This window comes from Rosettibacter primus (assembly GCF_036860675.1).
In the GTDB taxonomy this organism is placed as follows: Bacteria; Bacteroidota; Ignavibacteria; order Ignavibacteriales; family Melioribacteraceae; genus Rosettibacter; species Rosettibacter primus.
This window is the reverse complement of the sequence record NZ_JAYKGK010000008.1, coordinates 1-57,671: the sequence shown is the minus strand read 5'-3', so window position 1 is coordinate 57,671 and position 57,671 is coordinate 1. Positions and strand designations below refer to the sequence as shown.

Annotated in this window: 52 protein-coding genes and 2 tRNA genes (1 of these 54 running past the window's edge); 35 read left to right on the top strand and 19 right to left on the bottom strand. The window is 30.3% G+C overall.

Translation table 11 applies throughout. The features are described 5' to 3' along the window. The 12 genes from VJY32_RS10650 to der all read left to right on the top strand — a co-directional run. Positions 1-732, top strand: partial view of an aldo/keto reductase gene (locus tag VJY32_RS10650; protein ID WP_353677898.1) — the 3' portion only. 216 nt of this gene lie to the left of the window's left edge; 732 of the gene's 948 nt are visible here — the last part of the coding sequence; its start codon lies off the left edge, out of view; it ends in the stop codon at positions 730-732. A gap of 62 nt (positions 733-794) precedes the next feature. Beyond that, positions 795-868 (top strand) — tRNA-Glu (locus tag VJY32_RS10645). Then, complete coding sequence (locus tag VJY32_RS10640) at positions 861-1,199, top strand: GIY-YIG nuclease family protein (RefSeq protein ID WP_353677897.1); 339 nt, start codon at positions 861-863, stop codon at positions 1,197-1,199. The genes VJY32_RS10645 and VJY32_RS10640 overlap by 8 nt, the downstream gene beginning before the upstream one ends. Positions 1,200-1,203: 4 nt before the next feature. After that, positions 1,204-1,299, top strand: a tRNA-Glu gene (locus tag VJY32_RS10635). A gap of 358 nt (positions 1,300-1,657) precedes the next feature. Next, complete coding sequence (nth, locus tag VJY32_RS10630) at positions 1,658-2,305, top strand: endonuclease III (RefSeq protein ID WP_353677896.1); 648 nt, start codon at positions 1,658-1,660, stop codon at positions 2,303-2,305. An 18-nt stretch (positions 2,306-2,323) separates the two neighbouring features. Beyond that, on the top strand, positions 2,324-2,893 hold the full coding sequence (locus VJY32_RS10625; protein ID WP_353677895.1) for an HDIG domain-containing metalloprotein: 570 nt from the start codon (positions 2,324-2,326) through the stop codon (positions 2,891-2,893). A gap of 134 nt (positions 2,894-3,027) precedes the next feature. Continuing rightward, positions 3,028-6,966 (top strand): type IX secretion system sortase PorU, encoded by a 3,939-nt coding sequence (gene porU / locus VJY32_RS10620; protein ID WP_353677894.1) that lies wholly within the window; start codon positions 3,028-3,030, stop codon positions 6,964-6,966. A gap of 73 nt (positions 6,967-7,039) precedes the next feature. After that, positions 7,040-8,230, top strand: a complete 1,191-nt coding sequence (gene porV / locus VJY32_RS10615) for a type IX secretion system outer membrane channel protein PorV (protein WP_353677893.1) — start codon at positions 7,040-7,042, stop codon at positions 8,228-8,230. A gap of 6 nt (positions 8,231-8,236) precedes the next feature. Then, positions 8,237-11,254, top strand: a complete 3,018-nt coding sequence (locus VJY32_RS10610; protein WP_353677892.1) for a T9SS-dependent M6-like inactivated metalloprotease — start codon at positions 8,237-8,239, stop codon at positions 11,252-11,254. A 24-nt stretch (positions 11,255-11,278) separates the two neighbouring features. After that, the gene (locus tag VJY32_RS10605; RefSeq protein ID WP_353677891.1) at positions 11,279-14,344 is read left to right on the top strand and encodes a biopolymer transporter Tol; all 3,066 of its coding nucleotides are present in this window, start codon (positions 11,279-11,281) and stop codon (positions 14,342-14,344) included. A gap of 14 nt (positions 14,345-14,358) precedes the next feature. Further along, positions 14,359-15,210: a hypothetical protein gene (locus tag VJY32_RS10600; RefSeq protein ID WP_353677890.1), complete on the top strand. Its 852-nt coding sequence runs from the start codon at positions 14,359-14,361 to the stop codon at positions 15,208-15,210. Between the two features lie 8 nt (positions 15,211-15,218). After that, the gene (gene der, locus VJY32_RS10595; RefSeq protein WP_353677889.1) at positions 15,219-16,532 is read left to right on the top strand and encodes a ribosome biogenesis GTPase Der; all 1,314 of its coding nucleotides are present in this window, start codon (positions 15,219-15,221) and stop codon (positions 16,530-16,532) included. 58 nt (positions 16,533-16,590) lie between these two features. On the opposite strand, the gene VJY32_RS10590 is transcribed toward der, so the two are convergent. From VJY32_RS10590 to VJY32_RS10535, 12 genes are all read right to left on the bottom strand, one after another. Further along, on the bottom strand, positions 16,591-16,905 hold the full coding sequence (locus VJY32_RS10590) for a cupin domain-containing protein (protein ID WP_353677888.1): 315 nt from the start codon (positions 16,903-16,905) through the stop codon (positions 16,591-16,593). A 343-nt stretch (positions 16,906-17,248) separates the two neighbouring features. Then, the gene (locus tag VJY32_RS10585) at positions 17,249-17,845 is read right to left on the bottom strand and encodes a DUF6448 family protein (RefSeq protein ID WP_353677887.1); all 597 of its coding nucleotides are present in this window, start codon (positions 17,843-17,845) and stop codon (positions 17,249-17,251) included. Positions 17,846-17,940: 95 nt separating this feature from the next. Next, a complete protein-coding gene (locus VJY32_RS10580; RefSeq protein ID WP_353677886.1) occupies positions 17,941-18,291 on the bottom strand; it encodes a DUF488 domain-containing protein in 351 nt (116 codons plus the stop codon). 19 nt (positions 18,292-18,310) lie between these two features. Next, entirely contained in the window at positions 18,311-18,853 is a 543-nt protein-coding gene (locus tag VJY32_RS10575) for an isochorismatase family protein (RefSeq protein ID WP_353677885.1), read from the bottom strand. Beyond that, a complete protein-coding gene (locus tag VJY32_RS10570; RefSeq protein ID WP_353677884.1) occupies positions 18,850-20,268 on the bottom strand; it encodes a nicotinate phosphoribosyltransferase in 1,419 nt (472 codons plus the stop codon). Before VJY32_RS10570 ends, VJY32_RS10575 begins: the two co-directional genes overlap by 4 nt. Before the next feature lie 692 nt (positions 20,269-20,960). Further along, a complete protein-coding gene (locus tag VJY32_RS10565) occupies positions 20,961-21,191 on the bottom strand; it encodes a 4Fe-4S dicluster domain-containing protein (RefSeq protein WP_353677883.1) in 231 nt (76 codons plus the stop codon). Continuing rightward, positions 21,191-21,646 carry a cbb3-type cytochrome c oxidase subunit I gene (locus tag VJY32_RS10560; RefSeq protein WP_353677882.1) on the bottom strand — a complete coding sequence of 152 codons (456 nt, stop codon included), beginning with the start codon at positions 21,644-21,646 and terminating at the stop codon, positions 21,191-21,193. Before VJY32_RS10560 ends, VJY32_RS10565 begins: the two co-directional genes overlap by 1 nt. A 7-nt stretch (positions 21,647-21,653) precedes the next feature. Continuing rightward, positions 21,654-21,962 (bottom strand): metal-sulfur cluster assembly factor, encoded by a 309-nt coding sequence (locus VJY32_RS10555; protein ID WP_353677881.1) that lies wholly within the window; start codon positions 21,960-21,962, stop codon positions 21,654-21,656. A 3-nt stretch (positions 21,963-21,965) separates the two neighbouring features. Beyond that, complete coding sequence (locus tag VJY32_RS10550) at positions 21,966-23,231, bottom strand: hypothetical protein (RefSeq protein WP_353677880.1); 1,266 nt, start codon at positions 23,229-23,231, stop codon at positions 21,966-21,968. Between the two features lie 6 nt (positions 23,232-23,237). Beyond that, a complete protein-coding gene (locus VJY32_RS10545; RefSeq protein WP_353677879.1) occupies positions 23,238-24,026 on the bottom strand; it encodes a DUF2249 domain-containing protein in 789 nt (262 codons plus the stop codon). A 27-nt stretch (positions 24,027-24,053) separates the two neighbouring features. Then, positions 24,054-24,275 carry a DUF2249 domain-containing protein gene (locus tag VJY32_RS10540; RefSeq protein ID WP_353677878.1) on the bottom strand — a complete coding sequence of 74 codons (222 nt, stop codon included), beginning with the start codon at positions 24,273-24,275 and terminating at the stop codon, positions 24,054-24,056. A 117-nt stretch (positions 24,276-24,392) separates the two neighbouring features. Then, positions 24,393-25,088: a Crp/Fnr family transcriptional regulator gene (locus VJY32_RS10535; protein ID WP_353677877.1), complete on the bottom strand. Its 696-nt coding sequence runs from the start codon at positions 25,086-25,088 to the stop codon at positions 24,393-24,395. A 301-nt stretch (positions 25,089-25,389) separates the two neighbouring features. Between VJY32_RS10535 and VJY32_RS10530 the strand changes: the two genes are divergently transcribed. From VJY32_RS10530 to VJY32_RS10475, 12 genes are all read left to right on the top strand, one after another. Continuing rightward, entirely contained in the window at positions 25,390-26,751 is a 1,362-nt protein-coding gene (locus VJY32_RS10530; RefSeq protein ID WP_353677876.1) for an FAD-dependent oxidoreductase, read from the top strand. 2 nt (positions 26,752-26,753) lie between these two features. Then, the gene (gene upp / locus VJY32_RS10525) at positions 26,754-27,380 is read left to right on the top strand and encodes a uracil phosphoribosyltransferase (protein ID WP_353677875.1); all 627 of its coding nucleotides are present in this window, start codon (positions 26,754-26,756) and stop codon (positions 27,378-27,380) included. Positions 27,381-27,434: 54 nt separating this feature from the next. Beyond that, positions 27,435-29,630: a RelA/SpoT family protein gene (locus VJY32_RS10520; protein ID WP_353677874.1), complete on the top strand. Its 2,196-nt coding sequence runs from the start codon at positions 27,435-27,437 to the stop codon at positions 29,628-29,630. Positions 29,631-29,645: 15 nt separating this feature from the next. Continuing rightward, positions 29,646-30,086, top strand: coding sequence for a Holliday junction resolvase RuvX (gene ruvX, locus VJY32_RS10515; protein ID WP_353677873.1), 441 nt, complete (start codon positions 29,646-29,648; stop codon positions 30,084-30,086). Positions 30,087-30,153: 67 nt separating this feature from the next. Then, positions 30,154-30,435 (top strand): ethanolamine utilization microcompartment protein EutM, encoded by a 282-nt coding sequence (gene eutM, locus VJY32_RS10510; protein WP_353677872.1) that lies wholly within the window; start codon positions 30,154-30,156, stop codon positions 30,433-30,435. A 7-nt stretch (positions 30,436-30,442) separates the two neighbouring features. Beyond that, a complete protein-coding gene (locus tag VJY32_RS10505; protein WP_353677871.1) occupies positions 30,443-31,093 on the top strand; it encodes a BMC domain-containing protein in 651 nt (216 codons plus the stop codon). A 65-nt stretch (positions 31,094-31,158) separates the two neighbouring features. Continuing rightward, positions 31,159-32,070: a CdaR family protein gene (locus VJY32_RS10500; protein ID WP_353677870.1), complete on the top strand. Its 912-nt coding sequence runs from the start codon at positions 31,159-31,161 to the stop codon at positions 32,068-32,070. 2 nt (positions 32,071-32,072) lie between these two features. After that, entirely contained in the window at positions 32,073-32,705 is a 633-nt protein-coding gene (gene tmk / locus VJY32_RS10495; RefSeq protein WP_353677869.1) for a dTMP kinase, read from the top strand. A 17-nt stretch (positions 32,706-32,722) separates the two neighbouring features. Continuing rightward, positions 32,723-34,372, top strand: a complete 1,650-nt coding sequence (locus VJY32_RS10490; protein ID WP_353677868.1) for a S41 family peptidase — start codon at positions 32,723-32,725, stop codon at positions 34,370-34,372. Continuing rightward, the gene (locus VJY32_RS10485) at positions 34,362-35,231 is read left to right on the top strand and encodes a sulfite exporter TauE/SafE family protein (RefSeq protein ID WP_353677867.1); all 870 of its coding nucleotides are present in this window, start codon (positions 34,362-34,364) and stop codon (positions 35,229-35,231) included. Before VJY32_RS10490 ends, VJY32_RS10485 begins: the two co-directional genes overlap by 11 nt. 11 nt (positions 35,232-35,242) lie before the next feature. Next, positions 35,243-35,608, top strand: a complete 366-nt coding sequence (locus VJY32_RS10480) for a DUF1634 domain-containing protein (RefSeq protein WP_353677866.1) — start codon at positions 35,243-35,245, stop codon at positions 35,606-35,608. 15 nt (positions 35,609-35,623) lie between these two features. Next, positions 35,624-35,914, top strand: a complete 291-nt coding sequence (locus VJY32_RS10475) for a hypothetical protein (protein ID WP_353677865.1) — start codon at positions 35,624-35,626, stop codon at positions 35,912-35,914. Here the strand turns inward: VJY32_RS10475 and VJY32_RS10470 are convergent, their stop codons facing one another. Next, positions 35,915-37,576, bottom strand: a complete 1,662-nt coding sequence (locus tag VJY32_RS10470) for an exonuclease domain-containing protein (RefSeq protein ID WP_353677864.1) — start codon at positions 37,574-37,576, stop codon at positions 35,915-35,917. A gap of 197 nt (positions 37,577-37,773) precedes the next feature. Here VJY32_RS10470 and VJY32_RS10465 point away from each other — a divergent pair, with 197 nt between their 5' ends. The 6 genes from VJY32_RS10465 (at position 37,774) to aroA (ending at position 42,461) form a co-directional block, all read left to right on the top strand. Next, positions 37,774-38,577, top strand: a complete 804-nt coding sequence (locus VJY32_RS10465) for a TIGR00282 family metallophosphoesterase (RefSeq protein WP_353677863.1) — start codon at positions 37,774-37,776, stop codon at positions 38,575-38,577. A gap of 31 nt (positions 38,578-38,608) precedes the next feature. Then, positions 38,609-39,514 carry a bifunctional methylenetetrahydrofolate dehydrogenase/methenyltetrahydrofolate cyclohydrolase FolD gene (gene folD / locus VJY32_RS10460; protein ID WP_353677862.1) on the top strand — a complete coding sequence of 302 codons (906 nt, stop codon included), beginning with the start codon at positions 38,609-38,611 and terminating at the stop codon, positions 39,512-39,514. 193 nt (positions 39,515-39,707) lie between these two features. Further along, positions 39,708-40,346, top strand: a complete 639-nt coding sequence (deoC, locus tag VJY32_RS10455) for a deoxyribose-phosphate aldolase (protein ID WP_353677985.1) — start codon at positions 39,708-39,710, stop codon at positions 40,344-40,346. Between the two features lie 14 nt (positions 40,347-40,360). Further along, entirely contained in the window at positions 40,361-40,585 is a 225-nt protein-coding gene (locus VJY32_RS10450) for a type II toxin-antitoxin system HicB family antitoxin (protein ID WP_353677861.1), read from the top strand. Then, a complete protein-coding gene (locus VJY32_RS10445; protein WP_353677860.1) occupies positions 40,585-41,178 on the top strand; it encodes a TrmH family RNA methyltransferase in 594 nt (197 codons plus the stop codon). Before VJY32_RS10450 ends, VJY32_RS10445 begins: the two co-directional genes overlap by 1 nt. Then, complete coding sequence (gene aroA, locus VJY32_RS10440) at positions 41,175-42,461, top strand: 3-phosphoshikimate 1-carboxyvinyltransferase (RefSeq protein ID WP_353677859.1); 1,287 nt, start codon at positions 41,175-41,177, stop codon at positions 42,459-42,461. The genes VJY32_RS10445 and aroA overlap by 4 nt, the downstream gene beginning before the upstream one ends. Here the strand turns inward: aroA and bshC are convergent. Continuing rightward, a complete protein-coding gene (gene bshC, locus VJY32_RS10435) occupies positions 42,443-44,068 on the bottom strand; it encodes a bacillithiol biosynthesis cysteine-adding enzyme BshC (RefSeq protein ID WP_353677858.1) in 1,626 nt (541 codons plus the stop codon). The genes aroA and bshC overlap by 19 nt on opposite strands. A gap of 152 nt (positions 44,069-44,220) precedes the next feature. Between bshC and VJY32_RS10430 the strand changes: the two genes are divergently transcribed. Next, positions 44,221-45,198: an ROK family protein gene (locus VJY32_RS10430; protein WP_353677857.1), complete on the top strand. Its 978-nt coding sequence runs from the start codon at positions 44,221-44,223 to the stop codon at positions 45,196-45,198. A gap of 23 nt (positions 45,199-45,221) precedes the next feature. Here the strand turns inward: VJY32_RS10430 and VJY32_RS10425 are convergent, their stop codons facing one another. The 4 genes from VJY32_RS10425 to VJY32_RS10410 all read right to left on the bottom strand — a co-directional run bounded on the left by VJY32_RS10425 (position 45,222) and on the right by VJY32_RS10410 (position 50,978). After that, positions 45,222-47,171, bottom strand: coding sequence for an ABC-F family ATP-binding cassette domain-containing protein (locus VJY32_RS10425; RefSeq protein WP_353677856.1), 1,950 nt, complete (start codon positions 47,169-47,171; stop codon positions 45,222-45,224). A gap of 1 nt (position 47,172) precedes the next feature. Next, positions 47,173-49,380 carry a type IX secretion system anionic LPS delivery protein PorZ gene (porZ, locus tag VJY32_RS10420; protein ID WP_353677855.1) on the bottom strand — a complete coding sequence of 736 codons (2,208 nt, stop codon included), beginning with the start codon at positions 49,378-49,380 and terminating at the stop codon, positions 47,173-47,175. An 87-nt stretch (positions 49,381-49,467) separates the two neighbouring features. Beyond that, positions 49,468-50,298, bottom strand: coding sequence for a PHP domain-containing protein (locus VJY32_RS10415; protein ID WP_353677854.1), 831 nt, complete (start codon positions 50,296-50,298; stop codon positions 49,468-49,470). After that, positions 50,298-50,978, bottom strand: a complete 681-nt coding sequence (locus VJY32_RS10410) for a Crp/Fnr family transcriptional regulator (protein ID WP_353677853.1) — start codon at positions 50,976-50,978, stop codon at positions 50,298-50,300. Before VJY32_RS10410 ends, VJY32_RS10415 begins: the two co-directional genes overlap by 1 nt. A 241-nt stretch (positions 50,979-51,219) precedes the next feature. Between VJY32_RS10410 and gap the strand changes: the two genes are divergently transcribed. The 4 genes from gap (at position 51,220) to VJY32_RS10390 (ending at position 54,970) form a co-directional block, all read left to right on the top strand. After that, complete coding sequence (gene gap / locus VJY32_RS10405) at positions 51,220-52,284, top strand: type I glyceraldehyde-3-phosphate dehydrogenase (RefSeq protein WP_353677852.1); 1,065 nt, start codon at positions 51,220-51,222, stop codon at positions 52,282-52,284. Positions 52,285-52,402: 118 nt separating this feature from the next. Further along, positions 52,403-53,602 carry a phosphoglycerate kinase gene (locus tag VJY32_RS10400; protein WP_353677851.1) on the top strand — a complete coding sequence of 400 codons (1,200 nt, stop codon included), beginning with the start codon at positions 52,403-52,405 and terminating at the stop codon, positions 53,600-53,602. A 143-nt stretch (positions 53,603-53,745) separates the two neighbouring features. Next, positions 53,746-54,663, top strand: a complete 918-nt coding sequence (locus VJY32_RS10395) for a rhomboid family intramembrane serine protease (RefSeq protein ID WP_353677850.1) — start codon at positions 53,746-53,748, stop codon at positions 54,661-54,663. Further along, positions 54,641-54,970, top strand: a complete 330-nt coding sequence (locus VJY32_RS10390) for a hypothetical protein (RefSeq protein WP_353677849.1) — start codon at positions 54,641-54,643, stop codon at positions 54,968-54,970. The genes VJY32_RS10395 and VJY32_RS10390 overlap by 23 nt, the downstream gene beginning before the upstream one ends. Here VJY32_RS10390 and VJY32_RS10385 read toward each other — a convergent pair. Beyond that, the gene (locus VJY32_RS10385; RefSeq protein WP_353677848.1) at positions 54,963-57,530 is read right to left on the bottom strand and encodes a RecQ family ATP-dependent DNA helicase; all 2,568 of its coding nucleotides are present in this window, start codon (positions 57,528-57,530) and stop codon (positions 54,963-54,965) included. The genes VJY32_RS10390 and VJY32_RS10385 overlap by 8 nt on opposite strands. Between the last annotated feature and the right edge of the window lie 141 nt (positions 57,531-57,671).

Here is a 57,671-nt window from a genome sequence, read left to right as displayed (position 1 = left end):
ATTAAAGGAATTAGACATGAAGTTTTTATTGCAACAAAATGCGGAATGATAAATGATGGTAAAGGAAATGCTGTAGTTAATCTTAAACCAGAAAGTATAAGAAAAGAAATTGAGGAAAGTTTGCGAAGACTTCAAACCGACTATATTGATTTATATCAATTTCATTGGCCTGATCCTAATACTCCTTTAGAAGATTCGTGGGGTACAATGGTAGAATTGAAAAAGGAAGGGAAAGTAAAATATATTGGAGTTTGTAATTTTGATGTGCCTTTGCTTAAGAAATGCATGGAAATTGAACATGTGCAATCTTTACAACCGCCATACAGTTTATTAAGGAGAGATATTGAAAAAGAAATTTTGCCATATTGCCTTCAAAATGAAATTGGTGTAGTTGTTTATAGTCCAATGCAAGCAGGATTACTGACAGGGAAATTTGATATTAATAAAATTGCTGAAGATGACTGGCGTAGAAAAAATAAATATTTTCAAGAACCTTATCTTTCCAAAGCACTAGCATTTGTAGAGAAGCTAAAACCAATTGCAGAAAAGTCGAATAAAACTGTTGGCAATCTTGCAGTGGCCTGGGTATTGATGAATAAAGCTGTAACTTCTGCTATTGTAGGAGCACGTAAAAGTGAACAGGTAATAGAAAATATTAATGCTGATGGTTATTTGCTTTCAGAAGATGAAATAAATGAAATATCAAAATTATTAGAAGAGTTTGAATTATAGTTTTGTTGATTCAAAAATTGATATTATAAAAGAGTAAATCTATTTTTGTTTAATATTTTTTTGGCGCATTCGTCTAGTGGTTTAGGACGCCGCCCTCTCAAGGCGGAGATCACGGGTTCGAATCCCGTATGCGCTACGAACAAGGCGGAGATTACGGGTTCTCCCGAAGGGACTCCTTTGGAGGAATTCCGTATGCGCTACAAGAAGTTAGAATAATAGTAGAAATGTATTTTGTGTACATTTTAAAAAGCAAAAGAGATGGTACATATTATTATGGTTCAACCGTAGATATTGAGAAAAGATTAAGAGAACATAATTCAGGGAAATTGAGGTATACAAAAGGACATCTACCATATGAAATACATTATTATGAAGGATATGAAACGAGAAAGGAAGCAATGAAAAGGGAGAGGTATTTTAAGACAATTGAAGGATATAGATGGTTGAAGGAGAAAGGGATAATATAAAGATGGCGCATTCGTCTAGTGGTTTAGGACGCCGCCCTCTCAAGGCGGAGATCACGGGTTCTCCCAAAGGGACTCCTTTGGAGGAATCCCGTATGCGCTACGAATGAGGCGGAGATCACGGGTTCTCCTGAAGGGACTCCTTTGGAGGAATCCCGTATGCGCTACGAACGAGGAGGAGATCACGGGTTCTCCCAAAGGGACTCCTTTGGAGGAATCCCGTATGCGCTACGAATGAGGCGGAGATCACGGGTTCTCCCAAAGGGACTCCTTTGGAGGAATCCCGTATGCGCTGCAAGAAGTTATTTTTGTTGAAAATGGTGTGTGGGTTAATTCTTATATTGATTAACAAATAATTCGATAAAATAATTTTATAAAAAAGGTATCTGAATTAATTTCTCTTGCAAAAAATTTTGAATATCAATTTGAACTGATTTATAATAAGTAAAACGAATTTATTAATGACAGATAACTTAGAAGAAGAAAAAAAAAGAATTAAAAAAATAATTGAATTACTTCTAAAAGAATATCCTAATGCAAAAACAGCACTTAATTATTCAAATCCATTTCAATTGTTAATAGCTACAATTCTATCTGCACAATGCACTGATGAAAGAGTAAATTTAGTTACAAAAGATTTATTCAAGAAATACAAAAAGCCTCAAGATTTTTTAAGTGTTCCTCCTGAAGAAATTGAAAAAGATATTTATTCTACCGGCTTTTATAAACAGAAAACAAAAAGTATTATAAAATGCTGCTCAGAACTTGTTGAAAAATATAAAGGTAAGGTCCCAGATGATTTCGACGAACTCGTAAAGTTGCCAGGAGTAGGAAGAAAAACTGCTTCAGTTGTAGCAGGAAATGCTTTTAATATTCCTTCAATTGCAGTTGATACACATGTAACAAGATTAACCAATCTACTTGGATTTGTTGATACAAGCGACCCAATTAAAATCGAATTTAAGTTAAAAGAACTACTTCCTGAAAAATACTGGATTGTTTCTTCAAATCTTTTCATTAATCATGGAAGAAAAGTTTGTATAGCACGAAGACCAAAATGTGCAGAATGTGTGATATGCAAATATTGTCCTTCGTGTAAAATTACATAAACAAAAAGAGAGTTTTTTATGAATGATGATTTAATGCACAATCGAAATTACTGCCTTAATTTATTAAAGGAGTATACCAAAAGCGAAAATCTTATCAAACATGCTTATGCTGTTGAATCTTGTGTTCGTGCATATGCTGAAAAATTTAGAGAAGATATTGAATACTGGGGTAATGTTGCACTACTTCACGACTTTGATTATGAGAAATATCCTACTGCAGAAGAACATCCATACAAAGGTGCAGAAATTTTAAAGCAATTAGGATTCGAACAAAATTTTATTGAATCGATATTGTCTCATGCAGATTATACAAATATTCCAAGAGATACTTTGTTGAAAAAAGTCTTGTTTGCTTGTGACGAACTTGCCGGCTTTTTAACGGCAGTTGCATACGTAAGACCATCAAAAACAATTGATGAAGTTGAAGTAAAATCTGTAATTAAAAAGATGAAGGATAAAGCTTTTGCAAGAGCTGTAAGTAGAGAAGACATTATTAAAGGTGCACAGGAATTAGGAATTCCTCTTGAAGAACATATTCAGTTTTGTATCGATGCAATGAAAAAGAATAAAGAATTACTTGGACTTTAAGAATTATTAGCTTGACAAGTTCCATTCATTTTGTCTAAATTTGTCACCAAATTTATGGAGATATATTATAGAGAGTTTATTTACTTTTAATGAACTAAAGTTAGAAAAAGTTAATCAATAAGAAATTAGTTCTGATGAAAACAAAATTCTCTATAATATTTCTCCTTTTTATTTTAAATGTAGCTGTTCACGCTCAAGATATAAAGGTTCTTTCCTCGAGTTCAAATTCAATTGTATTTGAGTACACCCCAATTATTTTGGATACTTCATTTGTTTATTTGAATGGAGAAAAGTTTTTAACTCTTTCGATACCAAACACTTTCATAGATTTTATTTCTAATGACGATACTCCCAAATTACCTGTTCGTGAAGTAAATCTTGGGGTCCCATCTGAATTTGGAAATACTATTCAAGTAATTTCTTCTGAATATGAAGATTTTCCAGGAATTTTTATTCCTAAAAATTTAACAAGCAGAGATTCTCTAATTTATTTCTCAAGTAATAATTTATTAAATAACGATTTAGTTGCTTTTGGAGAATATGGCTTGGTTAGAAATCTTCCTGTTCAATCAATCAGAATTTATCCACTTCAGGTAGATTATCAGAAAAAAATTACAAGAGTATATAAAAAAATTGTAGTAAGTGTTAACTATCGTCAAGTTAGAGAAAATTTAGAATTAGTAAAGGAAGATTTTCTCCGCCATTTAATATTGAATTGGGATGTTGCTAAATACTGGGGAATCCCTGAAACAAAATTGTTAAAAAGCTCAAAGGCAAATCTTTCAAGTGGGACATGGTATAGATTTGAAATCCCTGAAGAAGGCATTTATAAAATTGATAGAAATTTCTTGCAAAGTTTAGGAATTGATGTTAATACAATTGACCCGAGAACAATTCAGATTTTTAGTATATGCGGTTATGCACTTCCAGAAAATTATTTATCCCAGAATAATATTGGCCTTAAAGAAGTTGCAATTTATGTAGCAGGAGAAAATGATGGCAAATTTGACCAAGCTGATTATATTTTATTTTATGGAAGAAATACAGAAGCATGGGAATATGATTCAAATGCAAGAAAAATTATTAGGGTCAAGCATCCATTCACAAAGAAAAGTTATTACTGGTTGACATTTGCTAAGAATAGTGGAAAAAGAGTTTCTTTGAAATCATCTTTGAACTTATCAAATATTTCTCAGCAGCAATATACTCTTGCTTATAAAAGTAATGATAAAGACAGCGTAAAAGTGGGACCTTCTGGAAGAGAATATTATGGCGATGAATTCAGCGGTTCAAGAAACAGCAGAAATTATATAACAACTTTAACAGGAATTCTGCCAAATTCAAGAGTGAATTATAATTTTAGATTAATTAATACTTCTACTTCAATTGTGAATTATTCAATCAGTGAAAGTAATAAACAGATTTACAGCGGTTCAATCTCGAGAATTTATGATTATTATTATGGACGTGCAGATTTTGGGAGTGCTTATTATGATGGAACACTTTCAGATGAAAGAAGCAACTTAAAGATTTCGATAAATACTATGTCTAGTGGTGTTAAAGTTTATCTTGATTATTTTGAAATTGAATACAGAAGAAAATTAGAAGCCGCAGGTGATTATTTACTTTTCTTTTCTAAAGATTCAACGGGAATTATTGAATACAGGATTACAAATTTTTCTAACAGCAATATTTTCGTATTTGATGTAACAGACAGCTGGGATGTTAAATTGATTGATGGAGCTTTTATAAGCGGAGGAGAAATTAGATTCCAGTCGAGTGAAGTAAAAAACAAAGTTTCTAAATATATTGCTGTAAATCCTAATGCTTTTAAAATACCTCAAAATGCATCAAGCATAAATATTACTGATATTACAAGTAACATTTCCGGAAGTGAATTAATAATTATCTCCAATAAATTTTTCCGCAATCAAGTTGAAAGATATGCAAATTATAGAGCAAATCAATCTCCGTATAAATTAACAACTTCGGTTTATTATGTTGATGATATCATAAATGAATTTTCTGGAGGTTTACTTGATCCTACAGCAATAAGAAATTTTTTAAAATATGCATATGATAACTGGCAAACAAAACCATTTTATGTTCTGTTGTTTGGAGATGGAGATTATGATTATCTAAATACAATTAAAGAAAGTATAGATAAAAATTTTGTCCCCACTTATCAAACTGTAGAATCTTTAGATGAGATTGCGTCATATGTTATGGATGATTATTATGCAAGAGTTTCAGGTTTTGATAAAAAAGCAGATTTGGCAATAGGAAGATTAAATGTTCAATCCGAAACAGATGCTGAATCTGTAATTAATAAAATTATTAATTATGAAAATAATCTTGAAAGAGGAATCTGGCGTTCAACAATAACATTAGTAGCAGATGATGGTCCTCAAGCTGTAGGACGAGATGATGGTAATATGCATACAAGTCAGTCAGAATATTTATCTTTGTATAAAGTTCCCAAATATTTCACACAGAATAAAATTTATTTAGCTGCTTATCCAACAGTATACACTGGGTTGGGAAGAAGAAAGCCAGATGTTAATAAAGCTATTATTAGTGCAATAAACAATGGCACATTAATTCTGAATTGGATTGGTCACGGGAATCCAAATACATGGGCTCATGAATATGTTTTTGAAAAAGCATCGACAATACCGCAATTGAAAAATCAAAATTATTTTTTCCTTACAGCAGCTACATGCGATTTTGGGAAATATGATGACCCAAACGAACAAAGTTCCACAGAACTTATGATTAATATGCCTAATAGTGGTGCAATCGGAGCTTTTACTGCTGCACGAGTAGTTTATGCTGATGCCAATGCCGAAATTAACAATACTTTTTATAGTTTTTTATTTAATCAAGACGAAAATAATTTTTTACCTATGCGCATAGGAGAAGCTTTTTACTTAACTAAACAAATTCGAACTCAACCTAATGACGAAAAATTTCATCTCTTTTGTGACCCGACCCTAAGATTAAACGAACCAATTTTATCAGCTTCAATCGATTCAATAAATGGAAAGACCTTAAATTCAGCTGTTCAGATTAATGCTCTTGGCGAAGTAAAAATTAATGGAACAGTAAAAGATTCCCGTAATGCACAACTTAATTTTAATGGAGAAGCTATAATAAGTGTTTTTGATTCTGACAAACAAGTAGAATTCAAAGAGATGAACTATATTGTATCAATGCCAGGAGGTTTAATTTACAGAGGTAGAACTACAGTAAATGATGGCAAATTTCAAACAGAATTTGTTGTTCCAAAAGATATTTCATATGAAAATAAAAACGGAAAAATTACTGCCTACATTTTTAATAATGAAACTGATGGTATTGGCTATACTGGAGATATAATTGTAGGAGGCACAAATCCAAATGCTGTTAATGATGGCAAAGGTCCAGAAATTCAAATTTACTTTGATAATGAAACCTTCGAAAATTCTTATCTTGTTAATCCTGATTTTACATTAATAGTTAGACTTAAAGATCAGACGGGAATAAATACAACCGGGGCAGGGATTGGTCATAAATTAGAAGGCATTCTTAATGATGATGAAAATAATGCTATAGATTTTACAAATTACTTTATTGGTGATTTAAATTCAGCAGGTAAATCTGGTGTAATAAAATATAAGTTTACTTCATTTCAACCGGGAGATTACAAGATAAAAATTAAAGCATGGGATGTTTTCAATAATTTTTCTTCAGAAGAAGCATATTTTACTGTTGTTTCGCCTGACGAAGGATTAAGTATAAGAAATGTTTATAATTTCCCGAATCCTTTTTCATCATATACAACTTTTACTTTTCAGCATAATATTTCTTCTTCAATTAATGTAAAAGTAAAAATATATTCTATTGCAGGAAGATTGATTAAAGAAATAGAAGAAAGAGACATTCTTGATAAATTTGTTAAAATTGATTGGGATGGAAGAGATAATGATGGTAATTCAATTGGAAATGGAACTTACCTTTATAAAATTTTAGTTGAATCTACAGATGGAAAAATTAAAAACAGTGCACTTGGAAAACTTGCAGTAATTAAATAAAAAAATTTTATATTTTTTATTCGAATAAAAATTATGCTAATTATTTTTCAATATATATAATCAGGAGGAACACATGAAAAGAATAATGATGATTATGATGCTGGCTTTTATGTTTCTATGTTTTGAAAAAATAAATGCACAGGGCGAAGCAGCATTGCCATTTTTATTAATTGCACCAGATTCAAGAGCAGGTGGAATAGGCGAATCAGGAACAGGACTTGCAGATAATTCTGCTGCTGTCTTCTGGAATCCAGCTGGAATTGCTTTTTTAACTGGCTCTGAAGTTAGTTTTACTCATAGTAATTGGCTCCCAGAATTTCATCTTGATTTATTTTACGACTATGCAACTTATCGACAATACATAGAAGATATAAGTGGAAGCATTACTGCAAGTGTTACATACATGAATTACGGGGAATTTGTTCGAACATTATCAAATTCTCCTGAACCAGTAGGAACTTTCAGGTCTTATGATGCTGCTTTGACCGTCGGTTATGCTACAAAATTAAGCAATGACTGGGGATTGGGATTTAATTTTAGATTAATTCACAGCCGCCTTGCAGATAAACCCACCGAACAAGAACAGGGAAAAGGAGTTGCTACCACTGTAAGTTTTGACATTGGGGCAATGTGGCGTCCCGAAAAATTTAATTTACCTTTTATTGGTGATATGGGAAACAGATTCAGTCTCGGGATGAATCTTAGTAATTTAGGACCAAAAATTTATTATATTGACCAAGCTCAGGCAGACCCAATTCCTACTAACTTTCGACTTGGTATTGCAACAAGATTATTTCAAGATGATTTTAATTCTCTAACTTTAACACTTGATTTCAGTAAACTACTTGTAGATAAAGGCGAGGCTTTTAGAGGACAGGTTGACACAACTAACAATGTTAAGAAAAAGAGAAAAGATTTTTATGAAGCAATCTTTTCTGCTTGGGCTGATCAAACAATAGGAGAAGAAATTCGTGATATAAATACTTCAGCAGGAATTGAATATTGGTATGGTCAACCCGGTGATTTTATGTTCGCATTACGAGCAGGATTTTTCTATGAAGACCCTGCATTTGGCAACAGAAAATTTGTAACTCTTGGTGCTGGTATCCGATACGATATGTATGGTTTTGATTTTAGTTATCTCACTACTGATGTTTTCAAAAATGGTGAAAATCATCCTCTCAATAATACCTTGAGATTTACTTTACTTATTGGATGGGGAGCTGTGCCTCAAAAACAATTAGGATTTCCTCGCGGAATTTAATTTCTTATGAAGAAAATAATTTTATTTTTACTTTTAGCAGGATTGAGCAGTTCATTTGCTCAATCCTTTAATCTAAGAGTTTTACATAAACTCAATGAACCAAAAGTTTTTAATTCTTCAGATACTTTGAAAATTCTTGCAGTTCTCGTTGAATTCAAAGAAGATAATGACCCCAATACTTTTGGTAATGGTAAATTTGGTTCAATTTATTCTAAGGATTATGGAGATACAATTTTAGACCCATATCCTCATGATGTTAAATATTTTGAAAATCATCTGGAGTTTGCAAAAAATTATTTTAATAAAGTTTCAAATGGAAAATTAAATATCAATTATACTGTTCTTCCTAAAGTAATAACAGTTTCTCAAATAATGAGAAATTATGCTCCACCGCCTTCAAATCCTGATGATTTGTCTAATCTTGCTAAGTTTGCTAAAGAAGTATGGCATCTTGCAGATTCTATTTATGGTGATGTGGATTTTTCAAAATATGACCTCTTTACAATTTTTCATGCTGGAGTTGGAAATGCATACTATCCAAATGGCAGATTAGGTATTGAAAGAGATTTGCCTTCTATTTATTTAAGTGAAAATTCTCTTAAATCAGTCTTTGGAAATAATTTCGATGGTTTTAAAACAAAAAATTTTTCTATCAAAAACACAATCATTTTACCGACAACAGAATCAAAAGAAATTGATTCATTTGGAGAAAAAATTCTTTATCAAATGTCAATTAATGGTTTAATAGTAGGAAACATTGCAAGCTATCTTGGTTTACCAGATTTGTTTAACACAGAAACTGGAGTAACTGCAATTGATAGATTTGGTTTAATGGATGGTAATGCTATTTTTGCTTTCAACGGAACTTTTCCACCTGAACCTTCTGCATGGGAAAAAATTTATCTCGGCTGGCTTGAACCAGTTGTTATTGATAAGATTGATAAAAAAATTAATATTGTTGCAAGACTCGCAGCTCAAATGAATGATACTATAGTTGTCAAAGTTCCTATTAATTCTTCTGAGTATTATTTAATTGAAAACAGGCAACGCGATGTTAAGAAAGATGGTGCAACAATAACATATAAAAGAGGAAATAACATTTATACATTTCATGCTGATAAAGATAGACCGAGATTTAATTTTAGCAATGCCGATACATTATCAGGAGTAATTACCGATGTTGATGAATTTGATTGGGCAGTGCCGGGAAATGGAATTGTAATCTGGCATATTGATGAAAATATTATAAAAGAAAAAATTATAATTAATAAAATAAATGCTGATATAAAAAATAGAGGTGTTGATGTAGAAGAAGCAGATGGCATTCAGGATATTGGTGAACATTTTACATCTGTACTGGGTGATTTTTATGGTATTGGAAGCGAAGAGGATTTCTGGTTTGCTAATAATAAAGCAAAATTATATAAAAATAAATTTGGGCCAGATACAAAACCAGACACTAAATCAAACAGTGGAGCTAATAGTTTAATCACAATCGAAAATTTCTCGCCTTCTGCAAATAAAATGTCATTCGAAATAAAATTTGGAGAGAATTTTATTAAACCTGTCTCATCATATTCATATAACTTCAAAAACCCTCAGATTATTAGTATTCCTTCAGAAAATTATCATTCATTCTATATTTTTGATGATGTTAATCTTCTGATGATTAGTCGAGACAATCAAAAAATAAAATCATACAATAATTTTGGTGATAAAAATATTGCATCTGTTAATTTCGGAAATGATTATATCTTGGGAGCAATTGGCAATAAAATTAATTATTTAATCAATAATTCTTTTGAAGATCATACCGGAAGCATTGATGTATCTTTTAGAGTTACATCTCCTATAGTAATTTCAAATGAAAACAATAAACTATTTGCCTATGCAGGAACTGCAAATGGATATCTAATAAAAATTAATATTGAATCATTGTACAATGGAAGTGGAAATAATTATGAAATAACAAAAGTTGCTGATGAAGATGTAATCCAAATTTGCAAACCATACAATAGCACAAAAAATTATTTTTCAATAATAACAACTTCATCATTTTATGATAGTGATAATTTCAAGTTGACTTTGCCTCATAAACCTTTAAGAGCTGCATTGCTTTATGATAATTCCACTTCAGTTTTCATAAATGTAATTCTTACAGAAGGAAATTACTTTTATATTATTGAAAGAGGAACAATAATCAAAGAGTTTAAGATTAACTCTGAAAATCAAATCAATTATTTTTCTTTATTTACTGATAATGAAAATGGAGAAGGAAAGATATTATTAAATAATGGCGAGAAATTAGAAGCATATAATCTCAATGGAATACTTTTAGATAATTTTCCAATAATTGAACCAAATAAAGGAAATTTTATTTCACTTCCATTGGCTGCAGATTTAAATGGTGATGGAGTAATTGATATTATAGCAGCTTCTGATAAAGGGAATCTTTATGCTTATGATTCAAAAACAGCTAAAGTTCTGAAAAATTTCCCCATTACAGTTGGGACAAAAATAATTTTAACTCCTGCAATTTATATTTATCAGCCAGAATCAATGTCGCCTTTGTCTTTTCAGACTTTGATAATGATTGATAAAAATAATTATTTGATTCAGTGGACAATCGGAATTAAAAACAGCATTAAAAGCAGTGTTACAGGTTGGAATAGTGAATTTTCAAATTCAACAAATAATTCATCAATAGAATTTTCAAAAATCATTAATAATGATAAAAGATTTTTCCCTGAAGAAAAAGTTTATAACTGGCCTAATCCAGTTTATAATGATGAAACATTTATTCGATTTTATGTTTCTGAAAATTCAGAAGTTAAAATCAAAATATTCGACCTTGCAGGTGAACTCGTAGATGAATTAAGTGGCTATGCAAACGGAAATTATGATAATGAAGTTAAATGGAATGTAAAAAATGTACAAAGCGGAGTTTATTTTGCAAATGTTGAAGTGAAATCAGCATCTGGTAAATTTGCAAACAAAGTAATTAAGATTGCTGTTATCAAATAACTAAACACATATCCAGATTTTCACATGAAAAAGTACATATCAATTATTTTCTTGATTCCTGTTTTAATTCTTGCTCAGTTTAATGAATATGAGCCTGATTATGAATGGCTAACCATAAAAGGGGAACATGTTTATGTTCATTACCATCCTGAAGCTGAAAGAACTGCGCGGACTGTATTAAAAATTGCTGAAGAAATTTGGGGACCAATAACTTCACTTTATGAATATGAACCTGAGCCTGTTCATTTTGTAATTAAGGATATTGATGATTATTCAAATGGTGCTACATATTTTTTTGATAATAAAATTGAAATATGGGCTTCGGCTCTCGATTTTGATTTAAGAGGCACACATAATTGGTTACGCAATGTTATCTCTCATGAATTTACTCATATGGTCCAAATTCAGTCTTCTATGAAATTAAGCAGAAAATTTCCTGCAGTTTATTTTCAATTTATGAATTATGAAAAAAAGAGAAGGCCCGATATACTTTATGGCTTCCCGAATTTTATTGCGTCCTATCCTGTTGCTTCTGTAAATGTACCAGCATGGTTTGCAGAAGGAACAGCTCAATATATGCGTAAAGAATTTGGTTATGATGATTGGGATACTCACCGTGACATGATTTTACGATGTTATGCTTTAAGTAATAAAATGTTAACCTGGAATCAAATGGGAGTATTTGATAAAACAAGTTTAGGAAATGAATCAGTTTATAATGCTGGATTTGCTCTTACTCGTTATATCGCTCAAAAGTATGGCGAAGATAAATTGCAAAAAATTTCGAATAAACTTGGTAAACTTTCAAACTTCACAATAGATGCAGCTATTAAAGATGTAATTGGAATTACAGGAAAAGAATTGTATGATGAGTGGACAACTTTTCTTAAGAATGATTATAAAAATAGAATTAAAGATGTTCTTGATAATCGTGTCGAAGGAGAAATGATTACCCCAATAGGTTTTGGTAATTTTTATCCTGTATTTTATGACAGTAGTAAAATACTCTACATATCGAATAAAGAAAATGACTACTTTGGTATGTCTTCAATTTTTCTACTTGATTTGAAAACAAAAGAAGAAAAATTGCTTGTCCCTCTTGTCCGTTCTACTGTTTCAAGAATTCCCGGTGAAGAAAAAATTGTTTATGCAAAATTGAGTGATGATAATCCACGATGGAATAACATTCATGACCTGTATATTTATGACCTTAAAACAGATAAGAGTAAAAGAATTACATTTGGTTTAAGGGCAAATAACCCAGATGTATCGCCCGATGGCAAAAAAATAGTTTTCCTATTTCAAAAAGATGGAACGACAAATATTGGTATTGTGAATGTTGACGGCAAAGAATTTCATCAATTAACATTTTTTTATAATGGGGAACAGGTTTATAATCCCAAATTTTCTCCAGACGGAAATTTTATTGTTTTTGGATATTCGCTTAAGAATACAAGAGAAATTGCTAAGGTAAACATCGATGGGAGTGATTTTTCAATATTAATCGGCAATGGTTATGATAATAGAGATGCGGTTTTTGACCGTGAAGGTAATTTAATTTATTCATCTGATGAAGCAGGGATTTTCAATTTGTATAAAATTAACTTAAGCACGAAAGAGAAAATAAAATTAACTAATGTTGTGGGAGGAGCATTTCAACCAGCAGTTGATTTCAATGGGAATATAATTTATTCTGGATATACAGCCGATGGTTTCAAACTCTTTTATTTGCCAAAAGAAGAACAAAGTAAAGTTGACAGTTCTAAAAATTATGTCTGGAGAAATAATCCCCCGCTTTCAGAAGATAAACCAAAGGGAGATTTAGTTAATTTTGATTTATCACGTTTAATCAATTATGATGATTCAAAAGTACATAATTATGAAGCACAAAAATACAGAGGTTATTTTTCGCGTGTAAGTATCATCCCTTTTATTCGTTATGATAATTATACTACATCAAATTCTGCAATTGATAGAATTAAACCCGGAGTTTATCTTGCTTCGAGTGATTACCTGAATCGATTCAGTATTTTTGGAGGTGGTGCAATTAATAAACGCTTTGAAAGAGATTTATTTTTGTCTTTTGAATATCGAGATAAATTACCAATACTTTTCAAATTAGGTTTAAGACCAGAAGCTGGAATAGAAATTTACAGTGTAAGCAGAAAAGCAAACACTTTAATTGTTTTTGATTCGCTGGATACTTCATTTAATACAACAACTGATGTTACTTATAATTTATTTGAAAGCGACTTCTTCTTGCGCCATAAAATTTTTACAGAAGGGAATAACTTAGAATTCAGATTTGTTTTGAGCAGTTATACTGCTACTCTTGGCAGTTTTATTTTTCCAAATACAAACATTCTTTATCCAACAACAAATGATACTTATTTCATCGGCAGAGATTTACAAATTAAATATGTTCATGATGGAATTAAACCAACAGTGGATTCGGATATTAATCCAATTGGAAGAAAAATTGAATTTAAATATGATTATGAATTTAATCGATATAATCCTGATGGAGAGTATACAGTTGAAGATGGTATGTTGAAACCGAAGTATAAAAATTTCAATTTTCACAGAATAGAATTAAACTGGAAAGAATTTTTTGAAATACAGAAAGACCATACTCTAACAACACAATTTAGGATAGCATCAATTTTAGGACCTACTGTACCTGACTTCTTCGATTTTTATCTTGGTGGTTTAATTGGCATGAAAAGTTATCCATTTTATTCAATAAGCGGAAATGAATTAAGCTGGTTGAATTTAACATATCGATTTCCATTAATAAAAAATATTGATACAAGAATTGGTCATCTTTACATCGATAAAATTTATATGTCTGTTTATGCTGATTTTGGGAATGCTTGGAATGGTAGAATTCCTTCGCTTAAAGATTTTAAAAAAGGAGCTGGCATTGAACTGAGAATCAAAATGAATTCATTTTATATATTCCCTACAAGTTTATTTATTAATGCTGCATATTCTTTCGATAAATTTTCGAGAAAGATATTGAATGAAAATGTTAATTATGGTAAAGAATGGAATTTTTATGGTGGTATTTTATTTGACTTCAATTTTTAATGATGAGGTATAAAATGAAAAAGATTCTTTTGATGATTTTTTTAAGTGTATCAATAATTTTTTCACAGCAAGAGAGTTTAACTGGTTTATTAAAAGTTGACTCTAAAATTTCTTTTGATAATTCTTTTAAGCAAGAATTGAAAACAGGGGACAACAGTTTAAATAAAAAATCTCCTTTGCTTGGTGCTGTGTTATCATTTGCAGTTCCGGGTGTGGGACAGTTTTATTCAAAAAGTTACATTAAAAGTGCAATTTTTATTGCTATTGAAGCAACAGCAATTACTGTTGGATTAATTTATGATAAAAAAGGTGATGACCAGACAGATTATTTCCAGAGATTTGCCAATGAACACTGGAATGTCAAAAGATATGCTTTGTGGACAATTACTAATGCTACAAAAATTAATCCGCAGGTTAATCCTAATGATTTCAGAATTTTTAATTCAGATGGTTCGGTAAACTGGAAAGAGCTTAATCGTCTCGAAAATGCAATTGGCGGTTATTATTCTCATCATCTTGCTCCATTTGGTGACCAGCAATATTATGAAATGATTGGTAAATATCCTCAATTTAATGTTGGCTGGGATGATTTTGGTGATGAACATACTCCTTTCAATTATGGCGACCCGCTTACTCCAAATTTTCTTTATTACTCACATGAGCGCGGTAAAGCAAATGATTTTTATAATATTGCATATAAAGCAGTTTTAATAATTATTACCAATCATATAATAAGTGCAGTAGATGCAGCATGGAGCACAAGCAGATATAATAGAAAATTGCAGATGTCTGCTCAATTGAAAAAAGATGAAATTGGTTTTAGAACAATTTATTATCCTCAATTAAATTTGCAATACACATTTTAAGAAGTTATATGAAAGAACCTGTAGTTGTTATAGTTGGCAGACCAAATGTTGGCAAATCAACATTATTCAACAGATTGACAAAGACTAAAAAGTCGATTGTTGATGATATTGCTGGAGTTACAAGAGATAGAATTTATGGTGATGTTGAATGGAACGGTAAACATTTTAGATTAATCGATACAGGCGGATTTGTACCTGATTCTGAAGACCTTTTTGAATCAGCAATCCGTGAGCAAATCAAAATCGCTCTTGAAGAATCTGATGCAATTCTTTTCGTGGTTGATGGTAAAAGTGGTTTGACACCACTTGATAGAGAAATAGCCAATATGATTCGTAAGACAACCAAACCATATTATTTACTTGTAAATAAAGCTGATGCACCTGAGATGACATCACGTAAAAATGATTTTTATTCTCTTGGAATTGAAAAGATTTATGATATCTCAGCTTTAAATGGAAGAAATCTTGGCGATTTTCTGGATGATTTACAAAGTCATTTAACATTTCCTAAAGAAAAAGAAGAAACAGATTATAGATTGCGTCTTGCAATTATTGGCAAGCCAAATGTTGGTAAATCTTCTCTTGTTAATGCTTTGCTTGGCTATGATAGAACAATTGTAACTGATATTCCAGGAACTACAAGAGACAGCATTGATTCTATACTGAAATATTATGGAGAAGAAATTGTTCTTGTAGATACTGCAGGATTGAGAAGGAAATCAAAAATTAAAGAGAACGTAGAATTTTTTGCCAATGTTAGAACTTACAGAGCATTGTGGGACTGTGATGTTGCTGTTCTTCTTCTTGATGCAGAACTTGGTCTGGAAAATCAAGACCAGAGAATAATTCAAGAAGCTGTTAGAAGAAGAAAAGGATTAATTATTGCAATTAATAAATGGGATTTAATAGAAAAAGATGTTAATACAGCTAAGAGATACGAAGATGCAATTAAAGCAAAAATGAAGACAGTTGATTATGTTCCCATCATTACAATCTCGGCCTTGACAAAACAAAGAATTTATAAACTTATTGACCTGGCTAAAAAAATTCATGAAGAAAGAAAGAAAAAAATTCCGACAAATCAATTAAATGAAATACTGCTTCCAGAAATTCTTAAAACTCCTCCGCCGGCTACTCCAACAGGAAAAGAAATAAAAATAAAATACATAACTCAGGTAGGCGAACATTATCCCATCTTCTTATTTTTTGCCAATCAGCATAAATACATACCCGAATCATATAAGAGATTTCTTGAAAGATTAATTCGTCAACACTTTGGTTTTGAAGGGGTACCGATGACAATATCATTTAAGGAAAAGTAAATTTTTCTAAATGATTAATGCGCAGATGGTTCTTTTCGTTGCATGATTTTTTATTGTACTACTTAATCATTACAAGCAGCATTTTAGATTGAATAATACTTTTTAATCCATGAGGAATGTTTGAAGGCATAATAATAAATTCACCGGATTTTAAATTATAAGGATTACCTCCAATTGTAATTTCCATTTCTCCTTCTACAACATAAACAAATGCCTCATATGGTGAAGTATGCTCGCTTAAAGATTCATCTTTGTCAAATGCAAAGAGTGTTATATTGCCATTAGATTTTTTTATAATTTGTTTGCTTACAATCGCATTGTTCTGATATTCTATAGCATCATTTATATTTTCATGTTTAATGTTGTCAGACATAATTTTATCCTTAATTTATTTATCCCAAATTATTAATTAGAATAAAGCAAATTTGTCAGATGCTTGTAGCCTATTTTTAAGTAACTGTTAAAGTTTTCAATTGCTATACATTAGAAATAATGAAAATATAAATTCTCGTTACTCCTTATAAAATATAGCGTAAGATGCTTTCAATAAATTTTATTACACAAATGGGGATTATATCTTACAACACAAAGCACTGTATTAATGATTATTTTAGTTTTTTAATCGAAGCAAACGCTTCGATTTACAATTTTTTTAACACCGTAATTCTCAATATTTTTCAGCAATGCAAAGTCTAATAAATAAATCGGGTTTATAATTAGTGTTTATGATTATTATGCAAATCATTAACCTCTTTATCATTGAAAATATTTTCTACATAATGAATGAAATGAACATAAGCAGCAACAAATTCTCTTCCAGATTTAACATCATTTACATCATAATTTTTCTTGGACTGAAGGTTGTTAAATAATTCTTTTACTTTAGAATGATAATTCTTATCCAGATGGCTCAAAATGTTTTCAACTGTTCCTTTTTCAATTGCTATATCCGCTGCTTCTATACCTTCTGCTGGAAGATAACCCGCAGATTTTAGTCCAGTGTATGGCTCGTCTTCTCCCATCCGGTGAACTCTTACAACAGTTTCAAAGAAATACATATCAGCTAGTTCTTTTGCTTCTGAACTCAGTGTTCTTACTTTAATCACTTTATCGAACATTGCTTTAATTTCTGGTTCATCTTCTGCTCTAACCCAGATAAGAACATAATTGATGTTGCCGGTTTCAAGAGATTTCTTTGCTGCTTTAACAACCGGACCTTCCATTGAATCGCAATGAGCCGAAGCTGTGCTAATAAATATGAAAATGAATGATGCTAAAAATAACACAGCTGAAAATTTTAATTTCGATGTCATAATTACACTCATTAGTTAATTTTTAAGATTAACTCTAATCAAATATAGATTCTTTAATAGATTAAATCTTTGACTTAAGTCAGAACTATTTTGATTTATTTAAAAGAGATGAGTATTTCAGAAAGAGCAACTGCGTTATTATGTTCTATTTCTTTTGAAGAAAAAAGAAGTGTGATGGTACCTTTTTCCTTTTCTAATTTTTTTATTTGTTCGAGTAGTTCTTGTTTCTCTTTTAATTCTTCATGATATTTTTCTTTGAATGTATTCCACTTTTTCGAATCATGATTATACCATTTTCTTAATTCATTGCTTGGTGCAATTTCTTTAAGCCACAAATCAATTTTAGATTTTTCTTTTGTTAAACCTCTTGACCATAATCTATCTACAAGGATTCTAAATCCATCATTTTTAGATGGTTTTTCATAAACGCGTTTTACTTTTATCATGATATTTATCTTGTATTTGTCAGAATATTTTATCAGATGTTAAAATTACGGCTCCAGCTTTTTCCATTTCAGTAAATGCATTTTCAACATCACCTTCGTGTTGATAAATTCCTTCTATTCCATCTCTGATTACATAAGTCTTAAAACCATTTTTTAAAGCATCTAATACTGTTTGCTTTACACAATATTCTGCAGTCAATCCAGTAACAAAAAGCTCATCAATATTATTTGATTTTAGAAATTCAGTAAGATTTTCATTAGTTGCTTCAAAAGCAGAATAACCATCATCTTTATTACCGGTGCCTTTTAAGAATATTTTGTGAATTTTTTCTGAATTTAATTCTTTTGGAATTTCGGCTCCATAAGTTCCTTGAACGCAATGCACAGGCCATTTTTCAAAGTGAATAGTATTTTCTGGATGCCAATCTTTTGATGCTAATACAAAATCAAATTTGTCCATAATTTTGTTTAGAACTGGAATAATAATATTCCCTTTTGGAGTTGGCAGTGCCCCATTTGGGAGGAAATCATTTTGTAAATCAACTATGAATAATGCTTTCATCTATAATCCTCCTTGTCTTTATTCATGACTAATTTATCTCTTAGTTCCATTAATTTTTGACTGATGCCTACTTTATAAATATGCGGGTATTCAAATCGTTTGTGTTCTACCGGGAGTTGAGAAAATCTAAATTGTAAATATTCTGAAATTTCTTTTATTGATTTATGTTTTAAAATTACTTCACCGTTTTCAAAAACCTTTGAAATGATTAATTCTTTTTTAAGATTTTTAACTGAACATTTTTTATTGGGACTATGGGGATGAAAAATCATATCAATTTCGTTATCAACTTCCTCTTCAAGAATGATTGCATCAGCATAAAATTTTTCTTCTCCATTAAAATATCTTATAATTTTTTTCTTTCCAGGTAGTGTTACTTTTGCTAAGTCTTCAGATAATTTTATGGTTGGTTTATTATCTACATAAGTTATTTTATATACTCCATCAAGAGCGGCATCTTTTTGCCCGGTAATTAAGCTTGTTCCTACACCAAATGCATCAATTGGCGCCCCTTGTTCAATAAGACTTTTAATTAAATATTCATCGAGCTGATTTGAAGCAATAATTTTAACATAGTTCAAGCCAGCATCATTTAGCATTTTTCTTGCTTTTTTAGAAAGATAAGCTAAATCACCACTATCTAATCTAATTGCAGAAAGTTTATATCCTTTTTGTTCTAGTTCTTTGGCAACGATTATTGCATTTGGAACACCACTTTTTAATGTGTCGTATGTATCTACAAGTAAAACACAATTGTTTGGATATAGCTCGGCAAACTTTCTAAAAGCAGTAAGTTCGTTATCAAAACTTTGAATCCACGAATGTGCTAATGTTCCAGTTGGTGTTAAATCATATAAAAAGGCACTCAGTACATTAGAAGTGCCATCAATGCCACCAATTATAGCTGCTCTGCTTGCATAAATAGCAGCGAAACCTTGAGCACGTCTTAATCCGAAATCTACCAGCTTTCTTTCTTTTGCAGAAAATCTTAATCTGCGAGCTTTGGTAGCAATGAGTGATTCAAAATTAATTACATTCAATAGTATAGATTCGAGCAGTTGAGTTTCAATTATGTTCCCTTCAACTCTGATAATGGGTTCATATGGGAAAACTATTTCTCCTTCTGAAACGGAATAAATTTTTCCAGTGAATTTAAAATTTTTTAGGTAGTCTAGAAATTCACTTTTGAATCCTTGCTTTCTTAGATAATCGATTGAACTTTTGCTATATGTGAAATTGACAATTAATTCAAGAAGGTCCTCAAGCCCGGCAAAAATTGTATATCCGGAATTAAAGGGATTGTTCCTAAAAAAATAATCGAAGTTCGCTTGAAGGTTTCCTCTTCCGCTCAAAAAATAACCTTGAGCCATTGTTAGTTCGTAGTAATCGAGATATAACCCTAAATTGTCTATCATATTGTTCATAATAAATTATTTTTATTAAAAATATAAAATCAAGAAAATAATTTCATTATATGCATAATCAAAACTTTTTTCTGGAAATAGATTTTTATGTAAATTAAAGTTAATCCTATTTATTGAGCAAAGTGAAAGTAAATAAACATTTTTGATCAAAAAAGAACGATTTATCAATTGAAACGCTAATTAATTACCTGACTGTAATTATATTTTTAGCAATAAGTTATATATGTCTCCCATTGCATTTGGTATTTACACACAGTCTCTTTTTAAGAGAGGGATAAAGGGAGAGTTCTCTATAATGATTGAATTACGGCAAAGTCTAAAAGCGAAGAATATCTTTGAAATGAAGAATTGGTTTTAAGATTCTTCGTTATCCGCCTAAGGGAGACTACTCAGAATGACTAAAAAAGTAAAAATCATTTAAATGATGGAATCATTCTAAATGATTAAAGAAAAACATAGAAAAAATTCAGAGCGAAGAGATTGTGGAATAGTTGTAAAACGAAATTTATTTCGCTAAAAATATTGTGAATGTATTTTTTAAATAAACAAGATAAAGCTTGTATTACAATTTGTATTTTCACACAGCCTTTTTTAAGAGAAAGGGCAGGGGAGGAGTTCATTTATCTTATAAAGATTTTTTACACATTGCCAGAAGTCATTCTTTATCATCAAATAATCAATATTTATATTTTCTTAATTGCATCCATTGGACAAACAACAATACAATTAATTCTATTAAATCCAGAACACTCATCACATAGTTCAGTTACAATAAAAAAATGTTCTTCAGAAATGGGATTATGCAATAAACCATTTAATACATAGTTTTTACCAGGTTCATAAATTGCTTTTGCTGGACATTCAACAGCACAGGCTCTGCAATTGATACAATCTTCTGTTATTATCATTGACATTAAAACTTTTCTCCTTTAGCTTCACGAGTGTGACTTCCAACAGGTCTTATTCTTCCCCACATTGAATAGAAAAATAAAATCATTGCAATTATTTGTAGTACAGAACTAAATGCAATCAGATAAGGAATTAAATCTGAAAAGAAAAAATTTGCTGCAACTTGAAAAATAAATCTCGATGCTGTTCCGACAGTCATTACCCAGTATGATGCAAGAATCACATCAGGATTATATCTTTTGTCATCTTTATCTGCCCGGGGGAAAAACCAAAGCGCAACTCCCATTATCATCATCATTACAGAACCAACAAGAATTAAATGAGTATGAGCAGAAATTAATTCCTGACTATAACCAATCTTAAAAATGTATTTTGAAATTGACATATAAAGTCCGCTCAAAATTCCGATGATTAAAAAAATCACACTTGTTTTAATGAAATATCTTACAGTACTGAACATAATTTCCTCACATACCTAATTGTTGTTTTGCCTCGTCAGACATTTTATCCGGTGTCCACATTGGTTCCCAAACGAGATAAACATTAACAGTTCTATCAGGAATTGTCAATGAAACAATTCGCTGAACCCAATCAGTAATACTTCCATGCATTGGACAACCTGGGGTTGTTAATGTCATCGTTATATCAACCGATTGTTCTGTAATAGAAATATCATAGACTAAACCGAGATCAACAATATTGATTCCTATCTCTGGATCAATAACTGTTCTTAAAATATCGAGCACCTGTTCTTTTGTAATTTCTTTTATTATCATAAATCAACTCCTGAAAACTTTATACATATTAAATGAGAAAGCCGCTGAACTAATGAAGAGTAAACTAAAGCCAAATAGAAGAATCAAATTAATTTGAAATAAAAGTGCAATGACAGTAAAAACAATCCCACATAACATCAGATAAAAATTGTACTCAGCTAATTTTTCGCTGAACATATCTTTTAACATTGGAACTTTTACAGCTCCAACTTTACTACTGTACTTATGATACCAAACGAGGAACGGAACAATTTTATACATTTGACCAACTATTAATGTTGAGATGTAAGCAACAATAATCATAAAACCATAAATCAAGGTCAGATTTGTAACACTTTCATAATCAAAAAACAGAAAAGAAAATCCAAGCAGTGTCGATATACCAAGCATTGTAAAAGCAATGATAGAAAATCTCAAACCTATATCAAGTTTTTTTCTAATTCTTTTTTTGAATATGATATAAATCTGTATAAGATAAAGAATCAATCCATTAAAAATTGCAGTACCAAAAATCAAAATATAAATTCCTGTATCGGGATAATGCATAATCCAATTAATTCCAAGTAAACCAAAGTTAATCAGTCCGAAAGCCCATTTTGCTAATTCGAGTTTATAACCGTGAGATAATGTAAACATTGGAATCAATTTAAAACTTACACCCATTACAACCATTGTGACCCAGCCAATAAAAGCTACATTTGCATGCAATTTCAGATATTGTAAATGATCAATTTTTATATATGGATGATCAAGATTCATTGCTAATAGAATTCCAGCAATTGCAGTAATAATCAACCAAAAAATTGCAGATGCAAGAAAAGTCCCGGTCAAGTTCCAGCTTTTTACTTTTGTCATTGATGCAATAATGTTAAGTGCGAAAATGAACATTGCAAGATTTAAGAAAATTGCTGGTAGTGTGAAAGATAAACTCGAACCAAAATGCCAGAACTTATAAACTAATCCAACTATGCCAGCCAAATAAATCCAGAATTGAATTTCAGCAAGAAGGGCACTGAAAAGTTTTACTTCCAGAACAACAGGAACTAATTGAAACATTGCACCAAAAATTATCATCGTTATAAATCCAAGTGTTGCAATGTGTGTAATTGAAAGAATCTTTGGTTGAAAATGATGGCCGTTTATATCCTGATAATTTATTAGCAACATAAAATTCATCAAGACAAAGGAAACAATAGCTGCAACAAAATATTTTGCAACGATTCTGAATGGCGGCGAATATGAACTCGCTATTGAAGTCGATTGATTCATACAATCTTATTCTTCTTTTTGAAAAATCACAACTTTGTAATAATTCTCTTCCATTTTATTTGCAATTGCTTTAAATCCTCTTTCTTCAAGTTTGGGATAAAGCATCATTGGTTCACGATGATGATGAACAAGCAAAACAGTTTTATCATCAACATCAGCAAGTTTTTCTAAGATTTTCATCATTGGTTCAGGTGGAGGAAGTTCGCGAACATCGAGCTCAATTATTTTTTCATAATTAGATAAATTTATTTCAGTCTTTTGTTCTGTTTCTAAATTTTTTTGCGTTGTTCCACTTTTGAAAAAGTAAACTTTAAAAGCATCATCAATTTTTTCTGTCCAGTGATTAAATCCTTTATTTCCAAGAACAGTATAAAGTGGAATAGGTTCAAATGAGTTTATTATTAAAAGTACTTCATCATCTTTCAGATTTTTTACTTTGCTCATTATATCAAGAAAAGGGTCTTTCCCAGAATTAATAATCGGTCTAACATCAAGTTGAATTATTTTCTCTTGCGGGACTGAATATAAGTGTTCAGGTTTTCCCATAATTGTTGGTCCCATTTCTTCTTTCAGTGTTTCGTTATTAAAACAAACTTCTTTATTAATCGCTTTATTTAATTCGAATAAAAGTTTATTTAACTCGACTCCGGCAATTGAAGCAGCTTGCCGAACAGTTACTCTGCTCGCTAATGATTTTCTCAATAATTTATTCTGCAACTTTCTAAAATGAGGACTAACTTTCATGAATACATCAATAGTTTCAGGATACTTTGAAAGCACCTCTGATATTTTCATCTCCTTAGTTATCATAATATAAGATATTTATAGTTTATAAATATTTACTCGCCAAACTCCCGGTCCTTTTTCTACATATTCCCATTTGAACTGATTAGGTCTTTCAGCATTAAACTGATAATATAATGGCATTGGGTCGTGGTCATTTATTAATTGAAATCCTTCACCACTTTTAAGTGCATCAAAAGTAGCAAAAATTGTTGGATGTTTTTCTCTAACAGGGACTGGACGAATATCAAGTTCTTTCATTAAAATTCTTCCTTTATTTTTTTAATACAAATTTATTGTTAGTTCATTTTGATTTCTTTGACTTAAGTCAGATTTGGTATTTATTTTTGAGAATAGTATTGGCAGGAAAGAAAGAGATTATTTTGCTAAATCTTTTAATCGTTTGATATCACTTATAAAGATAATTTTTCCGTTGACTCTGATAATTCCTTCATCTTGAAGTTTCTTAAAAGCGCGAGATAAGGTTTCTGTAACTGTTCCAAGGTATGAAGCAATTGTTGATTTAGGTGCAGTAAGTTTTATGAATGGCTCAGGTAAGTTTTCTGTCTTAGCTGCCTTTATTTCTTTAAGTAAGTATTTAGCAAGACGGTTAGGGACTTCTTTTAATGAGATATCTGTAAGTTGATTTACTAATGATTTTAATCTTTTTGCAAATCCAGCAAGCATTTTCAGTGCTATATCAGGCTCATTTCGTATTAATTCAAGAAAGTTATCTTTTGGAATAAAAATAGCTAAACTTTCTTCAATTGCTTCTGCACTGACTGGATAATTTGTACCTTCAAATAGTGGTATATCCGCAAAAATATTAAATGGTTTAATAATGTGGATTACAAGTTCATTTCCATCAGCAGTACTTTTAAATACTTTAACCAATCCTTTCAATAAAATAAAGAATCCTTTATATGCATCTCCTTCCATAAAAAGGATTGAATGCTTTGGATATCTTTCTAATTTAGAAATTGACATAATCATTCTTAACTGTTCAATGCTAAGTTCGGAAAAGATAGGAATATTTTTAAGGGTATCTGCTGATTCTATATAATTGCTTTGCATTTGTTATTTTACTTTTTTACTTAATATAAAATTATTGAAAATAAAAAGTAATATGAGAAAATAAAGTTCCAATCATTACAATACGAATTATCGTGCAAAGTTTATTTAAGAAATACACTTTTTGGTAACTTATAAGATATTCTCTTATTTAATTTAAGAGAAAAGTTTTTATAGCATCACAAGTGATTATTCTTTCTATTTTATATGAATTACTTTTAATAGTTTTTCTTTGATTGATTAATTTTAATCTCTTAGAAAAATCATTCGAAAAATGGTTATATTTTAGTCAAAATTATTATAAATGATATTGAATAGAGCAAAAAACATAATAGTTGTTGGTGGAAATGCTGCCGGTCCAGCAGCTGCAGCAAAAGCAAAAAGAACTTCTCCTGATTCCAATGTAATAATGTTTGAAGCAGGAGAATTCATTTCAACTGGAACATGTGAACTGCCATATGTCCTATCAAATGAAATTAATGATTGGAAAGAAATTGTATTTTATAATCAGGATACTTTTGAAAAGGAAAAAGGTGTTAAAGTTTATCTAAATCATTTTGTTGAAAAAATTGATAGAAAGAAAAAAACTATTACAGTTCTTAATAAAATTTCAAATCAAAGATATGAACAACCGTATGACAGGTTGATACTTGCCACAGGTTCTATTTCGAAATTTCTTCCTGATTTATCTAAAAATCTAAAAAATGTTTTTACTCTGAAAAATGTAAAAGATTATTTATCAATTAAAAGTTACTTGGAAAAAAATAATGTCAGGAAAGTTTTAATTGTTGGAGCTGGCTATATTGGACTTGAAGCAGCGGAATCATTTAAAACGCTTGGTTATGAAGTCACAATACTTGAAAAAGAAAACTTGCCGATGCCAGCAGCAGATATAGAAATTTCTCACTTAATTAAAGAAATTCTTCAAGAAAATAAAATCGAATTTCTCGGTGATGCAGTTGATGTTAAATTCAAAAGTGAAAATGATAAGTTCAAATCTATTCAATATAAAGGCTGGCAATTTGAGTTTGACATGGCTTTATTAGCAATTGGTTTTGTGCCAAATAACTTTTTGGCTGCATCTTCATCTCTGCAAATTGGAAGATTTGGTGGACTCAAAGTTGACCAAAAACTGAGAACCTCGGATTATAATATTTTTGCCGCCGGTGATAATATCGAAGTAAAAAATAAAATAACAGGAAAAGATGATTATATCCCTCTTGCAACAATAGCACATAATTATGGCCATATTGCCGGAGAAAATGCCGCAGGTGGAAATGTTTATGCAAAACCCGTAATTAAAAATGCTGCTGTAAAAATTTTTGATAATTATCTTTCTTATGTTGGAATTAATTCAAAAGAAGCGCATGATAACAAATATAATTTTACATCTGTTACAGCAACTGCTAATAATATAATTAAAGTAATGCCACATTCAAGAAAAGTTTTTGGTAAAATATTATTCGAAAAATATTCTCAAAGAATTCTTGGGGCATTCTTCCTTGGCGACAGAGAAGTTGCTGGTTATGCAGATTTGATTTCGTCATTTATTCAGAATAACATAAAAATAAGTGAACTATCCAACATTCAATTTAACTATACCCCTCCTCTTTCACCATTTATCAATTTATTATCTATCCTTGGAAGAAAAATTAATAAGGAATAAGTATGAATAATTTAATTATTGTTGATAATCCACTTGTTAAAAGAGATGTTTCAATTTTAAGAGATAAGAATACTCAACCTGCAGAATTCAGATATGCTTTAAGTCGTATTTCTTTTTCTCTTGCAATTGAGATATCAAAAAATTTTGAACTGGAAGAATATGAAGTAGAAACTCCATTAGAAAAAACTAAAGGTTACAGATTAAAATATCCTGTAGTTTTAATACCAGTTTTGAGAGCAGGGTTAAGTATGGTTGATTCATTTTTAAAGATGATACCGGAAGCAAAAGTTGGACATATTGGACTTCAGCGTGACGAGAGAACTTTAAAGCCAATTGATTATTATTATAAAACTCCAAACAATCTTGATGAATCAATTACAATTTTACTAGACCCAATGCTTGCGACAGGTGGAAGTGCTGTTGCGTCATTTAATTATTTGAAAAAAAATAAGGCTGGAAAATGTATCTTAGCTTGCTTAATTTCTGCTCCAGAAGGAATAGAAAAAATGAATAATGAACATCCTGAAATATTAATTTATACTGCAGCACTTGACCGCAAACTAAATAATAATGGTTACATATTGCCAGGTTTGGGTGATGCAGGAGATAGAACTTTTGGAACTTTTTAATGAACTTCATGGATTGGTGATTGTATAATGAGTGGAATTTAAAAATAATTTATTATGGAAACTGCAGTAAGAATCAAACATCAACGAATGCTAAATGAATTGCTAACTGTTTGCAAAGAAAATCTGCGTCTGGTAAATGAAGAATTGATACGTAAAGCATTTCAATTCAGTTATGAGTGTCATAAAAATGATTTTCGCGCTTCGGGGGAACCTTACTTTTATCATCCATACGAAGTTGCAATGATTGTAGCCCGTGAAATTCCTCTGGACGATGTCTCTGTGGTAAGTGCTTTATTGCATGATGTAGTAGAAGACTCGGATACAAAACTTGAATTTATTGAAAAAGAATTTGGTAAGGATATAGCAGAAATAGTTGATGGTGTTACAAAGATGGGAGGACTGTTCAAGGATCAAGAAATTCTAAAAACTGAAGACCAGAGGAAAGCAGAAAATTATCGAAAATTGCTCTTATCTATGATTAAAGATGTTCGTGTAATTATTGTAAAGTTTGCCGATAGACTTCATAATATGAGAACACTTGAATTTGTTTCTCCACAAAAACAAAGAAGAATTGCAAAAGAAACTCAAGAAATATATGCTCCTCTTGCGCATAGATTTGGTCTTGGTGCTATTAAGTGGGAATTGGAGGATCTTGCATTCAAATATCTAAATCGCGAAGCATATGACAGCTTAGCAAAAAAAATTAATGATACAAGAAAAGAACGGGAAGCTTTTATCGGTAAGGTGATTAAACCTATCGAAGAAAAATTAAAACAAGAAAATTTAGTTTTTGAAATTAGTGGCCGTCCTAAACATCTTTACAGTATTTACAGAAAAATGATTAAACAAAATTTACCATTTGAACAAATTTATGATATTCTTGCAATAAGGATTATTCTTGAAACAGAAGATAAAAATCAATGCTATCTTGCTCTTGGAATTGTAACTGAATTATTCAAACCAATTCCTGATAGATTTAAAGATTTTATTTCTGTACCAAAGAAAAATAATTATCAGTCACTCCATACAACAGTTATCGGACCGGAAGGAAGATTGGTAGAAATTCAAATAAGAACCAGAAAGATGCATGAAATTGCTGAAAAAGGTGTTGCTGCTCACTGGAAATACAAAGAAGAAATTACAACAACAGACAAAGAACTTGAAGAATGGGTCAGCTGGGTAAGAGATATTTTTGAAAATGCATCTAAAGATGAAGCAACGAAAGAAATATTACAGAGTTTCAAACTGAATTTATATCAGGATGAAATTTATGTTTTTACTCCAAAAGGTGAACTGAAACGTCTTCCTGTTAATTCGACTCCAGTTGATTTTGCTTATGAGATTCATAGCAATATTGGTGACCAATGTATAGGAGCAAAGGTTAATGGAAAGATTGTTCCATTAGATACAAAGCTTCACAGCGGTGATATGGTTGAAATTATTACTTCTAAGAATCAACATCCAAATAAAAGCTGGCTACAGTTTGTTCAAACGCAAAAAGCAAGAAATCATATAAGAAAATATTTAAATAAAGAAGAAGAAAAATTAGTTGAAGCAGGCAAAGAATTATTCGAAAAAAAATCAAAGAAATTGAACCAGACATTCACACCTGATGAGATTGTAAAAATTTCACGCAAATTAAAATTTGATAACATTAGAAGTTTTTACAAAGCTGTTGCAGAAAATAAAGTTAATCTTGATGAAGTACTCAAACCAATAGAAGAACAGGAGCAAAAGCAATCAATTGAATTACCTTTTGATAAATTTGCAGACATTGCAAGATTTACAGCTGGCGGAGTAGTAGTTGAAGGTGAACAAAAAGGTTTAGCAATTAGTTATGCTAAATGTTGCAATCCAATTCCAGGAGATCCAATAATTGGTTATGTAACAATAGGGGAAGGAATAAAAATTCACAGAAAAAATTGCAAGAATTTAATTGATAAACTTCAAGCAGGTGATGAAAGATTGGTGCCTGTAACTTGGCCTAAAGCAGATGGTGCTTACTTTATTGCGGGATTAATTATTAAAGGGGAGGATGTACCTGGAATTCTTAAAGATATTTCAAATTGCATTACAAATTATGATAATACGAATATTAAATCAGTCAACATGAGTGCAGAAGATTCTATTTTTAAAGGAACAATAACCGTTTATGTAAAAGATTTGGACCACTTAAATAAACTTATTGATAGGCTTAAAAAAATAAATGGGGTTTATTCTGTTGAAAGATTTGATTCCCATAAACATTAAACAAAAGATAAATTTATGAATCAACAAAATGAAGCAAGAATTTTGGCAATTGATTATGGTGAAAAAAGAATAGGTTTAGCCATTACAGACCCACTAAATATTTTTGCATATCCTCTTATAACAATTGAGAATAATAAAAATTTGTGGACAGAATTAGAGAAGATTATTCGAAATTACAATGTAAAAAAAATAATTCTGGGTAATCCACTTAAAGAAAGCGGAGCAGAATCACGAATATTTCCATTGATAAAAAAATTCAAAGAGGAAGTTGAAAAAAAATTTCAGTTGTCCGTAGAATTAGTCGATGAAAGATATTCTTCTATAATTGCAAAAAAAAGAATTGTAGAATCAGTATCATCAAGAAAGAAAAGAAGAGAGAAAGGATTGCTCGATAAAAATTCTGCTGCAGTTCTTCTGGAAGATTATTTACGAGAGATTTCAATAGCAAATAAATGAAATTGACATTTTTAACTATAAAAACTATTTTGAAACAGAAAAATTAATCAATATTGGGAGCAAACTTATGACACTTGATGCACTCGGAATGATCGAAACCAAAGGATTGGTCGGGGCAATTGAAGCCGCCGATGCAATGGTTAAAGCAGCAAAAGTAGAATTAATCGGTAAAGAAACAATCGGTGGTGGATATGTTACTGTTATGGTTCGAGGTGATGTTGGAGCTGTAAAAGCTGCAACTGATGCCGGTGCCGCAGCAGCTCAACGTGTTGGTGAATTGGTTTCGGTTCATGTTATTCCACGCCCTCATTCTGATGTCGAATTGATTCTGCCAAAACGTCCCAAATAATTAAATTATGGACTTAGCACTAGGATTAATTGAAACAAAAGGATTAATTGGTGCTATCGAAGCTGCTGATGCAATGGTCAAAACTGCTAATGTAAAATTAGTTAGTAAAGAAAAAATATCCGCAGGATTGGTAACTGTTAAAATTGTTGGTGAAGTAGCAGCGGTTCAAGCAGCAGTAGAAGCAGGTGCAGCAGCCGCTCAGCGTGTAAGCCAGTTAATTTCTGCTCATGTTATTCCTCGCCCTGATGACCAGCTTGAAGATATTATTTATTCTTTTAACAAATTAGATTCTTCTGAACAAAAAAGTAATACAACAGAAGAAGTTTTTAGTAATCCTACATTATTTGACCAAGAAGATTCTGCTGAAGAAATTCACAGAATTAAGAAAAAAAAGAAAGAAACTGAGAATGAAGAAGCTAAGTCCAGACTTGAAGAATTAAAAAAAGAAGCTGTTGAAGAATTATCAAGAACAGAATCTGAAAATGAAATAAAAATGACAACTGTAAAAGAAGTTCCATCAGAAGAAGAACTTTCAAAACTTAATGTTCATAAATTACGTCATCTTGCACGTAGCTATGAAAATTTTCCGATAAAAGGGAGAGAAATTTCCCGCGCAAATAGAGAAGAACTCATTGCATATTTTAATCAAATCAGATAATGAATTTCTAAAAGGCAAAACTATTATTAACTCCACAATAGTGGAGTTTTTTTTATATTTAGTGTATGAAGAATAAAATTATTCCAATAACATTTATAATAATATTTTCATTAATACTCTGGGGTTCTGTTACTCTTTCAGAATATTATGTCGAAATCATTACTGTGCCAGTTGAATTAATAGATTTGCCACAAAATTATTCTCCGAACTATATATCCGATCCAGAAATTACCTTGAAAGTAAAAGCTAAAGGATGGGAATTGGCAAAATTGATTTTAACAGGGGAACATTCATTCTATGTTTCTGCTCATCATAGAATCGGAAAATTTAGAGTTGATTTGAGAAATGAAATTGAGAATAATCTCTGGCTTACTTCTGCTTTTAATGTTCTTGAAATATCCCCTCCAATTTTTGAATATGAAATCGATAAGACAGTTACAAAAAAAGTTTCTATAAAGCCTAATATTAAAATTAATTTTGCAGAGAATTATGATTTGGTTTCAGATTTTGTGTTGACTCCAAGCGAAGTTGAAATATCAGGTCCTGCAAGCATTTTGCAAAATATAAATTATATTGAAACAGATTCTGTTGTTTTTAATAATGTTAATGAGAAAATTGTACATGAAATTAATTTGAAGAGTATTAATGGTGTAAATTTTTCAATAAATAAATGCAAAATTGAGTTTGATGTTCAAAAAATAGTAGAAAGAGCTTTTGATGATTTATTTGTTGAAATTAGAAATGTGCCTCCTTCAAAAGAATTAAATCTTTATCCCGGTAAAGTTAGTGTAATTTTAAGGGGTGGAATTAATCGTCTTGGCAAACTTACTAACGACAGCATTAAAGTTTATGTCGATTACTGGGAAGCTATTCGAAGTGAAGAAAATATGATTGAACCGGTTATCGAAATCCCAGAATTCACTAAATTGCTTGATGTAAAACCAAAAAAACTTGAATTCGTAATTAAACAATACTAAATATGTTTATAACATTTGAAGGATTAGATTTTTGCGGTAAATCCACTCAGGTTAAACTTTTAGAAAATTACTTAAAAGAAAAAAATAAAAATGTAATTGTAATTCGAGAACCTGGTGGAACCGCTATCTCTGAACAAATAAGGAAAATATTACTTGATAGAATTAATGATAGCATGAAAAATGAAACAGAGTTGTTGTTATTTGCAGCAAGTCGTGCACAACTGGTTCATGAAATCATTTTGCCATATCTTCAGAAAAAATATTATGTAATATCAGATAGATTTCATGATTCATCTATTGCTTATCAGGCTTTTGGAAGAAATTTACAACTCGAATTTGTTATACAGCTTCAGAAATTTGTAATCGGCAATGCTATTCCTGATATTACTTTTTTTATTGATATTCCTGTAGAAGAAGTATTAAATAGAATGTCAAAAGTAAAAAATATTGAGCTTGATAGAATTGAAACATCTCCCGATGGGATTACTTTACGAAAAATTCAGTTCTATGAAAGAGTAAGAAATGGTTATCTTTATCTTTGTGAAAGAGAAAGTAGAATAAAAAAAATTGATGGACTTCTTTCAATAGAAGAAATTCATAATATAATAATTAAATATTTAGAAAGTGTTAAATGATTTGAAGGTAAATAACTATGAACCGAAGTAAAATATTTTTTGCAATAGCATTTATTTTAATCTTTTCTGGCTTCATCAGACATGATTCAGATTTTTATTTCGAAATAAATAAAAGCATAGATATTTTTGGAAGAGTATACAAAGAAGTAGCTCTTAATTATGTTGACCCAATTGATCCTGAAGAATTTATGCTTGCCGGAATTTCCGGAATGCTTGAATCATTAGACCCATATACAAATTTTATTGATGACAGCCATCAAAAAGATATTGATATAATAACAAAAGGGAAATATGGCGGAATTGGTGCAACTGTTGGTTTAAGAAATGAAAATGTTACAATTGTTGATTTAATTGAAGGATATTCAGCTCAAAGACAGGGATTAAGAATTGGAGATATAATTATTAAAGTAGATGATACTCCGGTTACAAAAGAAAATTATGAATCTCTTAGTAATCTGTTAAAAGGAGAACCTGGAACGAGTGTTAAAATTACTATTAGGCGAGAAGGAGTTAATGAAGACTTAACTTTTAATTTGATACGTGAAGAAATTGAAATAAAAAATTTATCATTCTATGGATTTATCCCGGAAAATTCGAATAATGTTTATCTAAAATTAAGTGGATTTTCAAGAGCTGCAGGAGATGAAGTAAAGAAAGCTCTCCTTGAATTAAAATCACAAAGAAAAATTGAATCGATAATTTTAGACTTGAGAGGAAATCCAGGTGGTTTGCTTGATGCAGCAATTGATGTTTGTGAAAAATTTTTGCCAAAAGGTCAGTTAATTGTTACTGTTAAAGGAAGAGATAGTTCAAACGTCAAAAAGTATTTTTCTCAGGAAGAGCCAATTGCATCATCTCCAAGACTTGCAGTATTAATTGACGAAGGTTCGGCTTCAGCATCAGAAATTGTAGCAGGTGCAGTTCAGGACCATGACAGAGCTGTAATTGTTGGAACAAATTCATTTGGTAAAGGATTGGTTCAGACAGTTATTCCGCTTTCATTTAATACATCATTAAAAATTACTACAGCTCGTTACTATACTCCAAGCGGGAGATGTATTCAGAAAATTAATTACTCGGATAAAAATAAAGTTTTGCAAAAAAGCTCAACTCAAGAACAAACAGAATTTCAAACTGATAACAGAAGAAAAGTGCTTTCAGCCGGGGGCATTACACCAGATTCAATTGTGAATAATAAATCAAAATCAATATTAATCCAGAGATTACTTGCCGATGGTATGTTTTTCAAATTTGCTACTTATCTTTATAATAATAATTCATCAATGAATCTCAATGAAATTTCTGATAATTATTTGTTAAAAGAATTTAAGAATTATGTTGAAAAACAGAGTTTTCAATTTGTATCACCTACTGAAAAATTAATTGAACAATTAAAGCAATTAGCTAAAGATGAAAATCTTGGCGAAAAATTTATCGAACAACTTGAAAATGCTAAACATCAAATTGCAGAAAATAATTCTAAAGAAATCGATAAATTCAAAGATGAAATTATAAGTTTGATAAAAGAAGAATTAGCAGCAAGAACTATAGGAAGAATAGGAAGAATTTTAGAATCATTAAAACACGATAATCAATTTGAAACGGCATTATCAATTTTGAATAATCCTAAAATCTATAATAAATTTTTGAGTGCAAATGTTCATTAATATATTACTTCTTTTTTTAATTTCGGTAATTGCAGGATTATTGGGCTCCCTTGTTGGAATTGGTGGTGGAATAATAATCGTTCCAGCTTTAACTCTAATTTATAAAGTACCAATCCACAATGCAATTGCTGCAAGTTTAATATCTGTAATTGCTACTTCAATAGCCGGTGCACATAAATATGTTGAACAGGAAATTACAAATATTAAATTAGGAATGTTTCTTGAAGTTTTTACAACACTCGGTGCATTAATGGGAGCTTTGTTAGCTTTAATTTTACATGGCTGGATTTTAAGCGTGATATTTGGGTTGCTTGTATTTTCAATGGCTGTTTATTCCTATTTAACGCGTTCGAATGATGACTTAAATGAATTTAATTCAGAACTTAATCCTGAAAAAAAACTTGAAAATATAATTGGAATTAAAGATTCATACTACGATGCTGCTCTGAAGAAAAGAATTGATTATGCTGTGCACAATCCTCTAAGTGGAAGTTTTGTTTCATTACTTGCAGGTATTGGTTCAGGTTTACTTGGAATTGGCGGTGGAATAATCAAAGTATCAGCTATGAACAGTTTAATGAAAGTGCCTATGAAAGTTTCTGTGGCTACAAGCAAATTTATGATAGGGGTGACAGCTGCAGCAAGTGCTACACTTTATTTTTTAAGCGGTTCTGTTGACCCTCATTATGTTGCACCAGTCGCACTTGGAACAATTGCTGGGGCTACATTTGGAAGCAGCATAATGAATAGATTCAAAAGTAAAATTATAAAATTGATTTTTACAGCAATTGCTGGTTATCTTTCAATAAGAATGATATTAAAGGGTTTATCTGACGGATTAAACATAAATATATTTTAAGGTTAATATTTGTGGAAAAAGTTAATTTAAATAAAACTGTATCAAGCATACTTGCAGTTGGTATTTATACAACAATATTTTTTTATGTCATTGGTATTATTCTTTTACTCATCAAACATGAAGACTTCACCGTTTTTAACCAAAGTACGTTTAATAATGTAAATGACTTTATCCAGAAAATTTTCAAACTCGAACCGGAACCATTTTTATATATTGGAACAATTGTTTTAATATTAACACCGATTCTAAGAGTATTTATTTCGGTTTTCTTTTTTTATAAAAATCACGATAAAAAATTTTTTTACATAACATTAATAGTCTCAGCAATTTTAGTAATAAGTATTTTAATGGGTATGATTCTTTCAATAAAATTATGATAGGAGGATAAGTATTTGAAATCATTTAAAATGTTAATAAGTGTCAATCCACAGTATTCAAAATGTCCGTCATGTAAAGCTACTTTATCGTTACATAGCTCAAGAGCAAGGAATATGCGTGAACAAATTATTAAAAGGATAACATTTTTTAAGATTTATAGATGTAAAGAATGCGGCTGGCGCGGGTACAGAGCAACTTATACAATTACAAAAGATTCTTTTAAGGCGTTGTTTCTTTATGGTTTGATAATTTTTTTGTCAGCATATCTTATTCGATTTATAATCTTAAAGTTCGTCCCAAAATAATTATAGACTATATGAATGTTTTTGACTGAATATCATCCTTTTTGATAATTCAGAAATTGAATTGTAATCTTTGAGATAATGAATTTTAATTCGTTGTTTATTTCTTATTAACCAGTTCAAGGCAATTTTCATCCTTTCTAAATCCTTTTGTGTTACTTCATCGAAAAGATTTTTAACTCCTTCAAAATAATCTTCAAGTTTTTCATCAAAATAACATTTTTCTTCAATGAAAAAATTTTTTATATAAATTTTGCCTTCAAGCAAAAGCAGGTAATCATTATTTCGTATTCCATAAATTTCAATTAACACTTTTGCTTTGTTGATTGGTTCTGCAAGAATCGAGGCTTTATTTAATTGATTGAATATTGAGTTGATTATATCTCTTGTTGCAGCAGCTTCTTCATATTTTTTTTGTTCACTATATTCTTTCATTTTCTTTAAGAGTCTATCAACAACTGATTGATTATGACCTTTTAAGAATTCGTTTACCAGATTTAGTTCGTTATCATACTTTTCTTTTACATTTTCAACGCAAGGAGCCAGACATCTTTCAATATCACTTAAGTAACATTTTTTCTTTTTATTAAATTCTTTATCACTGCATTCTCTAATGAGAAATGTTTTGTCAATTATATCTTTAATTGAATTTGCTGTTTCTCTGTTTGGATAAGGGCCATAATAATCGTTGCCATCAAAATCAAATGAGGTAACTACTTCAACATATGGATATTTATGATTATTATTTACTCTTATAAAATAATTGCTGGAATATTTTTTTAACAATGTATTAAGCTTTGGATTATGTTGCTTGATTAATTCTGCTTCTGCAAGTAAAGCAGTCAATTCAGTATTTGTTTTTTGGAAATCAATACGATGAGCTTTTCTTACAATTTCCTTTGTTTTGCGCGTAGTGTTATTCAAAAAATAATTGCTTATTCTTTGCTTTAGAGATTTTGCTTTGCCTATGTAAATAATTTCGTCTTTTGAATTTTTGAAAAAATAAACTCCAGGAGAATCTGGAATCGAAGATAAATCATCTGCCAATTTCTTTTTAATTAATTTGAATGGTTTTAATGATGGAATATTTTGAAAATTAATAATATCAGCTACAGTTTCAGCATTATGTTCATTGCGCAGATATGAAAACATTTTAATAAATATTTTTGCTGTTGCCATTGCATCTCCCAATCCTTGATGTATTCCCCGATGTCGTATTTTAAAAAATCTTGTTAAACTGCCTAAAGATTTACTTGGAAGTTCGGGAAATAATCTTTTTGCTAATTTTAAAGTGCATATGGCTGGATTGGGAGGAATCTCAAGATTTGCACTTAAACATTCTTGTCTAAGGAATGAGTAGTCAAAATTAAGATGATGAGCAACTAAAACTGAATCACCAATAAATTCTATAATTCTCGGATATAAATCTTCAAAATAGGGAGCATCTGTTACATCAGAATTTGTTATTCCAGTTAATAATGTAATTGAATATGGAATTTGTCGACCTGGGTTTATGAAAGATTGAAAAGTATCTACAATTTTTCCTTTATGAATCTTAACAATTCCGATTTCGATTACTTTATCAAACTTGGCAGTAGTTCCAGTGGTTTCAAAATCAAAAACACAATACTCTGCATTCTCAAATTGGATTTCTTTTAATTCCATATCCTCTGTTTTTTATTATGACAAATTTAATAAACAGACAATAATTAAAATGGGGAATAATCGGCACTCATTAAATCAATATTAGCATTTAATTAAAAATATTTAGGTAATATTCTTGAGAAAAAATTTTTAATTGAATCATAATCATTTCGTAATTCTTTCTATTTTCGATATATTTCTTACTAAAAGTTTTGATTATGAATATAAATATACTTTTTATAGGTGATATTGTCGGTCAACCTGGACTTAACATAGTTAATATGTGGCTCCCTTCATTACAGAAAAAATATAGAGCTGATGTTACAATTGTTAATGGAGAAAATGTTTCTGATGGTAAAGGTTGCACCGAAAAAGAAGCAAAACAACTTTTTGATCTTGGAGTTCATGTGATTACTGGAGGAAATCATACCTGGGATAAACATCAATCGCAGGAATTTCTTAAAAAAGATTCGAGAGTGTTGCGCCCGTTAAATTATCCCAGAGGAACTTTTGGAAATGGTTATTGCATAGTTGATACTCCGAAAGGAAAAGTTGGGGTAGTGAATTTGCAGGGGAGAGCATTTATGGCTGCAATTGATTGTCCATTCAGAACGAGTGATTGGATTATTCCTAAAATAAAACAGGAAACTAAAGTTATAATAGTAGATTTTCATGCTGAAGCTACAGCTGAAAAAGTTGCACTTGTTAATTATCTCGATGGGAAAGTATCTGCAGTTATTGGAACTCATACTCATGTTCAAACTTCAGATGAAAGAATTTTTCCACAGGGGACTGGTTATATTACGGATTGCGGGATGACTGGTCCATATGATTCTGTAATTGGGATGAAAACAGATGCTGCTATAAATAGATTTCTTTATCAAACACCTCAAAAGTATCAAACTGCTGTAGACAATGTACATCTTTGCGGTGTTTTTCTAAAAGTTGATATTCAAACAGGAAAAACAGTAGAGATAGAAAGAATTTTTATTCCAGAGTTTGAAAAAAAATTGAATTTATAGATAAAAATTATTAATTAATTCAAGGAACTCTATGGCTATAATAATTGATGGTAAAAAAGTAGCAGAAGAAATTAAATTAGAGTTAAAAGTTAGAATTGATAATGTAAAAAATAGGACCGGGAAAGTGCCTGGATTAGTTGCAATACTTGTTGGTGATAATCCCGCATCTCAAGTTTATGTATCTTCTAAAGGCAAAGCATGTAATGAAATCGGGATGCATTCGAAAGTTGAAAATCTTTCAGCAAATATTAGTGAAAAAGAATTAATTGAGCATATTAATTACTACAACAAAGATGACAACTTTCATGGTATCCTTGTTCAGCTCCCATTACCTAAACATATTAATGAACAAAAAATTATTGAATCAATAATTCCGGAAAAAGATGTGGATGGATTTCATCCTGTAAATGTTGGGAATCTTGTTATTGGCAAAGACACTTTCTATCCTTGTACACCTTATGGAATTGTAGAATTGTTGAAACGATATTCAATTGAAATTAAAGGCAAGCATGTTGTAGTGGTTGGAAGAAGCAATATAGTTGGTAAACCAATAGCTAATATGCTTTTACAGAAAAAAGAAGGAGCTAATGCAATTGTTACTGTATGTCATTCAGCAGCTGAAGATTTATCAAGATACACAAAAGATGCAGATGTTCTTATTGCTGCAATTGGTAAAGAAAATTTTATAACTGCAGATATGATTAAAGATGGTGCAGTAATTATAGATGTTGGAATTAATAGAGTGGAAGACAAAAATTCAAAAAAAGGTTATAAAATTGTTGGGGATGTTAAATTTGATGAAGTTGAGAAAAAAGCATCTTATATTACTCCTGTACCTGGAGGTGTAGGTCCAATGACAATTGCAATGTTGTTAAAAAATACATTTCTTGCATTTACAAAATTTTTAGAGAAAAATTATGGATTCGTCATTAATTGATAAAATTGTATCACAAGTTTTAATTGAAAAAGCTTTGCAGGATTTTTATTGTCACGCAGGGACATGCAATGGTTGGGAAAGGAATGTTATTGACCAGCCTGTCGCTGTTAAAAATATTATTGAGAATGGTGCAGAAAGAATTGCTGCAGGACCAGGAATTGGCGAAGAATTAACGAATAAAGATATTGCGAGAATGATTGACCATACTTTGTTGAAACCAGAAGCCACACCTGATGAAATAAAAAAATTATGTCAAGAGGCAAAAACATATGGCTTTGCTTCTGTATGTGTTAATCCATGTTATGTTACTTTATGCAAAGATTTATTGAAGGATTCTGATGTTAAAGTATGTACTGTAATTGGATTTCCTCTCGGAGCAACAACAACAGAAGTAAAACGATTTGAAGCCGAACAGGCATTAAAAAATGGAGCTCAAGAAATTGATATGGTGATTAACATAGGAATGCTTAAACAAAAAAATTATCAATATGTCTTTAATGATATCAATCAGGTTGTTTTAGCAGCAAAAAAATATAATGGCATTTGTAAAGTAATAATTGAAACTGCTTTGCTTACAGATGAAGAAAAGGTAATTGCTTGTTTGATAAGTAAAGAAGCTAAAGCTGATTTTGTAAAAACATCTACAGGCTTTAGTAAAGGTGGGGCTACTGCCGGTGATGTTGCATTGATGAAGTATGTGGTCGGTTCAGCTGTTGGAGTAAAAGCATCAGGTGGAATTAGAACTGCAGAAGATGCTCGCTTAATGATTAAAAGCGGTGCAGATAGAATTGGAGCAAGTGCAAGTGTAAAAATTGTAAAAGGTGAATCTTAAATAGGTGTTTGTTCGTGGTACTGGATTTAATTGTAACTAAAACCGACGATGGATTCACAGCAGAAATTCCCTCAATAAAAGGATGTGAGAGCTGGGCTCATATTGAAGATGATGCTATAAACAAAACTATTGAACTTTTTAAATTCTACATACAGGAAAAACCTGAATTGAAATTAAAAATTGATAGAGCTAGAAAAGAAGGGAATAAGGTTATTTACAAAATAATTTTTGATAAATAATGATGAGAAAATTTAGAACGCCGGAACGACTTCAGAAAATTACAGCGGCTGCATCATTTAGACAATTTTCTTTGAGAGTTGTAATAGAGAATATTCATGATGCTCATAATGTAAGTGCAATATTTAGAACATGTGATGCTGTTGGTGTTCCCAAAATTACTTTACTTTATACAAAAGAAACTTTTCCCAAAATTCATAAAGTTACATCTGCTTCTGCAAATAAATGGGTTGATGTTGAAAAATTTAATGATGTAAAGAAATGTGTTGAGTCACTTCGTTCAGAAGGTTTTAAGGTTTATGCAAGTTTTCTAAATAAAAATGCAAAAAATTTGTATGACCTCGATTTAACACAGAAAGTAGCTTTAGTATTTGGCAATGAACACAGAGGCGTATCAGATGAAATGAAAACACTTGCGGATGATTTATTTTATATCCCTATGCGTGGAATGGTACAAAGCTTAAATGTATCTGTTGCTGCAGCTGTTACTCTTTATGAAAGTCAACGTCAAAGAGCAGCTAAAGGAATGTATGATAAATCTGAACTAACTGAACAAGAACTAAATGAACTAATTGAAAAATGGTGTGAAAAATGAAATTCTATTACACAGAAAATTTAAATGGTGAATTATCACTCCCTGGAGATAAATCAATTTCACATAGAGCAGTAATGTTTGCTTCGATGGCCGAAGGAGAATCGATTATAAAAAATTGTTCTAATGCCGAAGATGTTAAATCAACAATTTCTTGCTTTAGAAAACTTGGTGTTGAAATTCAAGAAAAAGAAAATTTATTGATTATTAAAGGAAAAGGTTTTAAAAATTTTAGTAGACCTGAAGAAAAATTGTATGCAGGCAATTCTGGTACCACAGCCAGATTAATGAGCGGAATTTTATGTGCCCAGAATTTTGAATCAATAATTACCGGAGATGAATCGCTATCTAAAAGACCAATGAAAAGAATTGTTGAACCTTTGAATATGATGGGGGCAAATATTACTGCATCAGATACAGGAACTTTACCTTTGATAATTAAGCCATCAAAAAATTTACATACTATTAAATATAAACTAAAAGTTGCAAGTGCTCAGGTTAAAAGTGCTTTAATACTTGCCGCACTTCATCTTGAAGATGAATCAATAATAATTGAACAAATACCATCAAGAAATCATACAGAAAAATTACTTGGACTTAAAACAGAAAATACTGAAGAAGGAACATTGATTTATGTTTCTAAAAAAAATTATCCGAAAAATTTTGAAATTACTGTTCCTTCAGATATTTCAACGGCATCTTTTTTTATAGTACTGGGATTGTTGTCAAAAAATTCAAATATTCTGATTAAAAATGTTTCGCTCAATGAAACACGAACAGGCATACTTGAAATACTAAATTCAATGGGCGCTAAAATTACAATTGAAGATGAAATAATTCAAAACGGAGAAAAAAGAGGAAATATAAGAGTAAAAAGCAGCGAATTAAGAAATACTGAAATACCTGAAGAGATAATTCCAAACATTATAGATGAAATTCCAATATTATCTGTGGCAGGAGTTTTTGCAGAAGGAAAATTTAGAGTTACAAATGCCAAAGAATTAAGAGTAAAGGAATCAGACAGAATAAAAGCATTATGTGAGAATTATAAAAGAGCGGGATTAAAGGTTGTAGAATATGAAGATGGCTTTGAAGTTGATGGAAAAATTGTAGAAGGAAATTTAACTTTTGAAAGTTATGGCGACCATCGAATTGCAATGGCATATGCAGTTATGTCAATGCTTTTGAAAAATGGTGGTCAAATAAATAATTTTGATTGTGTTTCTATTTCAAATCCAGATTTCTTAGCTCAACTTCAGTGCCTGGGTTATAACTCTAAGATTTGATGTTCGAATTTGTTAATTGTTAGCTCATTAAAAATCCATTTCAATATATCAAGCCCGTATTTATTGGCAAAGTAGATAAAATTTATCTCTCTTTCTTGCAAATTGTTATTTGGATATAAATTATTTCTTGCTTTTGTAAGCTGACGTATCGTTACTTCATGTTTACTTTTTTCAAGTTCAAGGGCTTTTGTTTTCAAGTAATTTAGATTTTCTTCGATTTTTATTTTGGTTTTGTTTGTTATATCAAATAATGATTTATCAATGCTGCTTAAATTTTCTGCTAAACCAAATAAAATTTTTTCTATATCAGATTGTGAATTTTCAAATAATGAGTTTATGTCTGTAGTAGAATTTTGCTCTATAATTTTTGTGATTAATTCCTCTTCTGTTGTAAATAAATTAAGATAATCAAGATTGTATTTTTCAATAATTGATTTAACATTTTTTTCAACAATTGTTGCTGAAGCACGAGGATAAATAACCGGCTGTACAATGTTATAAATATCATAGAGTGGTGAAAGCTGTGCAAAATAACTTATTTCAGATGGGCCGCCTATATAAAATGCTGTCGGAAATAGATAGTCCTGACAAATTGGTCTAAGCAAAACATTTGGACTAAATTTTTCAGGGAATTTATTTAACTGTTCCAGCAATTCATCTTTTGTAAATTTTTTTCTTCTTCCTTTTAAGCGGTATTCTTCTTCAACAGGTTCGATAAGAAGTCGTTCATTGTTTTCTATAAAAAATAAATTTATTGGTTTTACTTTTACTTGAGCATGATAAGTTTCTTCTAACTCTGCACTCCTTTCAACAAGTTGAATTGTATGATTACGGTAATTAATTATTTCTTCAGAAAAAATTGGAGTGAGTAATTTTTTTACTTCAGAATCAAGTGGATTAAAAACAATCAGTCCATAATCATCAAAAATTCTTATCATTAAATTTCTGAATGAAGTTAAAAATGTATCACCGGGTTTGTAAAAAGATTTTAATAATTCAATTACGGAATTCTTAAATTCAGTTTCTCTCAAATGTATGATTAAATCTTCAAATAACTTTTCTAAATTATTATTAAAAGATTTCAAGCCAATACAACCACGATTTATTTCTTCTTCCAAACCATCATCATATTTTAAGCTAATAAGTTCATTGTTGTTATTAAGTATGCTGAATTTCCTTACTTCTTCAAAATCATGGTCATCTCCTTCAAGCCAGAAAATGGGTACAAATTGATAATTGTCATATCTTTCTTTGAGATATTGAGATAGTTTAATTGCAGTAATAGTCTTATAAAAAGTATAAAGCGGACCACCAAAAATTCCTAATTGCTGTCCAGTGCAAATAGCAAATGTTTTATTTGAATAAAGAGCTTCAATATTTGATTCAGTTTGCTTGGAAATTCTAATATTTTGATATTGCTTTTTGATTAACTCAATTAGCTGATTGCGATGTGGTCTTTGAGAATTTACTAATTTTTCAAATAATGTTTCATAAGTTTCTTGCTCTCTAAAATTGCTTTTGTAAAATTTTCTTACATTATCGAATTCATATAAATAGTCAAGAAACAAATTTTGTTGACCGGGAATATCACAAAAATTTATATACATCTAAACTCCATTTATAATTTAGAAATAATTTATTTTTCAGTAATCAATTATTAATAACATTTTATAAAAATGTGAAATAAGTATTAAATTCAACATCAATTTAATAAAAATTTATATTGACTGAAATTCTATATTAAAATAAAGAGAAAATTATGAATAAAGATTACATTATCTCGGTTGATCTTGGCGGCACAAAAATTCTTTCAGCATTAATTAATTCACAGAATAAAATTGTTTCAAGAGTAAAAATTCCTACTGAGGTGAAAAAAGGGGAACAGGGATTAATTGATTCAATAGTCAAATCGCTCAATCAATTAATTCTTGAAAATAACATCTCAGAGAAGAATGTAAAAGCTTTGTGCTTGGGAGTGCCCGGTACTGTAAATCCATTTTCAGGAATCATTTCAAATGCTCCAAATATTTATATAAAAAATTTCAACATAAAAGAGGCTCTATCAAAACACACAATTATACCAGTTCTAGTAGAGAATGATGTAAACCTTGCTGGACTTGGAATAAAAAAATTTGAGTTCAATGATGAAATAAAAAACATGCTAATTGTTTTTATAGGCACCGGTATTGGGAGTGCTTTATTTTTTGAGGGAAAACTTTATCGTGGTTCAACATTTTATGCTGGCGAAATTGGACATATGATTATAAATGGAAAGGGAGCGTTCTCATCTAAAAAATCTTCTTCTACTTTTGAACTAACGGCAAGCAGATTAGCAATAATTAAAGCAATTAAGAAAGAAATTAAAAAAGGTAAAAAAAGTATATTGAAAGAATTTTTGTCTTCGGATAAATCAATTAAAAGTAAAACTCTTGCCTATGCTGTTGCGCAAAATGATAATGTTGCAGTCAAGCAAGTTTCTAAAGCTTGTGAAACAATTGGAACGGTTCTTGGCAGTTTAACAACTTTTTTAAATTTTGATACAATTGTTTTAGGGGGTGGGGTAATTGAAGCAATGCATAAATTTATGCTCCCGAGAATAAAAGTAGCATTTAAAAATTCTGTTTTACCAGAATGTGGTAGAAATGTTAAAATAAGTGTTACAAAATTAGGGGATGATGCAGCATTGTTTGGAGGTGTTGCACTTGCTGAAGAATTTTTGATAAACGAAAATAAATAATTATAGCTTTTATTTAATAACATTTAAGAATTGTTGATAAACTCTTTTTCTATTTCTTCTATTTTGTAGTTTAATTCTTCCCAGCGGTTATATTCATTGTTGAGCTGCTTTTTTACTTTTTCGTATTCAAGATTTTTTTCTTTTGCAAGTTCTGGATTGCTGAAAATTTCAGGTTTTGTTAATTCATATTCAATTTCATTTTTTAGTCTTTCCAACCTTATTATTTCATTTTCAGTATTTTCTAATTCTTTTTTGAGGTCTTTAGTCAGAATGTATTTTTTCTGTCTTAATTCTGCTTCCAATCTTTTTTGTTCTTTACGGTTTTGTTTGGGTAATTCTTTTAAATCATTTGATTTTTCTTCTTGGAGCTCTCCAAATTTTTTTTGAAGATAATATTCAATTCCACCATAGTAAACTTTCAAACTGTGATTTCTGATTTCAAAAACTTTATTTACAATGGGACTGAGAAAATCAATATCGTGAGAGACAATAATTAAAGTGCCTGAAAAATCAATTAAAGCTTTTTGTAATATTTCCTTTGAAGATAAGTCGAGATGATTTGTAGGTTCATCAAGAATAATTAAGTTGCTTTTTGTTAATAATAATCTTGCAAGTGCTAATCTGCTTTTTTCACCGCCGGAAAGTACTTTTACTTTTTTGAAAACATCATCTCCGGTAAAAAGAAATGTGCCAAGAAGTTTTCTTATTTGTCCTGGAGTTAATTCATCATTTATTTCTTCAAGTGTATCAATTAAGTCGAATTCTAAATTTAAGCTGTCTGCAACTTCCTGTTCATAATAAGAGATAATTGTATTATGGCCATAAATTACTTCACCTTTTGAAACATCAATTTTATTCCCAATAATTTTTGCAAATGTGGTTTTACCTGCACCATTTGGTCCAACTACTGCTATTTTTTCTCCTCGTTCAATTTTTATATTAATGTTTTTTAATACTTCTAAATCTTCATAGAACTTATAGACATTTTTTAATTCAACAGGAATAACACCACTTTTAGGAGGTTCGGGAAATTTTAATTCAATCTTTTTCTCTTCTTCGATTAATTCAATTGTTTCAATTTTGTTCAGCATTTTAATACGACTTTGAACCTGACGAGCTTTTGTTGCTTTATATCTGAACCTTTCGATAAATCGTTCAATCTCTTTTATTTTTTTCTCCCGAATTTTTTCAAGAGCTTTTAGTTGAACCTCTCTTTCTTTTTTGAAATTTAGATATTGGTCATAAGTGCCAGAGAAGAAATTAATTTGTTTGTTGAATATCTCAAGAGTTTTGCTTGTAACTTTATTTATGAAATGCTTATCGTGCGAAACAATTATTAATGCTCCTTTATAATCGCAAAGAAATTCTTCAAGCCAGGTTAATGTATCAATATCAAGATGGTTAGTTGGTTCGTCAAGTAAAATTAAATCATTTTCTGCAAGAAGAATTTTTGCAAGTTGAATTCGCATTTGCCAGCCGCCAGAGAATTCCTGAGTTAATCTATTAAAATCTTTTTCTTGAAAACCTAATCCTGTAAGAACTTTTTTTATTTTTGATTCTGCTCTATAAAAATCAATATTATCTTTTTGGTTTTGAATTTCTCCAAGTGATTCAATTAGTTCATGTCTATCAATTTCTGAAAGATTATTATTGTTTAATGAATCAAGTATTTCTTTTTCTTTTTCGATTATTGTTTTTAATTCAATCATGGAAGATTTCACTTCCTCGAATAATGTTTTATCACGAAATGAAATTAAATCCTGCGGGAGGTATCCAATTCTGATTCCTTTTTGCTTATTAATTTCTCCTGTCTCAGGTTTTTCTATTCCGTAAATTAATTTTAAAAAAGTTGATTTACCTTTTCCATTGGAACCTACCAAAGCAATTTTGTCGTGTTTACCAATTTTAAGGTTAACATTTTCAAATAAGTTTTCGCCTGTAAATTGAATTGATAAATTTTTTATGTCTATCATATTATTTTCTAATTACTGCAATTTTTCCTGTTGTAACATTGTTAGCATCTTCATCATATGCTACAACTATATATATGCCGCTTGCTACTAAATTGCCATTTAAATCAGTTCCGTCCCACACAGCAATTCTGCCACCTGGTGTTTTAATATTTTTAATAAGATTTCCGCTTATATCAAGAATTTTTATTAAGGAATTCTTTATCAATCCATCAATTGAAACAGTGTTATTTTTATTTTCAATTATAAATGGATTAGGATAAATAAAAAGCTCGCTGAAATTTTCAAAAGGTTTTACAGCAAATGTTTGAACCATCGCAAGTCCATAATCTGTGCCTATGTAGACTTTGCCATTTATTTCATCAACTGCAATACTTCTTATATCATCATCAGGAATTGGAGAATCTTTTGATGTATAGTGGGAAAGCAATTGTAATCCATCCGAAGAAAGAACAAAAACCCCATTTTTTGTTCCAACCCATTTTTGGTCTAATGCATCAACGGCAATGCATGTTATACTCTGGCTTCTTAAAGATGGAATTATTATTTCCGATATTCTGGGATTTGAAGGATCAGGAATAAAGTTCATACCTTGACTTGTTCCAATCCACAGCATACCGCGTTTATCTACAGCTAAAGCAGTAACTTCATTTGTAATTAATCCATTATTTGTACCGAAGTATCCAAGTTTATCATCGTTCAAATTTTCGAATGTTCCATTCTCATTGAAATAATAAAGTCCAGTTTTCCCGGAAAATAACAAAAACCATTTTGTATCATACTGGTCAATTATCATTTTGTATATTCCATCTTTTTCTGTAAAGCCAAAATTTGTTAATGAATAACTGTACCATTTTTTATCTTTAGTTAATACACTCAATGGTTTGTTATTTGCAGGTGTGAAGTTTGCAATCCAAACATTTCCTTTTGAATCTGTTTTGACATCAGAAATTGCAATAAAATTTGTATCCTTGGGTATTCCAACAAGAGGACTGGTAGTCTTGTTGTAGATTTGGAAATTTTCATCTTTGAAAATTGTAACACCATTTCCCCAATTGGCAAGATAAATTGTATTATCTTGACCAGAATGAATATTGAAATAATCATTTGAAGGAATTTGAGGATATTGTTGTTTGTTGTAGAGAAACCATTTTACACCATCAAATTTCATAAAACCAATTCCTGCTCCATCTCTTCCAGTTGCAATCCATAAATTGCCGTTATTATCTGTAGCAAGATTTATAAACAAATTTCCTGCTGGTCCATCAGGATATAATTGTTTAATATTCCCATTGTAAAATTCGATTAATCCATTTTTTGTTCCGATGTAGATTTTTGTGCCATTGCTAATTATTGAAGAAAACGAGTTATTAAAATCTTCATAAATTTTTGTTATTTCATTACCCGAAAATTGATATGCAATATTATCAGTTACTATGAATAATTTATTTGTTGAAGGATAGATATCATTGATATTTGTGCCTGAAAGAAGAAATGAGTTCCACTGATTATTTTCAAAAGAAAAAATTCCATTGTCAGTTGCTATTAAAATTTTTTTATTCCATTCAATTATTTTATTAATTGATGAAGCATTAATGTTGATGTTTAATTTGTATGTATTCCATGATTCTGGAGCAGTAAGATTTATAGTCCCTGGCTTTTGAACAGCGATTCCATTATCTGTGCATACATAAATTAAAGAAGTTTTTATTGCACAATTTACTTTTGCCTCAGAAGGGAAATCCCCTAATTTTAAAAATGTATCATAAAGGAAATAATTCTTAGAATTTATTAACACCAAACCAAAATCTGTGGATACAAAAATTGTATCGCTCTTTGTGAATATGTGATTAATTCGTTTTTGAGTTTTATTGGATTTATAAATATCAAGAATATTTTTTACATAATAATCTGAAGGATTGTATGAAATAATATAACCTTCAAAAGACCCTAACCAGATTTTCCCTTCGTTATCAATATTAATTGATGTTAAAACCTGACTGTTTAATTTATTTGCTTTTGTCAGAGTAAAAAAAGTTTCATCTGAAAAATTGTATTTGAAAGCTCCACCGTTTGTTGCAGCCCATATTCCGTCAGTTGTAAGAGCTATCGATTGAATATTTCTCATCTCTGAAAATATTTCCCATTGCCCGATGTTTTGTGCGTAGCTGAGATTAGTTAAAATAATTATTAATAAAAATATTCTTTTCATTCTATTACCTGATAGATTATAAAATTAAAAGCAAATTTAGGATTTTTTAGATATAAATTTTGAAGAAGCATTTAATTGCAGAGATTTTTAAGCAGTATTTTTTAGAAGCATTTTTCTCATTGCATCTATGTGATTTAATGAGATGCAATATTGACCGAGATTTTCTTCATCATTTTTTTTGCCGCCGTGAAAATCTGAGCCGCCAGTTTCTAATAAGCAATATTGACTAACAATTCCTCTGTAAAAATTAATTTGATTTTCATTATGACTTGGATGAATGACTTCAATACCATCTACACCAGCTTTGATAATATTGAATAATATTGATTCTTTCATATAACCGGGGTGCGCTATGAATGATAAACCGCCACTATCGTTAATTAATTTCAATGCACTATTTGGGGATATATGAATTTTACGTTCATATGCTGGACAGTTATCCCCTAAATATTTTTCAAAAGCTTCTGTATAATTGCTTACTAAACCGAGGTCAACAAGTGTGTAAGCAATATGTGGTCTTCCGACAGCAGAGTTGTTTGCTCTATCTAATACATCATCAATAGAAATTGATAATCCAAGGTTACGCAGTTTTTGAACTATTCTTTTAGCTCGATAAAGTCTTTCTTCTCGAAAGAATTTTAAATATTTCTGAAGCTCATCATTTTCAATATCAATAAAATATGCTAAGAGATGAACCTCTTTATCTTCGATATCAGTGCTTAATTCTAAACCTGGAATAACTTCAATGCCTTTTTCTCTTCCATATAAAATTGCATCTTTTATACCGTTGATGCTATCGTGGTCTGTTATGCTAATGATGCTCAATCCTGCATTGTAAGCTTTGTCTATAATTTCAATTGGAGAATAAACTCCATCGGAATAAGTTGTGTGTATATGTAAATCAACTTTTGGGGACATTAACTATAAAGTTCCTTAAATTTTTCGTAGTCAATTATTCGAATTTTTGAACCATCAATTTCAATCAGTCCTTTTTTTGCGAATGCATGTAATGTTCTTGAAATTGTTTCTCTTGAAGTTCCAGCCATATTTGCTAAATCTTGCTGATTTGGTAAATTTTCTAATTCTACCCGTCCATGTTTGATTTTTCCAATATCATCAGCTAATTGAAGTAACACTGTGGCAACTTTACCTTCTGCATCTTTTAGTGAAAGAGCTTTTATTTTAACATCAGCTGCTCTTAGTCTTTTAGTTAATTCCTGTAGTAGAGATATTGAAACTTCAGGATGTTTGGTTAATAATGTGATAAAGTCATTACGTTGAATAATAAAAAGTTCAGTATCTTCAATTGCAGTAATTGTTGCAGAACGAGTTTGGCCATCAATAATTGCCATCTCTCCAAAAAAATCACTTTCATTTAAAATTGTCAAAATTACTTCTTTACCATCTGGACTTGTTCTTGAAACTTTTACTTTTCCTGATATAATTATGAAAAGTGCTGAACCGGTTTCATCTTCTTTCAATATTATCTCATTTTTACTGTATTTTTTTCTTGTCCCAACTTTTTCGATTTTTTCTAATTCAGAAGGAGGCAGGTCAGAAAAAATTGGTACATATAATAAAAACTCAGATGAGTTCATACTCACACCCACTGATTTAATTATAAATGACATTGAAAAATAATCTTTTCAAAATTAATCGCCAATTATTTTTTAATAAAATATCGAAGTTAAAATGTTATTATTCCCTCAATTAATTAGTTTAATTAGATGAAATACAGAAATTATTAAATTAATTATTTAGATAAATTGAAAATTCTTTTATTAATAGCTATATTGCAAACACAAATTTACACAAATTCGTATATGGAGGAAAAAAATCATGGCTACAAAAGTTGCAATTAATGGTTTCGGAAGAATAGGGAGACTAATTATCAATGTATTAGCAGAAAAAGGCTACCTTGGTAAAGAGGTAGATGTAGTTGCAGTAGTTGATATTTCTAATGATGCAAAATATTTTGCCTATCAATTAAAATATGACTCCGTTCATGGTAAATTCAAAGGAACATTGAGCAGTGAAAAAAGTGACCCATCATTAGAAAATGATGATATTCTTGTAGTAAATGGTCATAAAATTAAATGTTTATTAGCTCAAAAAGATCCATCCCAATTACCATGGAAAGATCTTGGAGTAGAATATGTTCTTGAATCAACAGGTTTATTTACTGATTCAGAAAAGGCAAAAGGTCATTTAGCTGCAGGTGCTAAAAAAGTAATAATTACAGCACCTGGTAAAGGTGATGTAAAAACTTTTGTTATGGGAGTTAATGATCATGAATATGATCCTGAAAAACATCACATTGTATCAAATGCATCATGTACTACAAATTGTTTGGCACCAGTTGTTCATGTTTTAATTAAAGAAGGAATTGGAATCGAAACTGGATTGATGACAACAATACACTCATATACAGCAACACAAAAAACAGTTGATGGTCCATCTAAGAAAGATTGGAGAGGTGGTCGTGCAGCTGCAATTAATATAATTCCTTCAACTACTGGCGCAGCAAAAGCTGTAGGTGAAGTTCTTCCTCAAACAAAAGGTAAATTAACTGGAATGTCTTTCCGTATCCCAACTGCTGATGTTTCTGTTGTTGATTTGACATTCCGTTCAGAACGAGAAACATCAATTCAAGAAATTGATGAATTGATGAAAAAAGCTTCTGAAACATACCTGAAAGGAATTCTGGGATATTGCAACGAAGAAGTTGTATCAACAGATTTTATTCATGATGACCGTTCTTCGATTTATGATTCACTTGCAACTTTACAGAATAATCTTAAAGGTGAAAAAAGATTCTTCAAAATAGTATCATGGTATGATAATGAATGGGGTTACTCTTGCAGAGTTGTAGATTTATTAATGAAGATGATTAATACAAAGTAATTATCAAATAATTAAAGAAAAAGACGCAGTCCGGAAATTACGGCTGCGTCTTTTTTGTATATATCCTTTCTAACATCTAATTTTCGGTAAAGAAAAATTCCTAAAATAGGAGGATAAAATGAAAAAACTAAGTATTGACAAAGTTAATCTTAAAGGGCAGAGAGTTCTTGTTCGTGTTGACTTTAATGTTCCTTATGATGAGAATATGAATATTACTGACGACCTTCGTATTACAGCCGCACTTCCTACAATTAAGAAAATTATTAATGACGGAGGCAAGTGCATTTTAATGAGTCACCTTGGTAGACCTAAAGGTGCGCCAAATCCAAAGTATACATTAAAACCAGTTGCTGTCCGTTTGAGTGAATTGCTTGATATGGATGTTAAATTTGCACCTGATTGTGTCGGCGAACAGGTTAAAGCAATAGTAAATTCATTAAAAGAAGGAGAGGTTCTTCTTTTAGAAAATTTACGCTTCCATGCCGAAGAAGAAAAAAATGACCCGGCTTTTGCACAACAACTTGCTGAACTTGGCGATGTTTATATTAATGATGCTTTTGGAAGTGCACATAGAGCTCATGCATCCACTGAAGGTGTTACTAAATTTATCAAAGTTTGTGCTGCTGGTTATTTAATGCAAAAAGAACTTAATTATCTTGGCGAAGCAATTTCAAATCCAGTTAGACCATTTACTGCTATTCTTGGTGGTTCAAAAATTTCTGGTAAAATTGATGTTATTGAAAATTTATTGCCTAAGGTTGATAATCTTTTAATTGGCGGCGGTATGGCTTATACATTTTATAAAGCTATGGGCTATGAAATTGGAACTTCTCTGCTTGAAGAAGAAAAAATTGATTTGGCTAAAGAAACCCTTGACAAATTCAAGAAATCAAATGCAAAAGTTTTATTGCCAGTTGATAATGTAGTTGCATCAGAATTTAAAAATGAATCCCCTGCAATTGTGGTTGATTCAGATAAAATTCCTGCAGATAAAATGGGCCTGGATATTGGACCAAAAACTATCGAAGAATTCCGTAAAGTTATACTTGAAAGTAAAACAATTATATGGAATGGACCTCTGGGAGTTTTTGAGTTTGATAATTTTGCTAAAGGCACAAATGCAATAGCTCAAGCACTTGCAGAAGCTACAGAGAAAGGTGCAATTACAATAATTGGCGGTGGTGATTCTGCTGCAGCAATTAAAAAAGCAGGTCTTGAAGATAAAGTATCACATGTTTCAACAGGTGGTGGCGCATCACTCGAATTTTTGGAAGGAAAAGTCCTCCCCGGTGTTGCTGCTTTGAATGATGATGTTTGATATATTACAAATTAATTTATAAGAGCAAGAGCTAAAATAAATTCCTATATCCTTTGGCTCTTGCTCATATTTTTTATTGTTGTGTTTTGGATAATTTATAAAAGAAATTGTAATTTTATAATAGATAGATTACAGGCAGATAAATGAGCTTAGATTCAAGAGATTATTATCGTCCTTCTGGTTTTGGAGGATTTTCTTTTTTCCCTCCAGTTATTAAAAATCTTTTAATCATTAATGTTGGTGTTTTTTTAATACAATTGATTTTCGATAACATCAACTTCAATGGAATTCCAGGCTGGTATATTTTGAATAGATATTTTGCATTGAACCCAATCAATGGAATTGATAGTGCCGGTATGCCATATAATTTTAAAATATGGCAATTCCTCACTTATCAATTTATGCATGGAGATTTTACACACATACTTTTTAATATGTTTATGCTATGGATGTTCGGTATGGAATTAGAAAATATTATGGGTTCAAAAAAATTTCTGGCTTATTATTTATTATGTGGATTCGGTGCTGGATTGTTTCAAATATTTTTATCACCACTTTTTTCTGAATCATTAGCTCCTACAATTGGTGCTTCTGGAGCTGTATTCGGTATCATGATAGCATTTGCAATGTTTTTCCCCGACCGTTACATTTTCTTATACTTTTTAATTCCAATAAAAGCTAAATATCTTATCGCATTCCTTGTTGTTATTGAATTTCTCTCTGTAAATGAACCTACGATTGTAGCTCATCTTGCTCATATTGGAGGGGCTGTTACTGGATTTTTGTTTATTCTGCTTGATAGAAGATTTGATTTTCAATTTAGTAATTTGTTTGGTTATTCTAAAAGAAAAACACATTTCAAATTTTCATCAAGATTTCGAAAACCATCATTTTCAAAAGATATTGAAGAAGCAGAATTCTACGATTTAGAATCAAAAGACGAAGAAGAAATTACTCAGGAAGAAATTGATAGAATTCTCGATAAAATAAGTCAAAGTGGTTACAAAAATTTAACTGAACGTGAAAAAAGAATCTTATTTGAAGCCAGCAAAAAGAAATAAATTTATTTACTCTTTTGGACTTTGTTTCTTACTTCTTCTTTTAACAAACTGCACCGAAAAGAAAATTGATGAAGAAATTGCAGTCCGCATTTATGTCGAAAACATTATCTTAGAAGAAAAATATTCTTATAATGTTGATTCATTAAAAATATATAGAAGAAAGTTGTTTGAAAAATATATGATTAGTCAAAACGATTTTGAAGAATATTTAAGGGGACTGAAAGCAAATCAAAAAAGCTGGGAAAATTTTTTTAAAAAAGCTGATAAATTTCTTATTGACTTAAAAAACACCAATGCAATTAATTAACTCTTTTCTTCGCTAATGCTATTCTTAATTTTGCATAACTGATTTTTTCGTTAAAACATTTTCTAAGTTCTCTTAAATCAAAAATCCCCTCATCAATTTTTTCATAAATCATTTTAAGTTCGCCATAATTAAAAAGCGATTCGATTTCAAGTTCAGGAATGGCTTCGATTAAAGTTTCTATCTGAACTGAAAGAATTGATTCGGGAATTTTTGTAAGACTAACAATATCTTCGAGTGAATATTTTTTTTGTATTAACTCAAGTATTTGATAAGAAGTATTCGGCAAATTTTTTTCTTTTATTTTGCTGATATTATTTTCTTTTTTTTCAAACTCTTTGATTGCTTCGATGAATTCTATTCCAATTTTATTGAACATTCTATTGTTAAACCCATCAATGCCAATAAATTCAGAATATGATTTTGGCCGAAGTTTTGATATCTCTCGCAAAACATTGTCGGGACAGATTAACTGTGCAGGTTGATTAAATTTTTCGGATGCTTCTTTCCTTATCTGTCTTAACAAATTAAAAAGTTTTAGCTCATCTTCATAATTTTTTTGATATAAGTCGGATTCTTCTGATAGGAATAAATTAAGATTATTTTGTTCATAATAAATCATATCATTTTTTATAGATATAATTTTTTCTATTTCCAGTGTTGAAAGTACATCATTTATCTCAATTGTTGAAAAATGATTGCACGAACCATAAGTAGAAATGTTATGGTATTTTTGGTCTTTTCCAGTTAATATCTTAAAAAGTTCTTTTTTGTGTAACGGATTGTTGAATTCATATAGTGTAGTAATAATATGATTTCTTAAATAATCATCATCATTTAATTTATCTATTTTTCCAAGGCATACATCACATCTTCCGCATTTATAATTTTCTTTTATCTCTCCAAAATAATTTAATATGTAAGCAAATCTGCATTGGTTGGATATAATGTAACCAATCATTTTTTCAAGTTTATTTTTATTGTGCCCGATAAGTTTTTTTGTTTTCGAAAAATCTAATAATAAATCTTCACTTTTTATTCGTGATTTTAAAAGAGTGACTGTTGGGAATAAAGAAGGTGGTTCATAAAAAATGATACCGGAGTTGTTAAGCAAATTCAAATATTCAATTAGATTCTCGATGTTAGAATTTAATATTTCGGAAAGCCTTACAAGATTAATAATTGTTCTTGTTCTAAAAATTTTATTGCCATAATCTCTTATGAGTACAAGTATAAAATCTTTCAATTCATTGTTATTTATTTTCTGAATAAATGAATTTAATTTCCCGGGTTCTATTAAAAATTGAACATGGTGCTTTTGATAAAAATCAGGATTAAATTTTATATAACCAGATTCTTCAAGAATTTTTACCGAAGATTCAATTAGTGCTTTATTTAATTCCTTTGACTGCAAAAACGAAATTAGATTTGTATCGACAGGTATTTCTTTATTCGAAATACTTCCAAGTGAAATTCTGCCATAGTCACAAATTGCATTGTAAACTAATTCAACTTGCTGCCTTTGAGGAAAAGAATTTTTAATAAAATATTCTTGAATTGCAATGTCTTTTTCGTCAAACAATAAAAAAATATTTGAATGATTTCCATCTCTGCCTGCTCTTCCAATTTCCTGATAATAATTTTCGAGGTTAGCTGGCATGTTAAAATGAATGACAGTTCTTATATCACTTTTGTCTATTCCCATACCAAAAGCATTAGTAGCTACAATTAGATTTATTCTTCCTTCAAGAAAATCATCCTGAACAATTCTTCTTCTTTCAGGATTTAATCCTGCATGATAATAAGCACAATTAATTTTGTTGTGTATTAAGAATTCATAAACTTCTTCTGCTAATTTCCTGGTTGCAGTATAAATTATTGCCGGTATGGATAAAGGAGTTATTAATTTTAATAATATTTCTTTTTTCTCTTTTGTTTTGATAACATTAAGACTTAGATTTTTTCTTTCAAAACCATGTATAAAAACTCTTGCATTTATTATTCCAAGTTGTTCTAAAATATCTTTGCGAACATCCTCAGTTGCTGTAGCTGTGAAAGCTGAAATCTTTGTTATTCCTGTATAATCTGCAAACTTTTTAATTTTTCTGTAACTTGGTCTAAAATTATGTCCCCATTCACTAATGCAATGTGCTTCATCAACAAAAAGATAAGAAGGTGAAAGCTGCTTTAATGTTTCTGCAAAATTAACATTGTCTAATTTTTCTGGTGACATGTAGAGTAATTTAATTTTTCCATTTGAAATATCATTCAATACCATCTGCATTTCTTTTTGTGATAGAGTGCTATTTATGAACGCTGCAATTTTTACCTTTTTATTTACTGTATCTACCTGGTCTTTCATTAATGCAATAAGAGGTGAAATTACAATAGAAAAAGAATTTGCGAGAATAGCAGGAACTTGATAACAAATCGATTTTCCTCCTCCTGTTGGAAGAACAGCTAAGACATTTTCTCCCTGCAGTATTGTTTCAATTATTTCTTTTTGTGCAGGCTTGAAATCTTCGAAGCCAAAATATTCTTTTAGAACTTGTTTGGGACTCATATTTTATTTTTATTTTCAAGTAAAAATAACATTATGAATTGAGAATTTTGATAAATAACAAATAATTTTCACAATAATCTAAATAATAATCTAAAATCCGATATAGGACATTAAAAAGTAGATTTTTTCTATAATGTGGTC

Excerpts from the sequence above, each read along its gene's own strand:
- VJY32_RS10410 (WP_353677853.1), bottom strand. The coding sequence starts at position 50,978 with ATGAACTCATCTGAGTTTTTATTATATGTACCAATTTTTTCTGACCTG.
- VJY32_RS10530 (WP_353677876.1), top strand. The coding sequence starts at position 25,390 with ATGATATTGAATAGAGCAAAAAACATAATAGTTGTTGGTGGAAATGCT.
- eutM (WP_353677872.1), top strand. The coding sequence starts at position 30,154 with ATGACACTTGATGCACTCGGAATGATCGAAACCAAAGGATTGGTCGGG.
- folD (WP_353677862.1), top strand. The coding sequence starts at position 38,609 with ATGGCTATAATAATTGATGGTAAAAAAGTAGCAGAAGAAATTAAATTA.
- deoC (WP_353677985.1), top strand. The coding sequence starts at position 39,708 with ATGATTGACCATACTTTGTTGAAACCAGAAGCCACACCTGATGAAATA.
- VJY32_RS10580 (WP_353677886.1), bottom strand. The coding sequence starts at position 18,291 with ATGATAAAAGTAAAACGCGTTTATGAAAAACCATCTAAAAATGATGGA.
- VJY32_RS10430 (WP_353677857.1), top strand. The coding sequence starts at position 44,221 with ATGAATAAAGATTACATTATCTCGGTTGATCTTGGCGGCACAAAAATT.
- VJY32_RS10600 (WP_353677890.1), top strand. The coding sequence starts at position 14,359 with ATGAAAAAGATTCTTTTGATGATTTTTTTAAGTGTATCAATAATTTTT.
- VJY32_RS10445 (WP_353677860.1), top strand. The coding sequence starts at position 40,585 with ATGATGAGAAAATTTAGAACGCCGGAACGACTTCAGAAAATTACAGCG.
- ruvX (WP_353677873.1), top strand. The coding sequence starts at position 29,646 with ATGAATCAACAAAATGAAGCAAGAATTTTGGCAATTGATTATGGTGAA.
- VJY32_RS10395 (WP_353677850.1), top strand. The coding sequence starts at position 53,746 with ATGAGCTTAGATTCAAGAGATTATTATCGTCCTTCTGGTTTTGGAGGA.
- VJY32_RS10560 (WP_353677882.1), bottom strand. The coding sequence starts at position 21,646 with ATGTTCAGTACTGTAAGATATTTCATTAAAACAAGTGTGATTTTTTTA.
- VJY32_RS10465 (WP_353677863.1), top strand. The coding sequence starts at position 37,774 with ATGAATATAAATATACTTTTTATAGGTGATATTGTCGGTCAACCTGGA.
- VJY32_RS10415 (WP_353677854.1), bottom strand. The coding sequence starts at position 50,298 with ATGTCCCCAAAAGTTGATTTACATATACACACAACTTATTCCGATGGA.
- porZ (WP_353677855.1), bottom strand. The coding sequence starts at position 49,380 with ATGAAAAGAATATTTTTATTAATAATTATTTTAACTAATCTCAGCTAC.
- VJY32_RS10610 (WP_353677892.1), top strand. The coding sequence starts at position 8,237 with ATGAAGAAAATAATTTTATTTTTACTTTTAGCAGGATTGAGCAGTTCA.
- aroA (WP_353677859.1), top strand. The coding sequence starts at position 41,175 with ATGAAATTCTATTACACAGAAAATTTAAATGGTGAATTATCACTCCCT.
- VJY32_RS10485 (WP_353677867.1), top strand. The coding sequence starts at position 34,362 with ATGTTCATTAATATATTACTTCTTTTTTTAATTTCGGTAATTGCAGGA.
- VJY32_RS10540 (WP_353677878.1), bottom strand. The coding sequence starts at position 24,275 with ATGAAAGAACTTGATATTCGTCCAGTCCCTGTTAGAGAAAAACATCCA.
- VJY32_RS10545 (WP_353677879.1), bottom strand. The coding sequence starts at position 24,026 with ATGAAAATATCAGAGGTGCTTTCAAAGTATCCTGAAACTATTGATGTA.
- VJY32_RS10505 (WP_353677871.1), top strand. The coding sequence starts at position 30,443 with ATGGACTTAGCACTAGGATTAATTGAAACAAAAGGATTAATTGGTGCT.
- VJY32_RS10470 (WP_353677864.1), bottom strand. The coding sequence starts at position 37,576 with ATGGAATTAAAAGAAATCCAATTTGAGAATGCAGAGTATTGTGTTTTT.
- VJY32_RS10585 (WP_353677887.1), bottom strand. The coding sequence starts at position 17,845 with ATGACATCGAAATTAAAATTTTCAGCTGTGTTATTTTTAGCATCATTC.
- porV (WP_353677893.1), top strand. The coding sequence starts at position 7,040 with ATGAAAAGAATAATGATGATTATGATGCTGGCTTTTATGTTTCTATGT.
- nth (WP_353677896.1), top strand. The coding sequence starts at position 1,658 with ATGACAGATAACTTAGAAGAAGAAAAAAAAAGAATTAAAAAAATAATT.
- VJY32_RS10590 (WP_353677888.1), bottom strand. The coding sequence starts at position 16,905 with ATGTCTGACAACATTAAACATGAAAATATAAATGATGCTATAGAATAT.
- upp (WP_353677875.1), top strand. The coding sequence starts at position 26,754 with ATGAATAATTTAATTATTGTTGATAATCCACTTGTTAAAAGAGATGTT.
- VJY32_RS10500 (WP_353677870.1), top strand. The coding sequence starts at position 31,159 with ATGAAGAATAAAATTATTCCAATAACATTTATAATAATATTTTCATTA.
- VJY32_RS10565 (WP_353677883.1), bottom strand. The coding sequence starts at position 21,191 with ATGTCAATGATAATAACAGAAGATTGTATCAATTGCAGAGCCTGTGCT.
- VJY32_RS10400 (WP_353677851.1), top strand. The coding sequence starts at position 52,403 with ATGAAAAAACTAAGTATTGACAAAGTTAATCTTAAAGGGCAGAGAGTT.
- porU (WP_353677894.1), top strand. The coding sequence starts at position 3,028 with ATGAAAACAAAATTCTCTATAATATTTCTCCTTTTTATTTTAAATGTA.
- VJY32_RS10605 (WP_353677891.1), top strand. The coding sequence starts at position 11,279 with ATGAAAAAGTACATATCAATTATTTTCTTGATTCCTGTTTTAATTCTT.
- VJY32_RS10555 (WP_353677881.1), bottom strand. The coding sequence starts at position 21,962 with ATGATAATAAAAGAAATTACAAAAGAACAGGTGCTCGATATTTTAAGA.
- gap (WP_353677852.1), top strand. The coding sequence starts at position 51,220 with ATGGCTACAAAAGTTGCAATTAATGGTTTCGGAAGAATAGGGAGACTA.
- VJY32_RS10625 (WP_353677895.1), top strand. The coding sequence starts at position 2,324 with ATGAATGATGATTTAATGCACAATCGAAATTACTGCCTTAATTTATTA.
- VJY32_RS10640 (WP_353677897.1), top strand. The coding sequence starts at position 861 with ATGCGCTACGAACAAGGCGGAGATTACGGGTTCTCCCGAAGGGACTCC.
- VJY32_RS10550 (WP_353677880.1), bottom strand. The coding sequence starts at position 23,231 with ATGAATCAATCGACTTCAATAGCGAGTTCATATTCGCCGCCATTCAGA.
- VJY32_RS10490 (WP_353677868.1), top strand. The coding sequence starts at position 32,723 with ATGAACCGAAGTAAAATATTTTTTGCAATAGCATTTATTTTAATCTTT.
- VJY32_RS10385 (WP_353677848.1), bottom strand. The coding sequence starts at position 57,530 with ATGAGTCCCAAACAAGTTCTAAAAGAATATTTTGGCTTCGAAGATTTC.
- VJY32_RS10535 (WP_353677877.1), bottom strand. The coding sequence starts at position 25,088 with ATGCAAAGCAATTATATAGAATCAGCAGATACCCTTAAAAATATTCCT.
- VJY32_RS10425 (WP_353677856.1), bottom strand. The coding sequence starts at position 47,171 with ATGATAGACATAAAAAATTTATCAATTCAATTTACAGGCGAAAACTTA.
- VJY32_RS10520 (WP_353677874.1), top strand. The coding sequence starts at position 27,435 with ATGGAAACTGCAGTAAGAATCAAACATCAACGAATGCTAAATGAATTG.
- VJY32_RS10575 (WP_353677885.1), bottom strand. The coding sequence starts at position 18,853 with ATGAAAGCATTATTCATAGTTGATTTACAAAATGATTTCCTCCCAAAT.
- tmk (WP_353677869.1), top strand. The coding sequence starts at position 32,073 with ATGTTTATAACATTTGAAGGATTAGATTTTTGCGGTAAATCCACTCAG.
- der (WP_353677889.1), top strand. The coding sequence starts at position 15,219 with ATGAAAGAACCTGTAGTTGTTATAGTTGGCAGACCAAATGTTGGCAAA.
- VJY32_RS10570 (WP_353677884.1), bottom strand. The coding sequence starts at position 20,268 with ATGATAGACAATTTAGGGTTATATCTCGATTACTACGAACTAACAATG.
- bshC (WP_353677858.1), bottom strand. The coding sequence starts at position 44,068 with ATGTATATAAATTTTTGTGATATTCCCGGTCAACAAAATTTGTTTCTT.